This is a genomic window from Bradyrhizobium sp. Mp19 (assembly GCF_029952935.1).
GTDB lineage: Bacteria > Pseudomonadota > Alphaproteobacteria > Rhizobiales > Xanthobacteraceae > Bradyrhizobium > Bradyrhizobium elkanii.
Genome location: NZ_JASAUT010000018.1, coordinates 1 through 56997 on the forward strand (window position 1 = coordinate 1; position 56997 = coordinate 56997).

A 56997-nucleotide genomic window follows, 5' to 3' on the forward strand; every position below is an offset into this window, starting at 1 on the left:
CACGGCGTCAAGCGCCAAGGACCCAACGGCTTCCCGCCCACCCTCATCCTGACAGACTTCCAAGACACAGGGACCCAGTAAGATCTTGATCTTCTTGGTGGGCCCGGCAGGACTCGAACCTGCAACCAGACCGTTATGAGCGCAGCGAACATCCGGAATATCTGAGCATTTTCAACAAAGCTCGCGCATTCTTGCGCACGTTCGTGCGCGTTTGTTCACGGGGTTTCTGTGGGATTTCTGGTGGGCGGCTTTTCTTTCCTTGCGGCTGCGGCCCATTTGATCATGTCGGCTTTCGGGTGGAGACCGGAAGTCATGCGCCGTCGACAGAAACGACGCGATTGACCAAATTCGGACCTATCGAAATCGAAAAAGCACTTAACTTGGATGGGACTGAAGGGCTGAGACGGGCGCCACTGCGGAAGTCCTTTTGTCGCCGTAAAGGGATTGAACCCCCGTTCTGCAAGAGCAGCCCACGAAGCTGCGCCAAGATGTGGCAATCGGAAATAGAGCCGTGGCTTGGCCGGATCGGTATCCAACATGAACCCAGTCGGTAGCCCTCGGACACTTGTGGCATAGAATCCGGCATCCGGCGACCTCTGGGATTCGATGACAGCGACCAACGATTTTGCCTCTCCAGTCCTGCCGAGCAATTCCAGCAAGAGAGCCATTTGGCCGGTCCCTTCGGTCCACACACCATCTCGGTCTTCACCGTAAGAAAAGCCCTTGTCGACGCTCATTCGCTGTTCGGCGGTAGTAATTGCCGATGCAAATTTCTTGGCCGCTCCGGCGAGTGCCATTAAGGGCCAGACTTGAGCATCAAGTGCCAAAATCGGATTGCGCGTGACGCCGTCTTCGGCGGTGCCTGCTGCGAAACAGGCGCATGCCGGATCCCACATCGTATTTACGAAGTGCTCAGCAGCTGTTGCCATATCACGCCAGCGCGAATCGCCCGTGCGGGTTGCAAGAAGGCCAAACGCGGCGGCGAGGTCAGTATTGTGTTCGGTCGATTTCCATGTCCGTACGTCGGGCGTCGGTTCGTGCCCAAAAGTACCGCCCGTGAAACCGCCAGTACCGCGCGTGTCGGCCCATTGCGCGACCCAGGTGGCAAGCCGTGCCGCACCATCGCGGAACCGAGAGCTGGCACTCACATCGTCAATCGATAGCAAAGCCAACATTGCCCATGCAACGTTGCCATTATCGCTGCCCACCTGATATCGATCTTCTAACCACTTGTTCTGAGTATTGTCCCACCAACCCGGAAGTTTGGCGAAGCCACTCGCCACCACACCCGCGGCGTAAGCGTTCCGGAGCCGTCCATCATGCCAGGTCCGGTCGTTATCGATGGCCCAGAGAATCGCCGTGCCGATCCGAGATGCTTTGTCTCGCTCACCGCAACCGACCAATGCGATGGCGGCCACCGCATTGTCATAAAGGTATGCGGCGCCATGGAGAGGCCCCGATTCCACGGTCGGATAGCTGGGCAAGAACAACGGCCCTGGCGGTGCCTTGTCGATTAGACCAGCGAGGTAACCGCATGCAGACGCTTCTGGTGTTGCTAAAGCCCGTAGTGGAGTGGCGGCAATAATGATTATGAAAGTCGTTACGATCCATACGGAGGTTTCTATTCGGGCCACTTGCTGTTCTCCGGGGTGGACGACGATCCTATATACCCATCGGCGATATCTGGACGTGGCCCATCTTGGACCTGCGAACGTCGCCAGCCAATGTCCGATTGTCGCGCAGAAGCAGACGTCGTAGCAGCCGACTTTCCTGTTGAATGACGTACGAGCACGCCGTCTCAGACGGCCAACCATATGATCGTCATTTGCGCGAATCCGTCCGCGTTCGACGACATTCGTTCGACTTCGTCGTAGAATATCTGTGGGGAAAATCACCGGCAAAGCGGCACGCAGTTCGGTAAGTGTTTGATCTTGCAGTGGTGGGCCCGGCAGGACTCGAACCTGCAACCAGACCGTTATGAGCGGCAGGACAAGGGATGCGGCCGTTGATTTTTCAGCATTTTTTGTGATGGTTGGCCGCGTTTATCGCTCTTGGAGGGATCGTTTCTGGTGCGAAACTGGTGCGGTTGGCCGAGCTTCCGATCCCGACCGCCGAACGGCCTGGCTCGTAGGTTCGACTTCCACTCTCTCCGCCAGCTCCTTTGCGCCCTTCACATCGACGACATACCGCGGACCTGCCGATCGGCATCGTTCGACGGGCCGCGCGTCGCGAATCCAGTGCTCGCCGCCAGCGCTCAATGTTCCACGAGTGGCGGCACCCATCACGCCGGTGGTGCGGCCGCGATCGGCCTCGCTCCAGCAGCTGCCAGCGCAGATCCCGACCAACGAACTGGAAGCCCTCGCGCCGGAAAGCGCGAACGCGAGCCGCGGTGCCGACCAAATACGGATGTGCAATTACGGCTTGTCGAGGATCGCGTCGATCATCCTGTTTATTGCCTCGCGCGCATCCATCCGCATTCTCGGATTGGGCTTGACCAATTGCAGAATGACATGACCATGCACCTCGACCAGCATCCGATCGACGGTCTCTTCGACCGGTAGGTCGCCACGGATTTCGCCGAGCTCCTTGCCTTCCCTGAAGAGCTTGATCCAGAACCGGCGCTGCTTGTCGAAGCGTCTGGTTTGAATCGCCTGAATTTCAGCGTCGCGGGTGCTCATTGCGACATAGTTTATCCAGAATCGCCACCAGCGCTCCTTGGGCGACTGCAATGCGTAGGATAGAGCAATGCGGCGAAGCTGGGCAGCTGGCGAGCCCTTATACTGATCCCAGTCGTCCGGCAATTCATAACCAGATTCCAGCGCAGCGGCGATCAATGCTTCCTTGCTGCGAAAATGGTACGTGATGGTGCCCAGACTTACCTTGGCAGCATCGGCAACTTGTCGCATCGTGAGATTCTCGATCCCTTGCTCCGCAATGAGATCATACACCACGCCGGCAATATGCTTCTGCTGCAATTGCCCGCGAGTTTCAGGCGGTGGTGTCCGTTTGAAGGAATTGACGCTCATTTGCGTTGTTGCGCTCGTGCGTTAGGTAGCCACGCTTGGCGTGTCAGTGTCGTAAGCGGAATAGCGTCCGCAATTCAGTCTTGATCACCTTGCCGGTACTGTTCCTCGGCAATTCGCGCAAGAACACCACGTGCTTCGGCTTCTTGTAGCTCGCCAGCTCAGAGGCGCACCATCGAATCAATTCGTCCTCGGTGAGCATCACATCCACCTCAGGCTCGATGAACGCGGCAACGGCTTCTCCGTAAACGTCGTCGGGGACGCCTACGACGGCGGCGTCGGCAACCCCGCTATATCGGAGCAGCACTTGCTCGACCTCCTTGGAGTAGATGTTGTATCCGCCGGATAGCACCATGTCCTTCTTGCGGTCGACAATATAGAGAAATCCATCCGCGTCGAAACGGCCGATATCGCCTGTCTTGAACCAGCCTTCCTGGAAGGCGTCTCGCATCGCCTGCGGTTGATTGAAGTAAGTCCTGAACAGCAGATATTGTCCGGGCAACCCGCATCTGACCCAAATCTCGCCTGCTTCGCCGGTGTTGACCGTCTGTCCGTCTGCATCGACGAGGCGCATTTCGACGCCGGGAGTGACGCGACCGACCGAAGCCCCATGGTCGAACTGTTCGTCCGGCTTGAGCATCGCCAGCGAGCCGGCCTCCGTCATTGCGAAAAATGAAAATATCTCGAGCTTCGGCAGCGCCTTTAGCAAACGCCGCTTGATCTCGGCTGGAAAGGCCTCGCCCGTTGCGACCAGCACGCGCAATGAACTGAATCGGGTCGGTTCAGCCTCGATGACGGGCAACATCATTCTTCCGACGGTCGGAACGATCGAAATCAAGCTGATCTTTTCGGCCTCGATCAGTTGCATCGCTTCATTCACGTCAAAGCGCGGCATGATATACAGTGTCGCGCCCAACACGGCCATGTTGCCGACCCGTGCAAATGCCGTGCGATGCGCAAGCGGCGTCGTCACGACGATGCGATCATCGGGCGACAGCTTCCAATACATCGCGTTCAGGAAGCCGTTTCCGACGATATAGTTCGCCTGCGTGGTGATGACGCCCTTGGGGTGTCCAGTCGTACCGGACGTGTAGGAAATCATGCAATCGTCGTGCTCGGAAGGCAGTTCAATTGGTTCCGGTTGACATGCGAGCATCGACGCAATGGAAAGTTCAGTCGGGTCGTCGGAAGGCCCGACCACGAAGCGGCGGACGGCGCCTCCACGGCAGATATGATCGACCACTTCACGCTCGCCTTCGCTGAAGAAGACCGCGGCTGGCGCCGCGTCAGCAAAGATGGTCGCAATCTCGTTGGTCGACAATCGCATGTTGATCGGCATCGCCAGCGCGCCACTCTTCACGATCGCGAAGAACACTGTGACGAACTCGCAGCAATTGGGCAGGCACATTGCCACCCGATCACCGATAGCAACGCCCGACTTCCGCAGTGCGGTCGCTATACGATCACTGTCCTCGTACAATTGACGAAACGTCACGCGGGTCTCGCCGCAGACGAGTGCGGCTTTGTCAGGGAACGCCTGCGCTTGCGCAGCCAGATAAGATGCAAGCTTCACGGCGCGACCCGTACAGGAGCGAAGTCGGGATAGACGGTCTCGTCGTTTAGCCGGTCCCAGCGAACCTCGACCGGCATGCCGATGACAACTTCGTCCTCTGAACAATCGACGAGATTGCACAGAAACCGCACTCCCTCCGCGAGGTCGACATAGGCACACAGGTAAGGCACCCGCGCCTCATGACCGGGCCAGGGCGAGCGCGTTACCGTCCACGAATAGACTGTGCCCTTTCCCGAGGTCTCGCGCCATTCGATCGTATGTCGGCCGGTATAGAGACTAATCGGCCGCGGATAGTGCTGGTATCTTTGCGTCTGTGTGCAGAACTGCAGCATGAGTTTGCCGCGCTTGGCCCCGCCCCAAAACTCCTTGGTATCGAGATAGGAGCCGATCTTCGGCAGTGGACGCTGGGGCTTGATGTTGTCGTTGATCATATTATTGCTCCAGGATCATCACGCCGGACGTACACCAGTTGCGCGCGTAGGGAATGCCGCCGATGCCGGTCACCATAGCATTCCGGGTTCTCTTGATTTGGCGCGGGCCGCCGTCACCAAACATTTGCCGAACGGCCTCAACCAGATTGAGCCCGCCGCCCGCGAGACCTGGTTGACCCGCAGATATCTGACCGCCTCCGGTGTTGAGGGGCAAATCGCCCTTGAACGTCATGTCCCGGCTCAGGACAAAATCCGCACCCGCACCCTGTGGGCAGAAGCCAATCTGCTCAAGCTGCAACATGATGGCGATAATGAAGTCGTCGTATGGATGGAACGACTGGATGTCCGAAGCTTCGAGCCCGGCCTGCTTGAGCGCCCGCGGGCCGACCTCAAGAAACCCGGAATCCATGATTTCAGTCATCGGCTCGGTCACCTTGTAGTGCGTCCTTTCCGCGTAGCCCGTCGGATAGACCGCCTTGAGACCCCGCCTCGTCGCTTCCGCTGCCGACATCACCAGAACGGCATTCGCACCATCACAGACCATGACGCTGTCCAGCACACGCAGCGGGTCGGAGACCAACTTCGAATTCAGATAGTCGTGCTCGGTCATCGGCTTGCGCAGGCGCGGACAAGCATTGTCATTCAAGATCGAGTGCTGCCGCTGGGTGACCGCCAGCTTTGCCAATGCGTCCCTGTTCAAGCCGTAGAGATGGTCATAGCGGCGCATGATCATGCCGAAGGCGCCGACAGGTCCGCGCAAGCCGGTTGGATATTGAAACTCGTGCCGCTGTGCACCTTGCTCCGGCGTCGCGCCACTGGATTGCGCGTCTGCTGCAAGAACCAACGCAATCGAGCACATGCCGCCGCGGATCGCCATTGCTGCCCGCGCTACGCCGCCGATGCTCGATACGCCGCCCAATCCCATCAGTTCGAGCCAGCTCGGCGAGATGCCCAGTACGTCCGCCATGTATTGCGCCCAAAATGGATTCGCGCTCTCGCTCATGGTCTCCGAAACGGAAAGCCCATCGATTTCAGACTTATCGACATTGGTCCGGACCAAGATCTCGTCGAGAGCGTCTCCCGCAAGCTCATAGGATGTACGCCCGGTGCGGACATCTATTTTTGTTTCAGAGTACCCTACGATCGCAACGTCTCTCATGGCGCCCTCTAACCGTCGACAGCAAACTGTACATCTGTACGAATAGTCGTACAAGTGTACAAATTGGATGCGCGCCGGCAGGACAGGCGACTGCTTCCGCGACATCCAGTGGGCCCGGTTGTCCGCCTCACGCTTCCGTCGAAGCAGGCCACCACGCGGATTCCGTTTCTGCGTTTGACGAGTGCCGGCGCGGACGGGCAGCGCGGCCAGCGAAAAATGACTGAGATCGAACCCTCAGGAGGTGGGCGCGCTTTCAGAGATCAGTGTGCCGAGTTCACCAAATTCCTTGAGGATGTCGGAAACTTCGGCGCCTGCTGCTTCAGACAGGGGAGACTGCGGTTCAGCGGGCAATCCGACGTCGTATCCCTGCAAGCCAAGGCCATACTTGATGCAGGCTGCCAGGTTGAACCTTGCGAAGACCTCGTTGACGCGCCATAGCCGGCGTTGAAGAGCAGCCGCCTCTTCCCAGCGCCCGGCGACTGACAGATCATAAAGTCTGACGCTCGTGCGGGGCAGGATGCAGGCCGGACCTGCCATCCATCCCAATCCTCCCAGCATCATGACGGCGACCGGAACGTGAGAAGAAGCTGCAAAGATGCCAAGTTGGGGGCATCGGTTCATGATTGAAAGGAGCCGCCCCGTGTTGTTGGAGGCGTCTTTCACGTACTGAATTTGGGGATGGTTGGCGAGGCGTTCGATAACGTCAATCGAAAGGTCGGTCTTCTGGAACTGGGGATTTGTGTAGATCAAGAGTGGCAAAGCGACCGAATCCGCAACGGCACGAAAGTAGCTTTCGATTTGCCTCTCATCCAACGGGAAGTATGACTCGAGTACCAGGAGGATGCAGTCAGCTCCCAGTTCCTTGCAGCGCCTGGCTTGCCGGATGGCCTCGCGAGTCGTGGTGGCTGCGACGCCGGCGATAACAGGCACCCGCCCTTGGGTCGCATCGGCAGTGTGTCGCACGACGTCGGCACGAGCGTCGGCATTGAGATAGGCATATTCGCCCGTCGAACCGAGAGCTGCGAGACCATGCACGCCGGCCTTGATCAGATCATCGCAAATGGCCCGTAACGCGGGACCATTGACAGTCCCGTCGCTTCGAAGCGGCGTCGGAAGATAGGGAAACACTCCTCGAAACTTCGTCATAGACCGCTCCGCCCAGGTGCATCTGCCGCAAAGTATACCTATGTTGACTATTTGGTCAACTAAGGACATCATGCGGCGGAAACAATCTGGCCCCGGCTCTGCGGAGGGGTGGCGAACAGAGGAGATGGTTTGCATGGCCATGACCATGAACGGCGAAGTCCAGCTTCTGGCGTCTCGTGAGGCGGTATGGGCGAAGTTGAACGATCCCGAGGTGCTCAAGGCGTGCATTCCCGGTTGCGAGGAGCTTGAACCGACGGACGACGGCGGCTTTCGTGCGGTCGCCAAAATGAAGGTCGGCCCGGTGTCGGCCCGCTTCAAGGGACGCGTAACGCTTAGCGATCTCGACCCGCCCAATGGCTACAAGATTTCCGGTGAAGGAGAGGGCGGAGTCGCCGGCTTCGCCAAAGGAGGTGCGACGGTGCTTTTGGTTGAAAAGGACGGTGGCACGCTGCTGACTTACAATGTCGAAGCCCAAATCGGCGGGAAGCTTGCGCAGTTGGGGCAGCGCCTGATCCTTGGCTCGGCCAAAAAACTGGCAGACCAGTTTTTCGGCAACTTTGCCAAAGAAGTACAGATCTGAGTCATTTGACGGGCCGATCACGCATTCCACGAACCGACGTCCCCCGAGACGATCCTAGAGGGCAGCGCGGATCGACGCGGTGAGCAGCAGCTCCGGTAAGACCGCCAGTCTGCCTCTATGTTGACTAGTTAGTCAACATAGAGTACAACCCGGATGACGTGGCGGCACCAGTTGTGGTCGGCTTTTCCATCTAAGGCGATATGCGAAAGGTTGGGCCGGTGCCCGCCGACGCTAGGCGAAACCAGATTGTTTTGAAGACAGGAGAACTAGATGGCTACGGCAAGGCACGCTCGCTCGAAGGAGCTTGAATCGGCTTCATTGGAGCAGATCATGGATCGCTACGTCGCGCGTTATGCCGACCGCCGCGCGGATTGGGCGGCGTTCGAGGACGCCAAGATCGAAGGCTTCAAGCGCGCGCAACACCGCTTCATCGGCGCTGGCGGCTCGGGCAAGCACAACGACGTCGCGGCGATCCCGCCCGGGAATTTCACTCTTTCGATCATGTTCGTCCCTCCCGGGCAGGGCAATGCCGCTCATACCCATGAGGTCGAAGAAGTATTCTTTGTCCTGCAGGGGCACCTCGACGTCTTCGTGCAGGACGAAGATGGCCGCAAGATCAGCAAACGCCTGGGTCCATGGGAATGCATTTCCTGTCCGGCCGGTGTGATCCACGGCTACGATAACAACAGTCTCGAGCCCGTCTACTTCCAGGTCATGCTCGGTCGCGCCAAGCCCGAAACGATGGGGTACGCGGATGACGAGCTCTACAAGCGCCGCGATGAGCACTTGAAGGCGTCGTAGGAGGCCAGTTTCTCCCGAGCGCCTGAGCCTTTCTGTGACGGAGGGGATGGCGCTGAACTCGGGCCGGCGGATCACGCAAGGATCAGGCCGGCCCGCTTTTTGATCGTTTGGATCAAGCTGTACGGCGCCAGCACGGATGTTTTCGGATTAGACGGCAAGGTCGCTGATCGAATCGAAGCCGAAATCTCGCCGAACGCGCCGCGCGCCACAAACGAGTGATTGTTGCCGTCGGCGGCAGGATCGACAATCAAGCGCACTTTCGTTTTCTCGAAGCCGAGCCCGGCCAGCGCCAGTGCCGCGACGACGTTGGCATTCTGCGGAAACTGGAGCGCGGCCGTTCGTGCATCGGATTCGAAAAACGCGGTCGCCTGCCTGACGGAGATCAGATCGATCAATTGCTCCGCCCGGGTACCTTTCCAAGCCTGCGGCGACTTGCGGCCGGAATATTCCACCGAATCGAGGCCGGCTTCACGAGCGGCGCTGACCGCATCGATGCCGCCGAGTGCGCCGCCTGGTATCAGCAGGCGGCCGCCTCCATCCGCTGCTGCCTTTCGCAGCGCATGCTCAAGTACCGAATCTGCCAACGCGCCGACTGAAGCGACCAGAAGATCCGTTCCGTGCCGGAGGATGGCTTCGCCAACGTCGCGCAAGCTCCCGTGACCCGCGCACTCGACCACCAGTTCGGGGCCGGTTGCCAGGAGAGCTTCGAGGCTGTCGACGACGGGAACTGAACACGCTTCGGGGCGTGGGAGCGAAAACGCCGCGCTCACCTCGATGGACCGATCGGCTTGCAGATGCTCATGACAAAGCTTCCGATCGCCCCGAAACCAATGACCGCAACCCTCATGATGGCCTCCAATCCCGGACGATTACGCATCTCCAAATCATGTTGACTATATAGTCAACATAGTGTCAAGCTTTCGGCTTCTGCACGCAAGCCGTGCCGAAAACTCCGCGCGATCGAGGTCGCGCTCCTGGGCGGCTTCACTCAAACGGGAAGAAGAAGATGACCACGACTGATGTCGGTACCTCGGCTTCGACGGCAGCGTCCGCAATGGATCAGGTATTCCCTGTGAGAAACCCTTACAGCGGCGGCGTCGCTTTCAACGTACGACCTGGCGGTCCGGCTCGGCTCGCGAGCAGTGTGCGCGTAGCGAAAACGGCGTTCCGGACGTATCTCAGGACTCCCGCCCATCAGCGCGCCGCATGGCTCAGCGGGGCCGCAGCTGCAATGGAGAGCGTGGCCGTCGACCTCGTCGAGATGACCATCGCTCATATCGGCAAACCCCGTAAGGCAGCCGAAATGGAGGTCAAGCGCAGTGTCGCGTTTGTCCGCGCCTGTGCGACGCATTTGCACAGCTTGAAAGGCGAGCTGGTGCCGGTCGACATGGTGCCCAACGGCGCGGCGTTGTTCGGCTTTACTCGTCGCGTGCCGTATGGCGTGGTGGCTGCGGTCACGCCGTTTAACGCGCCCTCGAACCTCTTGGTGCAAAAGCTTGCTCCCGCGCTGATTACCGGCAACGCGGTCATCATCAAGCCATGCCTGGAAGGCACGGAGATCGCTGGAGCAATCGCCAAGGCTTTCATCGCCGGCGGCGTCCCGGAGGGGCTGGTGCAAGTCCTTCCCGGTGATCGCGAGGAGGCGCTTGGCTTGGCCGCTCACTCCGATGTCGATGTCGTCACCTTGACCGGAGGCACTGCCGCAGGGGATGCGCTGGCCCGGGCAGCCGGCGCGAAGCGATTTATCGGCGAGCTGGGTGGAAACTCACCAAACATCGTTCTTGCCGATGCCGATCTCGAGGATGCGGTGAAGCGCATCGTTCCGTCGTCGTTCGAGGCGAGCGGTCAGCAATGTATCTCGACGCAGCGCATCATTGTGGAAGCGTCAGTATTCGACGCATTCCTTCGACGCTTCATTGATGCGGCAAAGCGCCTCAAAGTGGGCGACCCGACGCTACCTGACACCGATCTCGGTCCAGTCGTCTCGTCGCGCGCAGCCGCAAGGATCACCGCGATGATCGATGACGCGCGTGGTCGCGGTTGTCGGGTCGAGACCTGCGGTGAAGTGGTCGATTGCATAATTCCGCCGACGATCGTGGTTGATCCGCCCGTAGGCACCCGGTTGATCAGGGAAGAGGTATTCGGACCCGTCGTTGTGGTGATGCGCGCCAGCGATATCGATGATGCGATCCGCATAGCGAATGATTGTGAGTTCGGTCTGCAGGGATCGTGCTTTACGTCAAGCCTCGCGAACGCGTTGCGGATGTCCGAGGAAGTCCACGTCGGCTCACTCTGGATCAACGAAGCGAGCCGCTTCCGGCTCGACAATTATCCCTTTGGCGGCGTCGGTCGATCCGGAGTTGGACGCGAGGGGCTGCCCTACGCGTTCGAGGAATACACGCAGCCGAAATTCACCGGCATTCGGCTACCTTGAGCAGATCGCGATCGGGCTCCGGCAGACGCAGAAACCCGGGGACCAGGTGAACGCCCTCAGAAAGGGGGCCGTGACGCGATCTTGCATCAGGCGAGTTGAACCGAGGTCGCGTCGCACGTTTCAGCGATAAAGTCGAGGCAGGCCTGGCCCAGAACGTCCTCGGCGGTGTCGAAGTGCGCGATGATCGACGTGTGATTGTGGCCTTTCATCCAGGCGAACGGCGGTGCATGACCCTTCGCCGCCCCCAGTCGGTGGGCAAGCTCGAAGCAGTATACGTCGATCAGCGGATTTTCGAACTCGGAGCATGCGACGAAGGTCGGCGGACTAGAACTATCGACATGCGAAACGGGCGAGACATCGTCATAGGTCGAAACGTCAGGCCCGTAATATTCGGTGACACGCTTGGCATTGGGGTTGTCCGCTCTCGCATCCGCCCGTACGCGGCCGCTGACGATCAGAACGCCCGCGAGGCCATGCCCCGTCGCGGGCTGGTGCCGTCTATCATAGGCATAGCTTCCGACATGAGCGCCGCCGGCGGAGTGTCCCATCAGAAATATCCGATTGGGGTCGACACCCAGGTTTGCCGCGTTGTTCCGCATCCAATGCACGATGGCCGCGATGTCCCGGGTGGCTTCGGGATACCGCGCGTCGGGCGCCAGGCGATAGCCGGCGTTGATGCCGACGATCCCGTGGCGCGCGAAGTAATAGAGTACGTTCGCGTATATCTCCGTGCTGCGATGGCGGCTGCCCTCGGTGAACGCGCCGCCATGGACAAAAATCAGACCGGGCCGCGTTGTGGAACTGCCGTCAGCCGGTTGGAATACCTCGAACGCCTGCCGTTCGTGCGTTCCATATCTCACCGTCTCAGCCTGGATCCCGTCTTTCGGTGAAGACTTCAACACCCGGCTGAATTCCTCCACCATCAGCCTCACATGGCCCGTGGTGTCGCTCGCCCACTTTGGGCCAATCTCGGCCATCAGGACGCGGAGATCGGAAGGGATCTCGGGGCGCTTGGTCATCAGTCGACGTACCATCGTGTGTCTTCGCTGGTTCGCCAGTTACAGCTTGAGCAGTCGTCTGGCGTTATTGCCGACCAATTTACGTTTGTCGTCGATCGAAAGCTGAAGTTCTCGGATCCAGTTCATTCCATCCTTATTGTCGACGTAAGGGTAATCCACGGCGAACATGATGCGGTCGATGCCGAGCTCGAGCATGGTGCAGGTCAACGCCGGCGTCGAAAAGAAGCCGCTGCAGGTCACGTGGAAATGCTGGCTGAACTGCCTACGGAAGCCCAAGCCTTCCTGACCAGGGCGGGCCAAGGCCTGGTCAATGCGCCAGAGCAAGAACGGCAAGGTCTCGCCAAAGTGGCCGAGGATGATCTGTAGCCTTGGGTACTTTTCCAACGCACGGCTCAACACGAGCCGAATCGCCGCGGTCGCCGTTTCAACGGTAAATCCCCAAGCCGGCCGGATCACCGTGGGAAAATCGCGCGCATAGTCCTCGTAATAATACTTGGTGACCTCGGAATGTGGCACCGACGGATGCAGATAGATCGGCACATCGAGCTTTTCGGCGACCTCGAAGATTGGCCAGAAGCGTTTGTCGTCGATGAACAGGCCGTTGGTTAGCCCGTGGATCATTGCGCCCTTGAACTTGAGCTCATTGACGCAGCGTTCGAGTTCCCGCGCCGCCTGCTCGGGCACCGGTGTCGGCAGAGCAGCAAACGCGGCAAATCGACCGGGATGTCTGGCGCACGCCTCCGCAAGGCGATCATTGACCCGTTTCGTTAAGTCGACCGCGATTTCAGGCCGCAGCTTTTGGGCTGCGGGCGCTCCATGGGAGAGCACCTGGACGTCGATTCCCGCCTCATCCATCGCACGCAGCCTGGTGTCGCCGATCTCGGCAAGCTGATCGGCCACATGAGAGTTGTTCTCGCCGGCTGGGAAATGCCGCGCCATCTCGGGGTCCCAATAGTGTTCCTCGATGGCGATCACTGGTGTATCGTTGAACATGGCGAATGCCTCTTTTTGTACCTCTGGCCGGCGCTGGCTCCGGTGAGGTCGATCCACGGGCCGTCTCCGGTTGCGTCCAAAGCCTATTCGTTTGTTGACTATATAGTCAACATAAGACATAGTCCGGCCACGCCGTGAAGCGCTGATCCGGCGATGGCTGGGCCGAGCGAATTGCGAGCGCTCCTTTTCGTTCTTATTGGGTCGCGATGCAGACCGTAAGTCGGCCCATCGCGCATTGGTGGAGACAGAATGAAGCCGCCCGCTTTCGAATACGCCGCGCCCTCGACACTGGCTGAGGCCGTCAGCCTTCTCGCTTCGCGCAACGGAAATGCCAAGGTGATTTCCGGCGGTCAGAGCCTGATGCCGATGCTCGCATATCGTTTGGCTGCACCTGAGCTGCTCGTGGATTTGAGGCACCTGAAAGACCTCGCTGCGATCCGGATCGAGGCGGACGGCGTCCGGCTGGGTGCAAAAGTGAGGTGGTGCGATATCGAAAATGACCGGCGGCTCGCGGTCAGCCATCCGCTGCTCGCCGAAGCCATCAAGCACGTTGCCCACTACCAGATCCGCAATCGCGGCACCGTGGGCGGTTCGGTGGCGCATGCCGATCCATCGGCCGAGATGCCCGGCGTCGCCCTGACTTGCGATGCGCGCATGACGATCGTCGGCCCCGCCGGCACGCGCGTCGAGGCGGCGGCGGATTTCTTCACCGGTCCGCTGGAGACCAGCCTTGAGCCGGACGAAATTCTCACCGAGGTGCATTTGCCGGCGTGGCCGGCGGAACGACGGTGGGCATTCCTCGAATTTGCGCGTCGCAAGGGCGATTTCGCGATGGCTGGCGTTGCTCTTCATTACGATCTCGATGGCGGCGGCCGCATCACCGATGCGCATATCGGCGCGATTGGGATCGCCGACCGGCCAATCCGGCTCGCCGAAGCCGAAGCGGTGCTGAATGGCAATCAGGTGACCGATAAGTTGATTGCGATGGCTTCGGCAAAGGCACGGCAAACCGTCGATCCGCCGAGCGACATTCATGCGCCTGGCGCATACCGTGCAGCCCTTGTCGCGACGCTGCTCAGTCGCGGTTTAAAGAAGTCGGCCGTTTAGGAGTTTTAGATGAAGATCGAATTCAGCCTCAACGGAAAACCCGTCAGTGCCGACGTTGAACCTCGTACCACGCTTGCCGATTGCATCCGGGACGATCTTGGCCAAACCGGTACCCACTTGGCATGCGAGCACGGCGTCTGCGGCGCTTGCACGGTGCTGGTGAACGATGAGGCCGTCCGCTCCTGCCTTATGCTCGCAGTCCAGGCACAGGGCGAGCGAGTTGTAACGGTCGAGGGGCTTTCCGGAGATGAACTGACGCCATTGCAGACCGCGTTCCGCAAGCATCACGGATTGCAGTGTGGCTTCTGTACGCCAGGCTTCATCACCACGGCGCATGCGCTGTTGAGCCATGAGCCGTATGCGGACGAGGAGCGGATACGAGAAGTCCTTTCAGGCAACCTCTGCCGATGCTCGGGATATGTCCCGATCGTCGAGGCGGTGCTCGAAGCGCGCAGTTCTTACCAGGTTCCCGGGAGCAAGTGATGAAGGCCTCCAACTCGTATATTGGCCGCCCGATGGAGCGGGTCGAAGACTTGCGCCTGCTTCGCGGCAGGGGCACGTACGTCGCAGACGTCAACCGGCCGAACCAGCTTTATGCGGTGATCTTGCGGAGTTCGACGGCGCACGGCTTGATCAAATCGATCGATAGCAGCGCGGCGCTCGCGCTGCCAGGGGTACATCGCGTACTGACCGGCAAGGATCTGGGGGACAACGTTCCGCGGATTCCGCTGCGCTTGCAGCCGTTGCCGCAGCTCGAAACGTTTCATCAGCCGGTGATCGCCGATGGCAAAGTCCGCTATGTCGGTGAGCCTGTCGCGGTCGTGATTGCCGACAGCGCGGCCATGGCTGAGGATGCGCTGGAGCATATCATTTTGGATATCGAGCCGCTGCCAGCCGTGGCCAATCGCGAGCATGCCGAAGCCAAGCGATCCGTATTGTTCGAAGATCATGGTTCCAACGTCGCGATCACCTGGAAGGCGTTTCGCGGCGATGCCGACGATGCGTTCAAGAACGCGGACTACATCCGCCGGGAGACGTTCAAGGTCCAACGCCACGCTGCAATGTTCATGGAGCCGCGAGGCTTCGTGGCCGAATGGGATGCGGTGGCCGGGAAACTGACGGTGTGGGGCGCGGCAAAGACTGCCTGGCATAACCGCCGCACGCTTGCCGCCCAGCTCGACCTGCCGATCGAGGCGGTGGATCTCATCGAGGTCGATGTCGGTGGCGGCTTTGGTTCGCGTGGCGAGTTCTACCCGGAAGACTACCTCATCCCTGCAGCCGCGCGCATCGTAGGCCGTCCGGTGAAATGGACTGAGGATCGCCGCGAACACCTCATGAGCGCCAACCACGCGCGCGATATGGAATGCGACGTCGAATTCGCGACGACGCGTGACGGTCGCTTCATAGGTCTGCGTGGGCAAATCTGGTCGGATATCGGCGCCTACGTGCGCACCAACGGATCGGTCGGTCCACGGAATATCGCGCAATATATGTGCGGTCCATACTGCATGGAGCATGTCGACCTGAAGAGCTCGATGCTGACCACCAACAAGACGCCGTGCGGGACCTATCGCGGCCCAGGGCGCTACGAGACCGATTTCGTCCGCGAACGCATGATCGATCTGGCCGCCCAGGACTTGAAGATCGATCGGATCGAACTTCGTCGTCGCAATCTGGTGGCCGACGCGCAAATGCCTTATCCGCTGCCTTCGATCACGCCCTACGACAGCTCGACCGAGCTCGATAGTGGCGATTATCACACCGTTTTTGACCGCTGCTTGAAAGAATTCGACTGGGAAGAAAAGAAAAAGCTGAGTGGTAAGTTGATCGACGGTTACTACCACGGCATCGCGATCGGCAGCTTCATCGAGGGTGGCGCGGCGGGGCCAAAGGAAGAAGTGCGCCTGGTGCTGGAAACCGACGGTGCGCTGTCGGTGTATATGGGATCATCCTCGGTGGGGCAGGGCCTGGAAACCATCATGGCCCAGATCGCGGCCGACGCGATGGAGATGCCTTACCACAAGATAACGATCCTTCATGGATCGACCGCCTACGTGAAAGATGGTTACGGGGCGTATCACTCTCGTTCGACCGTGATGGGCGGCTCGGCCATTCTGTTGGGCGCCGAAAAGCTCAAGGAGCTGATCAGGAAAACGGCAGCGGAGCGGCTCGGCTGCAAGCCGGAGGAAGTGATCGTCGATAGCGAACGCGCCAGCTTCGATGGGAACCAGCTTTCGTTTGCGGATCTGTCGGAAGCCCCCCTTGAGGTCGAGGCCGAATTCTTCAATAAAAAATATACCTGGGCTTATGGCACGCAAGCTGCGCACGTCGCCGTCGATCCAGGCACGGGTCATGTCAAGGTGATAGAGGTCATGTCGGTCGAGGATGTTGGCCGCATGATAAATCCGCTGACCTTGCACGGTCAGGCTATCGGTTCGATGGTTCAAGGCCTCGGCGGCGCCTTCCTCGAGCACTTGGTGTATGACGACGAAGGACAGCTCCTGACGGGCTCTTTTGCCGACTATCTGCTGCCCACCGCCTCGGACTTTCCGAAACTGGATTCGGTGACGCTTGAGCTCAGGCCGTGCCCGAACAACCCGCTCGGTGCCAAGGGCGCCGGCGAGGGTGGGCTTATTCCGGTGGGGGGGCTTATGGCCAACGCGGTGGCGGACGCGCTGTCCCATCTCAATGTTCAACCGATGCAGCTGCCGCTGTCGCCGCCGCGGATCTGGCAACTGGTCGAGGAGGCGGAGGCATCGCACGCTAAAACCTAGTCATTTTGCATTTGATTTTCGGGTGCGGTTGCGCTCTGTTCGTGCAGCAAAATGGGAGCGTCCCCAGCCTGAGCGTCGGTGAATGCAAAGGCCGTTGGCGAAATGAATGCTTCCAGGGTATTGCTCTTGTAGACGAAGGGAGCCGCGTCTTGGCGCGTCGTAGCAGTGATCCGGCTCGCGTACGCGAGAAGATCTTGAAGCTGGCGATCGAAGAATTCGCCCGCATCGGGTTCGAGGGCGCACGGGTTGACCGCATCGCGGAGCGCTGCGGTCTCAGCAAGAACATGTTGTACTACTACTTCAAATCCAAGGAAGGCTTGTTTGTCGCCGCCCTGGAGCGGATGTACGAAGACTTTCGTAATCAACAGAGCGATCTTTCGGTGCGCGCGAGTGATCCTGTGCTTGCGCTGAAGCAGCTGATCGAGCACACCTTCGTGGCGCTCGAGAGCAATCCGAATGCGATCCGCCTGCTGAACGAAGAGAACAAGCACCGCGGAAAATATATCCGCAAGTCGAAGCGGATCCGGGAGCTCTACAATCCGCTCGTTGAAACTCTCAGTTTCATCCTGGAGCGCGGTAGTCGAGACGGAACTTTTCGTTCCGGTTTGGACCCCGCAGTCGTGTATCTGACACTCTCGTCGCTGTGCTATCATTACCTCTCCAACCAATACACGCTGGAAAATGCGCTCAATAAAGACTTGAGCTCAGCATCGTCGCGAGAACATTGGCTCAAGCACGTTACGAATCTCGTCCTGCAGTATTGCGTGTTGGATCCCGGCGCGGCGTTAGAACGGAAATCAAACGTCAAAGCGCTCGCAGAGACCCCTGGCTAAGCATTCGTTTCACCCTGTTCGAAGGAAGATGAGCTGCTTCTTACAAGGCATTTCTTGATCGTGCATCAAGCGAGACGCTTGAAAAGAGTGCAGCTGGCAGGGTCTACGTAGAGGTCCATCTCGGTCTAACGCCCTCGATCCGCTCGCCAAGATCTGCTCTTGAGCGGAACCAGCGAACTGTGGCGCGCCAGCTCGCCCGCAGCAGATCACCATGCTGGCAACATTGGAAGTTGAAGCTGCCCAACCGCCAGAGCGCAAGGCGAGGGCATTCCGGATGCCTCTTGCGGCAAACTCGAATGTACGTGCGATCACTGGCGGCGACCGGCTCCACGAGCATCTCAACATAAGCGCGCGATCGGGCGATCCTGTCGCGATCAAGGCAGCCCAAAATTCACGCTGGACAAATTCAAAAATTCAGTTAACTGAATAGTCAACAGAAATAGAAAACGGCGCATGTGGCGCCTTGGCGTAGTTCTTGCTCCCCTCGAGAGCGACTGTCAGCCCTGTGGGAAGGAAACAATGATTGCTTTGAAAGCTAACGTGGAGGGTGGCGCATATGGCGCTCTGGTTCCGAACGCTGGCGGATCGAAACCGCCGATGATTCACATCGCTGGTCTTGAGAAACGGTTCAGGACGCGTTCCGGCGAAACCGTAAACGCGCTCACAAACGTCGATCTCGATATCCAGGAGAACGAGTTCATTTCGGTGGTTGGTCCGAGTGGGTGCGGCAAGACGACGCTGCTACGCATCCTCGCGGGTCTCGAAGGCGCATCGTCAGGCGTCATTCAATGCGACCAGACACAGATCACTGGGCCGCGCCCGGACGTCGGCGTGGTGTTCCAGCAAGCGACGCTCCTGCCATGGAACACCGTATTGGCCAATGTCCTGTTGTCGGCACACCTCAAGAGCGATCGATCGGAAGCGACGGTAAGGCGCGCCGAGCGCCTGCTGGCATTCATGGGGCTGAAGGACTTCGCGCAGAAGTACCCCTTCGAACTGTCCGGCGGCATGCAGCAACGTGTCTCGATCTGCCGGGCATTGATGCGCGAGCCGCGGATCCTGCTGATGGATGAGCCGTTCGGCGCGCTCGATGCAATGACGCGCGAAGCGATGAACATGGAATTGATGCGGGTCTGGTCCGAAGAAAAGAAGACCGTCATCTTCATCACTCACAGCATCCCGGAGGCGGTGCTGCTCGGCGACCGTGTCGTGGTCATGTCGCCGCGACCGGGCCGGATATCCGAGATCATCGACGTCGACGTTGGCCGGCCGCGTACGCTGCAGACAATGGCAACTCCACGCTTCGGAGAGATCTGCGATCACATCCGGAATATCTTCGGAGCACAATCCTTGACGACGACATCGCTATGAGCAGTCCAATGACCCCATCGCGAGCCCACCTGTTGCAGTCAATCGCCGTCGCCGTAGCGGTGATCGCATTCTGGGAAGGCGTTTGCCGCCTATTCGCGGTCTCGCCCATCGTGCTTCCCGCCCCGAGCTCGATAGTGTTCAGGCTGTATGCGCTGGTCACGAGCGGAATGATCTGGCCGCATCTCTGGGCAACGTTGGTCGAGGTCCTGAGCGGCTTTGTGCTCGGCTGCGCCGCAGGCTTGATTATCGGTGCGATGATCTCGCTCATTCCGGTTTTTGAGCGACTGGTCTACCCCTATCTCGTCGCGCTGCAAACCTTGCCGAAGGTCGCCATTGCGCCCCTCTTCATCATTTGGTTCGGCTATGGCTTGACGTCGAAAATCGTAATCACGGCACTCGTCTGCTTCTTCCCGGTGTTGGTCAGCGTGATCGCCGGCTTTCACTCCACCGATAAAGATCAGCTCGACATGATGAAGGCATTCGGTGCCACCAAATTGCAGACCCTAATGCGTCTGAGGATTCCGTCGGCATTGGTGTTGATCTTTGCCGGCCTCGAGATCGCTGCCGTCCTTGCTGTTATCGGCGCCATCGTTGGGGAGTTCGTTGGCGCTCAGGTGGGGCTCGGCTACCTGGTGGTTACGCTGAACTTCAGCATGGACGTTTCCGGCGTCTTTGCCGTGTTGATCATCTTATCGGCGATCGGCCTGGTGATGCACGGCCTGATGAGGTATGCCGCACGCAGGTACATCTTCTGGATCAGGCGTAGCGATGCGCCAGTCATGACGTGAAACAATTTAGGAGATAGCCGATGTCGACCATGTTGCGTAAGCGCGGACTATTAGGGGCGGCTGCCACCGCGATAATCGTTTATTTCGGCGGAATGCAGAGTGCGAGCGCCCTGGAAAAGGTACGCTTGCTGATTCCAGTTCGCAATATCGACGAAGCGTTCTCACCATTCGTCGTCGCCAAGGAAAAGGGCTATTTCGCATCCGAAGGCTACGACGTTACGCTGATCGCGGTCGGCGGCTCCAACGAATCGGCGATACAAGTGTCGGCGGGCAACGCGGAAGTCGGCGCCGCCTCGCCAGGTGAAGCTCTGGTTGGGGTTCAGTCCGGAAAGCTCGACATTCGATACTTCTACGGGCTCTACTATTCGAACATCTGGTCGGTCGCCGTCCTGCCTGATAGTCCGATCAAGGCGCTCGGCGACCTGAAAGGCAAGAAGCTGGGCGTCCAATCGATGGGGAGCGCCGGTACGACGTTTGGTCGCGCGTTCGTGCAGGCCGCCGGCCTGGATCCCGACAAGGATGTTTCCTTTCTGCCGATAGGTGTTGGAGCGCAGGCCGTCACATCGATCCGTCAGAAGTTTGTCGACGGGGCCGTCTACTGGGATGCCGCGCTCGCCAAGTTCAAGTTCTCCGGTCTCGGCATTCGCGAGCTACCGGTGGCGGAAAATCTGCGCGCGCTGCCGGATGTGGGCTTGCTGGCCCGCACACAGACGATCGAGAGCAATCCAAAGATGTTAACGGGAATTGGACGGGCCGTTGCAAAGGGCTACGACTACTCGATGGCAAATCCCAAAGCTGCGGTTCTGATCACTTGGAAAGCGTATCCCGAGGCTGCATCCAAAAACCCAGACAGCGCTGCAGCGCTTGAGGAAGGAATAACCGTCAATCAGGCACGGCTCGGCATTTGGAATACGCCTAAGATTGGTGACAAACACGGGACGTTTGTCTCCGACGATTGGAATCGGCTAATCAACTTCTTTGTCGACCAGAAGGTCTTACCGGCTCCCATAGCCGTCGATCACGTTCTAACGAACCAGTTCATAGATAGTATCAACAACTACGATCGAACCGCCATCATCAACGATGCGAAGAAGGACGGAAGCTCCAAGCTCCAGGGCGATTGAGGATCGTCACGCTCGGCGCCATACTGATTGCGAGAGGCCTTGTACGGCTACCCGTGCCAAACTGAATATAGCGCATCGCTTTCCCTCGAAACGGGATAGGGCATGTTAGGGCGAAGACGACGGATATCGAGCCCTTGTGACGGCGCTCGTCGGAAAGGTTATCGCCAACATGAGCAAGATCAAAGCAGTCTGCGTCTATTGCGGTTCCTCGCCCGGACACGATCTCGCCTACGTCGAGGCAGGCGAACGATTGGGACGCGCACTTGCTGCATCGGGATTAACGCTGATCTATGGCGGCGGAACCCATGGCGTGATGGGCGCAGTTGCTCGCGGCACATTGGACAACGGCGGCAAGGTCGGCGCGATCATTCCGAGATTTCTCACCAACTGGGAAACGACGACCGACGCGCTCAAGACGTTCGAAGACTTGACGATCACCGACACCATGCACGAGCGCAAGCACAGAATGTTCGAGCGTTCTGATGCCTTCGTGGCGCTTCCGGGTGGCATCGGCACCATCGAAGAAATCGTGGAAATCATGACCTGGGCCCAGCTTGGGCAGCACCGCAAGCCGATGGTCCTGGTGAACATCAAAGGCTTTTGGGCGCCGATGATGGCGATGCTGAACCACATACGCAACGCAGGTTTCCTTCATAGAGACCACCTGCTTCAGCCCATTGTCGTCGATCGTGCCGAGGATGTCATCCCTGCGATTGTCGCTGCCGCTGCTAAAGATGGCGCGCCCAAAGCCGGTGGTTCGTCGATCATCGACAAGATGTAGATCTCAACGTCCTCAGACGTCATGAGGCCAGGTGCCGTTGGCTTCTGATGTTGGCCCATAGCGACATGCTGCGCTGCCGCACGAACTTGGTCGCTATAGGAGCAAAGTGGACATAGTCACCACCAGCCACATGCCCCGCTGGTTTATAAGTACACGGCCTAGTGACTATGTGTTCTCTAAAATAATATGGGCGAGCTCTGCCGGCCTAGAGAAGAAGGAAGAATGGCTGGTATCGATGCTAATGATCTTCGCGCCGGGTACATCAGCGGCCATTTGACGTTGGCTTTCAATTGGAATCGCTTTGTCCATTGAACATTCGATAAAAACGCGAGGGATCTTGCCGAACCGATCGGCTGTTATCTCTGACACTACAGCGTAGGGCACGGTGCTAGTGATGGGCACGCAATTCTTGATAGCTATATTGACGTCATGGTCGCTACAATCGCCGTAAAACGCAGCCTTCACGAGGTCGCGCCGGGTTGTATCGAGCTCGAGACCGCGACCGTCGCCAACTAACTTAACTATCGCCAGGATTTCCCTTTTCTGAGGATTAGTGGCATCTGCTTTAGTATAATCCAAGACCGTTTTTCCTTGGGGGACCATGAACGCTGTAAGATAGATTAGCTTCGAAATCTTCTCCGGATACTTCTCCCCTAGATAAGTCAATGTGGCGCCGCCCATGCTATGGCCGAGCAATACGACAGGCTCTCTTGACTCTTGCAGCATTTTCTCTACGGGCTGCACATATTCTCCCATAGTCGAAAAGCTATCATATCGGCTCTCGTCGAATCCGTGTGACTTGAGGTCAGGCGTGGCCACAGCGCAACCCGCTTCAGCCAGAAAATTGCTGACTTTTTCAAAACAAGCGCCCCAGTGCCATGATCCGTGGACCATAATTATCTTCTGCCTGGTCGGCGGAGACGCTTCTGCCGATACTGCAGAGGCGGAGATGACAGAAAAAGCAGTTGCACCAGCAATTTTGAGCGCGTCACGTCGTTTCATAAATGTTTCCCCAAGTAGCTGTCGTACGGAAGTCGGTCGGGCATCGGAAGGCAATCCGACGGGCCGCCGCGAGCGATTTAATGCTCCAATTCGCCACCCCGAGGTCGGCTGCGAAGCTGGCCGGTATGGGCGGCCCAAACGCTGCTCAGTATCTCGTATTCCGAGACGTCCATCGGGTGATCGATAGGCGGATATTGAGCTAAGTTGCGCTGCAACGCTTCCAGCTGCTTGGCCAGCCCGCACCTCAGTGCTTCAAATACTCGCCGAAGTTTTTGAGAAGTCATCTAGTGTCTCCGAAGCAATAGTCGCCAGTGGCGGCCGCTTGGACCATTCGTCGACGGGTCTGAGGAGGGTCTGTCCAACCGTCACACACCAAACAGCCTCCGGTCTACGCGCGGATTTCTCCGCTCTAAAACGGTAACGTGGGCTCCCTTCATCCCTCGGGATCGCGCGGCGCGTATATTGCTAGATTGTGTTGACGGTATGGTCAACATGATTCATGGCAAATGCACCTCGGTACAGCGTACCGAATCGTCGGCGGGTTGCTGGCACTCATTAGCGATGACTCAATTTGTGCGACAGGGTCGAAAATGAAGCCGGAATTAAAGCGAGCGGCGTTGGTGTTGTTGGGGCGGCGCCGTGATGAACTTCACGGGTGGCGCGTCGGCGGGAGGAGAAATACGGGCCGGGCTGATACGTAGATTAAATCGGTCAAATGATCCCATGTAGATCCGCAACGTCCAGGGGGCCCAGTTGGCTTCGTGGCGTCTGTAGTCCGCATGGCACCAAGTTGAAGCCCACTTGAACCACGCCTCGTTTGCGGGCTTTGGTGAAGAAGGCCGAGGGGCTCTGCAGGGATTAGACCCAAGTGCGGTGGATCTGTCTACGTTCATGGAATCCTAGCGGAAACGATTGTCTACCAGATCTGATCGTTGTGAGTTTCCTGGTTGGCTCAGCTTGCACCTACCGACGGCTTATCCGCGTGCGACAATCCGAACGTCACGCTATGCTCTGGCCTTGCGGGAAGGGCAGTGGCTTCGCACTTTGCCTTGGCGGCACCATACCTCGCCGTCGATTGACACGGTCTGATCTGGACAGGGCGCGTCGTGTCGATCGGGAGCACCGTCTTGTACGAGATCTTCTTCAAGGCAAGATTGGATTTGATGCTGGATACACCCGAAATGCGCGATAGCTTGTTTACGATGAGATCTTCGAGGTCCTCAATATCCGAAGCCATGACGCGGAGCAGATAGTCGTTATCACCAGTCATGAGATAGCATTCCATCACTTGCTCCATGCGATCGATTGCACGGGTGAAGTTATCGAGTGAGTTCTGTACTTGCTTTTCGAGCCTCACCTGGATGAATGCGGTCACGCCAAGACCCAGCACGGAGGCATGGAGGATTGTAATTCTGCGATCAATCACGCCAAGCTTTTCGAGGTTTTTGACCCGGGCGAGGCAGGGTGAAGGAGAGAGGTTAACTCGAGCGGCGAGTTCGACGTTGGTCAGGCTCGCGTTCTGCTGCAATTCGTTCAGGATCTTGATATCGATTCTGTCCAGCGCCACCACGGTCATACTGTAGTCCTCCTATGGGCAAACGATACGACTGTCGAGGCCTCCCGTCCTGCGCGTTGCTCCGCACGGTGACATCTCGATGACAGCGATGCTAACGCTTCCCTCGGTTGCGGAATTTCGACAAAATGCCGACTTGTATCTAAAAACTGACAATCTGATCGGTATCCATGTTGCTTATCAGGCGTTGGAATCGTGAGAAAAATCGATCCCACATAGAATAGGTGAATCCGCGCCGAAGCGGCAGAACCTGCGGATTGGGGAAGCTCCGGCGAATGTTTGTGTTGCCGTATCTGAAAACGATCAGCAGATTCGGCAGATTACCAAGGGGAATTTTGGCTAGCCTGCAAGCATGGCAAGCTCCGATATTCTGCTGATAGATCGCGACGCCGACGTGGTTGTGATGACGATGAATCGTCCGCCGGCGAACGCTCTGAATATTGACCTGATCTCCGTCCTTCTGGATCGAATTCAATCCTTCGCACGAGATGAGGCTCCGCCGGGTATCGTCCTGACGGGACGTGGAGATCGCTTCTTCAGCGCCGGCGGCGACATCAAGGAGATCGCGACCGTCGAGGTGGCAACGCCACGGTTAAGGATGTTTCACGCGCTGCTGTGTGAAATGGAAAGGTATCCGAGCCCATTCATTTGTGCCGTTCGCGGTTACGCCGTGGGAGGAGCCTTCGAGTTTCTGCTGCATGCAGATTACGTGGTGGCAAATCCCGAATGCCAGGTCGGGTTCCCGGAGATCAATCATGGGCTGCTTCCCGCCGTGAAGGGCATGCGTCAAGCGGGGCGAATGCTCGGCCAGCGGGCTGCCAAGGAGTTGCTGTATTGGGGAGAGTTGATCGACGCGTCAAAAGCCCTCAGACTGGGTGCGGTCGATCAAATCGTTGACACGGACGAGGTTGCCAACAGAGCCAGATCGATTTGTCGTCAGCTCCGAAGCAAGGACAGAAAGCTGTTCGCGGCGATAAAGCGGTCTTTGAATCTCACCGGTCAGATGAGTGACGGTGAACTAGACGACATGACGATCGCGGATCTGCCGGCGTATCTGGACGAAGAGGGTTCTGCCGAAGCCAGAGCCCGCTTTCTGGCGAAGAACAAGAAGGTCTGAATGAGCGAGCCTGGATGGATGGGCGATCTGCGCCTGGAGCTCATGACATTCGAAGATGTCTCGATGGCTCTGAGCAGCGGGTTCCACACTGCGGTCGTACCTTGCGGGGCCGTGGAGCAGCATGGACCCCATCTGCCGCTTTGCATGGATGCGGACCATGCGGAAGCCCTCGCCACCTTGGTCGCCCGCCGCCTCGGTCGAACGCTTATTGCCCCGACAATAAGGGTCGGCTGCTCTTCCCATCATCTGACGTTTCCCGGCACCATATCGATACGTCCCGAAACGCTCGAGGCGTTGTGCTCGGACTATTGTGCCAGCCTGATGCGGCACGGCTTTTCCAGAATCATCTTCTTCTCTGGCCATATCGGCAACTTCCCGGTCCTCAGGGACATGATGCCGCGCCTTCGCGGGAGCGTTGAAGGACGAGCACGGATCGATGCTTTCGTCGATTCCGAGGCGTGGATGAAGGGGTGGCGGGAAGCGGTCTCCGCTGCCGGTGGCGATGAAGCCGCGGTAGGCGGCCACGCCGACATCGCCGAAACGTCACTGATGATGAAGATTCGTCCAGACAGCGTACGTATCGATCGTTTCGAACCAGGCCACATCGGCCTGCTGTCGCAGCACCAGCTGGAGCTGATGTGGAGGAACGGCATTTCCTCCGTCACGCAGAACGGGGTCCTCGGAGATCCTCGTGGTTCGACGGTTGCGATCGGGGAAAGCTGTCTTGAGCACATAGCCGACCTCCTGGTCGACGCGTTCGAAGACTGACCCGCTTCACACCTTCCTGCACAGCTTGAGATTTGCGCATCCGAACGAGCGGAAAAGGCTCGTCGTCAAGACGTGTGCGCCGTCGAGAGCAGGCCGTGAAGCCCACGGCGAAAGACGGCTCCGTGCGCGCCACTGGCGAGCCCATGTTCACAGACAGCACAAAATTTTGAAAGTCGGGCGTCGACGAGCCGTATTCGGAGGAAAATTTCGCCGGTTCTGCAACATTGTTTCGTCCATCAGGTACGCCGGAAGGACAGCAGAATGGCACTCAAATTTGGGTTCTGGTCGGAGCAGGAAACTCAGGTCGGGCAAAGCTACGCCCGGCGGCTTCATGAACTCGTTGATGAGGTTCGCCTCGCCGAGAAGGTGGGTTTCGATTGCGTCGCGCTCTCTGAGCAGCATGTTGCGCTTGGCGGCATTTCCAGCTCGGCACCGGAGGTCGTCTACGGGTACCTCGCCGCGGTGACGTCGCGCGTCAAGCTGCGTTCCGCCGTTACCCTCATGCCTCAGCGGATCAATCACGCGCTGCGCTCCGCGGAGCGTCTGGCGGTCACCGATATCCTTTCGCACGGTCGCATGGAGTTTTATGGCGGGCGCGCGAATACGACGATTGCCATGCGGGCATTCAATGTCGATCCGGCTGAAACGCTCGCACAGATGGAAGAAGGAATCGCGCTTCTCCGCAAGTCGATGCGCGAAGACATTTTCACATTTGAGGGCAAATACTACCAGATCCCTCCGCGTCAACTTGTGCCGAAGCCGGTCCAGAAGCCGTACCCGGTGATCGGCATAGCGGCCACCAGCGAGCGCAGCCACAACTGGGCGGGCTCCGAGGGATTGGCCGTGATGAGCCACTCGATCTATCAGGGCTGGGAAGTCCAGAAGAAATTGCTCGCCGCCTATCGCGGCGCCTGGAAGCGCGACGAACAGGGCCCGCTCGATCGTCCCCGCATCGGCATCCCGCTATTCCTCGGCATCGGTCCCACCGATCAGAAAGCCAAGGACGATTACGCTGAACCGCTCATGCACTATGCGCGGATCTCGACGGATGCGTATCCGCGCCTGGCGAAGCTTGCGGACGACTATTCCTACATGAGCGAGAGCGTCCCGTCGATGGAGCGCGCCGGGCGAGACTGGGACTATCTCCTGAATCACTCCGCCACGACCGTGTGCGGAGCTCCGGATACCGTCATTCGCCAGCTCGAACAGTATGAAGCGCTCGGTGTGGATGAGGTGCTTCTGCACCTGGATTCGGTACCTCACCACAAGATCATGGAGGCGATCGACATGGTGGGGCGCTACGTGATCCCGCATTTCAACGACAAGAACAACGTTGTCCGTCCCACCGAGGAAATTCTCGACACGATCCGGGCAATGCGGCCGCAGAACTCCGGGTCCTCGAAGAAGGCAGTGTAAGGAACAGGTCCATGTTAGAATCGAAGTACGAATATCTCCTCATCGAGAAGCGCCCGAGCGGTGTCGCGGTCGTGACGATGAACCGTCCCGAGATCCTCAACGCGATCAACTGGGACATGCATGACGAGCTCGAGCAGGTGTTCGTCGATCTCGATCGGGACAAATCGGTCCGGGCGATCGTGCTGACCGGAGCCGGCCGTGGTTTTTGCTCCGGTGGCGATCAGAAGACGCTGGACAAGAGCCCGATCCCGTCGCCGACCCGCGGCGGACGCCACCTGGTCCGCAACATGCTAGAAGTGGAGGCTCCAATCATTGCCGCCGTCAATGGCGTGGCCGTCGGTCTCGGCGCAACGCTTGCCCTGATGTGCGATGTGATCTTTGCGCAATCGACCGCCCGGTTTGCCGATACCCATGTCACGGCCGGCGTCGTGGCGGGCGATGGTGGTGCGGTCATCTGGCCGCTTCTGATCGGTCCGGTCCGCGCCAAGCACTATCTTATGACGGGCGCCTTCGTGTCCGCCGAGCAGGCTGTTGCGATGGGCATGATCAACGAAGCCGTTTCCGATCGTGATGTCCGCGAGGTGGCGATCGAATACGCGGAAATGCTGGCGAGCGGTCCACGAGAAGCAATCATCTGGACGAAGTATTCGGTGAACAAGATTGTCAAGGAGTTCGCGCATCTCCTGTTGGACACGTCCACCGCCCTGGAAACCCTTACGTTCGCTACGCCCGAGCGTCGCGAAGCGGTAGCCGCCTTTGCGGAGAAGCGCAGGCGTTTCGCGGAGCGGTGACATGAATGTCGGGTCCATTACGTCCGGTGCCCAGCTTGCTTCGGTAACTCTTCCGCAGCTTCTGCAAGCCCGACGCATCGAGAGACCAACGGCCGTCGCATATCGCCAGAAGCGCGCCGGCGAATGGATATCGGTGTCGTGGCACGACTATGCGACGAAGGTGTGCCGACTGGCGGGTGCCCTCCAGATGGCGGGACTCGCGCGTGGTGATCGCGTCGCCATCATGGGAGACGTGTCCCAGGAATGGCTGCTCGCCGACATGGCGACCATGTGCGCCGGCGCCGTGACCGTGGGCGTGTATTTCACTTCATCCGTCGAGGAGGTGAACTACTACCTCGGTGATTCCGGAGCCCGTTTTGCCTTCGTGGGAGACGAGACGCAGTTGCGGACGCTGCTGGCAGCCAGCACCGCGGCGACGCTCGAGAAAATCGTCGTGATGGATCCGTCGTGGACCGGCGAGCTCAGGGCGAAGAACATCGTCTCGTTTGCCGAGTTCTATGAGCCTGTTTCATTCGATTGCGACGCCTTTCTTCGTGAGCAGGTCGCAGTTGCCAAAACGGACGAACTGGCGAGCATTGGTTACACGTCGGGTACCACGGGGTATCCCAAAGGCGCCATGCTGACGCACCTGTCATTGCTCGCAGGTGGCCACGTGCAGACGACATTCCATCCGACCATTCGGACCGAAACCCAGCGGCTCGTGGTTCATTTGCCGATGTCGCACACGGTCGCGCGAGCCCAGGCAACCACGTTGCCATTGCTGTCCGGAGCCGTTCCTCACTTCGGGGAAACGACCGCGGGGTTCGCGCAGACGATCCGGGAAGCCAAGCCGACGTACTACATGGCTCCGCCTCGCTTCTACCAGAGATTCGCAACCCAGATCCTCAGCGTGGTGCACTCGGCCAGCGCCAAGCAAAGGAAAGATTACCAACTGGCGATGCGGATCGCGCGCAAGGCGCTCGATGACCGCCAGGCGGGGCGGACGCCGGACCAGTATCTCAGCGATCTGTTCGCGGCATGTCGCAGGCACATCTTCGGTCCGCTTTTGGCGGAGGTTGGTTTCGACGAACTGAAGATCGCCTATACGTCTTCCGCGCCGATGCCATCGGAGGTCATGACGCTTTGGCAGCTCTGGGGGTTGAATCTCAAGGAGTGCTACGGGCAGACCGAGATGGTGGGCGGAAATCTCGTCCAGATGGTGGACTGGCCGAAGGCCGGCAGCGTCGGCATTCCCGTTCAGGATCCAGCCTGGGAAACCGCGGTGCTGGAAGACGGCGAGATGATCGTTCGAGGACCGGGCTTGTTTACTGGCTATTGGAACAAACCCGAGGAAACCAGATCCGCGCTGCGAGACGGATGGCTGTATACCGGCGATATCGCCGAAATCGCGCAGGATGGAAGCTTCAAGCTCGTCGATCGGAAGAAGGAGATCATCAACACGTCCGGGGGGAAGTCGGTCAGCCCGACCCAGATCGAGAACGAAATTCGGCAGAGCCCCTACATTTCCGAAGCCGCCGTCATTGGCGAGGGCAAGAAATACCTGACGGCTCTTATCGAGGTCGACGCCACCGCGACGATGGATTGGGCCAGGTCGCGGGACACCGACATCGCGCAATACGCCGACCTCGCAAAATCCGAGATCGTCATCCGGATGATCGAAGGCGAGGTCGCAAAGGCGAACAACCGCCTGGCACGCGCCGAGCAGATCAAGGCCTTCCGTATCCTTCCCGAAGAGCTCTCTCCCGAGAATGGTGTCATGACGCCGACGCGAAAGAAGCGCCGCAAGCAGCTGATGGAGCGATATCGAGCGCTGATCGACACGCTCTATGACGAATCCGAGGAGAAATTGATCAAGGCGCAGGTCGGATAATCGGCGCGGAAAGCATCGGTGCAAAATGAAGGTCAAGCACGTCTATCTCACCGCCAGTCAACCGGCGAAGCTTGCGGAGTTCTACGCGAATACCGGTCTCACCATTCGCTTTGCGGATGGTGAACGCTGGATCCAGTTCCGGAGCGAGGGTGCGGCCTTCTGCGTTTCCGGAATGGAAGAGTCCGCCTCGATTCCATCTGCAAACGCGGTCGTGGTTTTTGAAGTCGAGCAGCTGGAATCGGTAGTCGAACGCGCCATCGCTGCGGGCGCGACGCTTGTTGCTCCCGTTCGGGACATGGGCGGTCACGGACGCGTGGCGCAAGTTTGCGATCCCGAGAGCAATGTCATCCAGTTCTTCGAAGCTGCCAAAGCGGATCGATAGCATGATGCGTACAGGGACTTTACTGAGGCCTCGACACCATTTCGCGGAGCCGGACGTGATGAATGAGTTGATGTCGGTCGACCCGACAAAGGGTCTCGAAGGTGCTCGACTGATCGACGGTGCTTCCTTCAAGACGGCGCTCAGAAATGTCAGCGGGAGCGTATCGATCGTGACGTCCGGCCGCGCGCCGGAACGGCATGGCTTGACGGTCACTGCCGCGTCATCGCTTTCAGTCGACCCCTCGACCGTCCTGGTGTGCGTCAACAAGTCGGCCGGAGCTCATGACACGATCGTCCGGACCGGATGTTTCGGTTGGAACCTGTTGACCGCGAGCCATGTGGACCTCGCGCAAAAGTTCGCAGGGCTTGATGGAAGCAAGGGGGACATTCGCTTCAGCGAGGGCAGCTGGGCGGAATTGGTATCTGGCTCACCGATCCTGATCGGTTCGCTGTGCAGCTTCGACTGCCAGGTCATCGGCATGCATCCGGTGGGGACCCACACGGTCTTCTTCGGCGCGGTTCTCGGCGAGGTCCATCAGGACCACTACGAAGGGCTGATTTACCGGCATGGCAGGTTCGCGATTCCGCAAGTGCTTCCCGAAGCAGGTCGATGAGCCTGCTTCGGGAGCAGCGATCACCGTCCATAAACATACAGCAGCGAGGGAGCAAGGCAGATGGGGAATATCCTCGGCAAGGATTTGACGCGGCGCACCGTTCTCGGGAGCGGAATGGGCCTCGCCGCCGGCTTGATGCCATGGCATGCGAGCGCTGCATCTCGCACCGTCAAGGTTGGTTCGATCATGCCCAGCAGCGGCGTGTTGGCCTTCCCGGGCCAGGCTTGCGTGCGCGGAATCAATCTTGGCGCCAAATTCGCCAAGGAGCGGTTCGGCGTCGAGATGGAAATCGTTCACGCGGATACGCAGAGCAAACCGGAAAACGGCCGAATCGCTGCGGACAACCTGATCAGGCAGGGTTGCACCGTCCTCATTGGAGCATGGGACTCGGGCGCTACGATTTCGGCGCTTCAGGCGGCCGAAGCCGCCAAGGTTCCGATGGTCGTGCACATTGCGAGCGCCACCCAGGTCACGTCGCAGGGATTCACCCAGGTATTTCGTTTCTATCCGACGTCGCTGACGATCGTTCGGCAATCGTTGCTCGAATTGAAGGCGATCCTTTCGAGTGTCGAAAATCCGCCGAAGAGCGCTGCAGTGCTGCACCTCAACAACACGATGGGGCAGTCGACGGCCGCGAGCATCGATCAGGCGTGGAAAGAGGTCGATGTACCGCTGAAGATCGCCGAATACATTCCCTACGACGAAAAGGCGCGGGACCTCTCCGTCGAGGTCGCGAAGGCAAAGGCCTCGGGAGCGGATGCGCTGGTGTCTGTGACGCGCGTCAACGACGCTATCATGATCACCCGCGAATGCATCAAGCAGGGGTGGAATCCCAAGCTGATCTTTTCGCCGAACTCAAACGGCGTGCAGGACAAGGCGTACTATAACGCGCTCGGCAAATATGGAGACGGCGCCATCCTGTCGACCGTCTGGTATAACCCGAAGGCGCCGGACACCGCCGCAATCATCAAGAGCTTTGAGGCCAGCTATCCAAACGAGTGGCTGGACGCAAATTCCGGATGTGCCTTCGAGGCGGTCCAGATCGTCGCCGACGCGGTCATCCGGGCAAATTCGTCAGTCTCCTCGGAAATCCATGCCGCTCTCAGGAAAACCGATCTGAATCCGGTCCTGATGTACAGCGGCAAGATCAAGTTCGACGAGAACGGACAGAACATCAATAGTGCCGTTACGATGCTGCAGGGACAAGGCGGAATGCCGAAGGTGATTTCGCCGCGGGCTATCGCCGACGCAAGCCTGCAGTATCCGCTCAAGCCGTTCGAGGTCCGCTAATGGCCTTGCTCTGGGCAAATGTGGTCATAAGCGGGGTCCTGATAGGCTTGGTATACGGGCTGATCGCACTCGGCCTCACGATCATCTTCGGCGTGATCAGGGTCGTGAACTTTGCCCACGGCGCGATGGTGGTGTTCGGCCTTTACATCGGGTACTGCACCGGACTTTGGTGGGGCATGCCGACTATCCTGGCTGCGTTGCTGGCCGGCATCCTGATGTTCGCGGTCGGCTATTACCTGGAAAGCGTAGTGGTGACGCGGTTCGTCACCCGACCGCATCATGTGCAGTTCATCCTGTTCATCGGCATCTCGCTCCTGTTCACGGGAATCCAGCTTCTTTGGTTCGGGCCGGATCCTCGCCCTTCCGTGTCGCAGTTGTCCTTTGAAACGATCTCCTTGGGAGGCATTCGGATCGATCTGGCGCGCTTGCAGGCTGCATGTGCCACGACCGTTCTGATCCTGGCTTTGGCCGCATTTCTCAAATACTCCTTGTTCGGTAGATACATTCGAGCGGCGGCCGACAATCGACTTGGCGGTTTGATCGTCGGGATCCCAATTCCCAAGATCTATGCGATCACGTTTGGAATTGGCACTGCGTGTGCCGGCTTCGCCGGCGCGCTGATCTCGCCGCTGTTCGATGCGCAGCCCTATCTCGCTGTCGATTTCACGCTGCTGGCGTTCGTGACCGTCATCGTCGGAGGCCTTGGAAGCTTCGTCGGGGCTCTGATCGGCGGCTTGACGATCGGCGTGACCGAGGCCGTTGCCGCACTCATTGTCGCACCGTCCATGAAGACTGCCTTGTCGTATGCCTTGCTGATCGTGGTGCTCATTCTGCGTCCAAGAGGGTTCTTCGGTGCAAAAGAGATTTGAGTCTCGCCCCGACTTCGTCGGCGCGGCAGCCGGCATGGCATTGTTCGCCGCACTCGCGCTGCTTGGCGCCGTGTTCAATTCATATTTGGTCTCTCTGCTGACGATCGTATTCATTTTCGCTTTTATCGGGCAATCCTGGAGCCTGATGCTTGGTCTGGGTGGGCAGCTATCCATAGGGCACGCCCTGTTTGTCGGAATCGGTGCCTATTCCGTTGCGGTGCTCGATATCAAGTATGGCCTTAGCCCCTGGCTCGGGCTGCTCGTGGGATCGGTGATCGCCGGCGCGGTCGGTGCTGCGCTCGCCTGGTTGAGCTTCCGCTTCGAGGTGCGGGGAATCTACTTCGGCCTGTTGACGATCGCCGCAGCTGAATTTGCCCGAGTGATGTTCGGCGGTTGGGATTTTGTGGGGGGAATGCAGGGCCTGTTCTTTCCGGCTCAGTCCGGCGAGAGTTCCCTGCTGATGCTGCGCGGCGGCGCTCGCTTCTATTATTTTGTCGCGCTCGCCGCCGTTGCGGTCGGTGTAGGCGTAACGGCGCTCATCAGGAAGTCCTTTCTGGGATATGTGTGGCGAGCGATGCGCGATGACGAAGATGCGTCAAGGGCGCTCGGAGTAAGGACCTTCCTTCACAAGGTTCTGGTTGTATCGATCTCCGGAGCATGGGCTGCGATTGGCGGTGGTCTTCTGGCCCTGGTCCAGGGATCGATTTTTCCCGACTCGATCATGGGAATGGGGATTTCCGTCGACGTCCTGATCGGGCCGATCGTGGGTGGTCTGGGAACGGCGTTCGGTCCGCTGCTCGGGGCGCTCATCATAATCCCCCTGGATCACCTGATGAGCTCCTTCAGCGACACCATTGGTCTGCCCGGATTGAACAATGTCGCCTACGGCATCGTTCTGATCGGTGTCGTCTGGCTGCTGCCGGATGGCGTGTGGCCGGCGCTGCTCGGCCACTTTGAGGCGAAGAAGGAAGTACGATCAATTCGCAGTCGAATTGTCCAGACCCAGGAGGTCGGACAATGACCGCGCTTCTCGAGCTCAACAATGTTTCGAAGCGCTTCGGCGGCTTGCTTGCGGTCGACGGCGTCAGCTTCAGTTTGAAGGAGCGCTCCATCACGGCTCTCGTCGGTCCCAACGGGGCCGGCAAGACGACCTGCTTCAACATGATTGCCGGGGCGTTCCGGCCGACTGCCGGTACGATACGCTTTGAAGGCGAGACGATCTCCGGACGCGGCGCGGAGGCGGTATGCCGTCTGGGCATTGGGCGGACGTTCCAGATCGTCCGGCCGATGCGCGATATGACCGTGCTGGAAAACGCGATGGTCGGAGCGTTCAGTTGGACGAGAAAGGTCTCCGAAGCGAGGGAGGCCGCCCTGGATACGCTGGAGACGGTCGGTCTTGCGCCAAAGGCCAACGCGTCGATCAGCCAACTGACGCTTCCCGATCGAAAGATGCTTGAAACGGCAAAGGCTCTCTCGACACGGCCGCGCCTGTTGCTGCTTGACGAGGTGATGGCCGGGCTCCGTCCAACCGAGGCCGCGGCCGTCGTTCGCGTTCTCCGTCGCCTGGTAGAGCGCGGACTGACGATAATGCTCGTCGAGCACGTCATGCGAATTGTGATGGAGGCGGCGGAGAATGTCGTTGTTCTGCATCACGGCGCGAAAATAGCCGAGGGAGCCCCCGTGTATATCGTGAAGCATCCCGAGGTTCTGGCCGGATATCTTGGGGACGGCTTCCGTGGCTAAGGAACCCCTGTTGGCCGTCGAAGGGCTAAACGTCGGCTATGCCGGATCGGCCGCTCTCAACGACGTCTCTCTTGCCGTGCAGGCAGAGGAGCTGATCTGCGTCATCGGAGCCAACGGTGCCGGAAAGACGTCCTTGATCCGCACAATTGCGGGCATCGTCTGCCCGACAAGGGGGCGGATAGCCTGGCGGGGCAGAGACATCGTGGGCATGTCGCCCTGGGAGATTTGCGAGCTCGGCATCGCCCAGGTCGCCGAAGGGCGTGAAGTGTTCCCGAATCTCTCGGTAGAGGACAATCTTCTGATCGGAGGATCGTTGAAACGAGCGCGGGGCCGCCGGGACGCCAATCTGCGGCGGGTGTATGAATTGTTTCCGCGTCTGGATGAGCGGCGGCGACAGTCGGCAGGAACGCTGTCGGGCGGCGAGCAACAGATGCTTGCCATCGGCAGGGCGATGATGTCCGAACCGGAGATGATCATGTTCGACGAGCCTTCGATCGGACTTTCACCCGCGCTGACGACCGTGATGTTCGACGTCGTCAAGAAGCTGCATAGTCACAGGATAACGATTCTGCTCGTGGAGCAGAACGTAGCGAGCTCCCTCGCCATCGGAGATCGGGGTTATGTTCTCGAGAATGGCAGCATTGTTCTCGAGGGAACCGGCGCGGGCTTGCTTTCCAACCAGGATGTAAGGCGCGCCTATCTGGGGCTGTAGTCGAAGGATGTGCGCTCTGTAAGGAAGCGGCGCGGGCTCTTTCCCAGGGTCTTTTTGAACATCGTAATGAACGCGCTCGGAGATTCGTACCCGAGATCGAGTGAGACGGTCTGGACGGACGCGCCCGCGGACAGGCGCTGCAGCGCGACCAGGATGTGGAGCCGCTGCCGCCAGCGGCCAAATGTCATTCCGGTTTCCTTCACGATCAAACGCGCAAGCGTACGCTCGCTCATTGCGTAACGTGCGGCCCATTCATCAAGCGTGCTCCTGTCTCCGGGCTCGTGCAACAATGAAGCCGCAAGTTGCTGGAGGCGACTATCTGCGGAAATCGGCAGGTACATCTGCTCTGTCGACATCTGCACGAGTTCGTCGAGAAGGACGCGGCCGAGCCGGCTGGTCGGGCCTTCGACCGGATACAGGGGCGGAAATGCCGCAAGACGCTGGATCAGCTCTCGAACGAGAGGTGAAATCGTGAATGTGCAACAAAAATCCGGAAGCTTGCTTGCGGAAGGCTCGATGAAGACGACGTAGATTTTGCCGAAATCGGACACGCAGTTGCTGTGCAGTACCCCGGCGGGAATCCAGACCGCCCCCTGAGGAGGAACAATCCAGAGTCCCCCTGGCGCCCGGCACATGACCGATCCGCGCGAGGCGACCACCAATTGTCCCTTCTTGTGCGAGTGCAGGGGCAGCTCGTCGTCGTCTTGTCTGGTCTCGATGCACATCGAGACGACGGGGCGATCGAAATAGTCGGGATCGATGGGAGTATAGTTGATCCGGAGATCGGGAAGTTTCAGCCTCGGAAGGCCATAGTCGTCATCGGCGGCGGATATCTGCATCGCGTTCGCTCGCTTGGGCCCGGGAATCAACCTTCCACATCTTGAGCGGCCGGTCGCTGGGTCGGCTCGCAACGGCGTTCCAACACAGCATAGCTGCTCCACGCCAGTACAGCCAGCCGAAAAGCGGCGCTGTTGCCTGCGGCACGTCGCTGAGGGCGAACATGCGCCTAGAGATCGAGAACGAGATCGCTGCATGGGACCGCTCGGCACGTGAGCACCGTGCCGGAATCTTCCGGGACTGCACCAGAGAGCTGCCTTGTGCTTCCAGCCAGCACGCGCACTGCACAACTCTCGCACTGCCCGACCCGACAGCCGCTTGGAGCGCGTATGCCCAATCGCTCCGCGCATTCGAGCAGCGTGCCGTCCTTGGGACCCCACTGGAACGAAATGCCCGATCGCTTGAACGAGACCGAGCAAGGGCCCAGGCCTTTTTCGAGCGTGTTCGTCGGCGAGATGAATACTTCGGTGTGAATGTCGAATTTTGGCACACCGAAGGAAACCAGGCTCCTCGTTGTCGACGTGACCATTGTATCGGAGCCGCATAGATAGAATCGCGGGCGCTCCATGACCAGTGAGGCGTCGATCTGAGCGGCATCGAGGCGACCGTGGACATCAAAATCGGCTCCAGGAACATCCGAAGCGCGTGGTCGACTATAGAAAGTTCTGACAACAAGTCTCGGCAACCGTTGTGCAAGAGCTCGAAGTTGGCGCTTGAATGCGTGCTCCGAGCCGTTCCTGTTGCCGTACAACAAGGTGACCGAAGGCATTTGATCGCCATCGAGCGAATTCAGAAGGCTCATAAACGGAGTGATGCCGATGCCTGTTGCCATCAGGATCAGCGGAACGGATGATACCGTCGGCATCGTAAAGGCGCCGCTCGGAGCCTCGACCTCGACCATATCTCCTACCTTCAAGGTCTCATGTATGAGAGACGAGAGTGAGGTTGAGGCGTCACTGGCGCCGGCTGACGCGCGACCCACACAGATCCTGTATTCCGATCGATTTCTGATGCCCGCCGCTCCGGTCAATGAATAGGCGCGCGTCAGAAGTTCACCGGTGTCGGGACGTGCCACCCTGATACGTACGTACTGGCCGGGTTCGTAGTCGGGCAGCGCGCCGGTTTCCTGCGGTGACAGCGAAATGGCAAGGGCTGAGTCCGATTCCGCATGCCGATCCGACACGATGAAACGCCGAAACCCCTGCCATGAGCGGCTGCCTAAATCGCCGACACGTCGGACGTCGCACGCGATCGCCCGATGGTTGACGGAGCCGCTGACCGGATCGCGTGTCTCGGCAGAGACGAGGCTGTTGAAATTGGAACTGGCCGCCCCTGTCAGCGCGTACGACTGCTTGCCGAGCGGTTCACAGGCCTCCCACCAGCCGAAGTCGGCGGCCAGTACGTCGGATGCGAGAGTATCGTCGATCTCGGCGACGAACCGCGTGGAGCCGTGACGGCTCGTGACTTCGACACTGTGCCCGTCGTTGATGTTCTTCAGGCGCGCAACACTCCCATGCAATCGGATTGTCGGTCGGCTGGCGCGTCGCCTGAGCGAGGCGATCCCGCGATGTTGACTATGGCAGAAGACGCCGTTCTTCATGCTGATCAGTGTGAACGGATAGAGTGACCGATCGACGTGCTCTTCCGCATGGATCGGCACAGGAGATTGATGATTTCGGAGCAGCAGTTCGGAGTAGAGTTCGACCCGTCTTGTTTCAGTCTGGAAGCCCGCCACGCGATCCCTGGCATCAACGTGGCCATATTTGCGTACGGCATGTTCGATCGGACGAACGATCTTGCCGTCATTCGCCCGCAGATCCTGGACGGTGATCCCGAGAGGAGCCAGCATGTAGTTCCAGCCAGCGTCGATGTCGCCGTGGAAGAACTTGTCGCCCATGCCCAGACGTTCAGCCAGGGCAAATACGATTTCCAGATCGGAGCGTGCTTCTCCCCGCGGGGTCAAGACGGCCGGGCGCAACTGAATCAGGTTCTGGGCGGCTTCACTAATGCCGAAACCGAAGCGTAGACCTTCCCGCTCCCATGGAGTGCTTGCCGGGAGCAGGACATCGGCATAACGGGCCACCGGAGTCTCTACGATGTCGGTGTGGACATAGAACTCTACGACCTCCAGCCCTCGGCGAATCTCGTCGGTGTCTCCCTGCGTGAGGAGATGATTGGATCCGAAGCCGACGAGCGCACGGATCGGATAAGGATCGCTGGTCACGATGGCGCGGTAGACGTCGAGCGGCTTCACGCGTCCTTCGGCTGCTGGTCCCATCGGACGGATGTCGCGTCCGAGCGTCTTGCACGATTGCGTCTCGACGAGGAGGTCCGTCGAGTCGACCTTGTTCGCGGGCTGCCTGCCCAGGATGCGGTTGCCACCGATCTCGTCGAACGATCCGCGAAGAGCGTAGAGCGTGGCGACCGCACGCTCTATTTGCGTCGCGTTGCTGCCTTGGCCAATGCCTGTCCAGGCGTGGTAGGCAATCTTGCTGTGGCTCGCCATCAGCGATGCGGCGGCTTTCAGCTTTGTGCGTGGAACGCCGGTTACCTGCTCGACCCGCTCGGGTGTCCAAGCGGCACAGGCCCGCTGGAAGTGATCAAAGGCAGGCCTGCACGCGATCGCTTCGCCGTGATGACCCCGGACTTCATACCGGCCGGTCAGGGCAAATCGGCGAGCGGTATCGACGTCAAGCAGGCGGGCCGCATCATAGATGCAAGGTTCGTCGGTCCGAACGTCCCACGCCACGAATTGCTGTGCCGTCTCGTCACCTTCGCGATCCCGGAGATCCCGCGCCCTTAGCAGCAGTCCGTCGGACTCACGCACGAGCATCGGCGCATTGGTCCACCGCCTGAGAAATTCCAGGTCGACCCCTCCTTCCTGGATCAAGAGATTTGACACGCCGAGCGCCAGAGCGGCGTCAGTGCCCGGTCGGACTTGGAGCCAAACGTCGGCGTCAATGGCGAGCGGGGTCGCTCGCGGATCGACGACGATCATGGCTGCGCCATTCGCGCGGCCGCGCGCAATTGCGTCCGCCTGAGCCAGCCAGGTGCTGGTGGGGTTGTGCCCCCAGAGGATAATCAGCCCCGCATGCGCATAGTCGGCAGTCGGCATGCCGACGCCGAAAGTGAACCGATGCGCCACGTCCCTGTGCCAATTGCAAACGTCAGTCGAACTCGCGATGTTCGGGCTTCCGAACAAGCGAACGAACCGATCAATCCATTCGATGCTGTCGGCGATACCGGTTCCGCTTTTCGTCGTTACAGCAAAAGCGACTCCTTCGGCCCCGTAGCGCTCCCGGATATCGAGTAACTCTCCCGCACAAAGATCGAGCGCCTCGTCCCAGGAAATACGTACCCACCCTGGATCGGGATCTGTCTTTGGCCGGGTGCGGCGCATCGGATAGAGGATTCGATTGTTTGCGGCCACGATCTCCGGACCGGCCCGGCCTTTTGGACAGACGGCGTGCCCGGTCGGATGGCCGGGATCATTTCGCACGGCGACCAGCCGGTCGTTCTCGACGACATTGATCGTTCCGCATTGCGAGCCGCACAGCGTGCAGAAGCTTTGGATCTCTCCCATTGCCGATTTCCGTGAGTGTAGCGCGCTCTTGGAGCGCTCTTTGACGCAAGCAATTGTTCCGGAGCGGCACAAAAAGTCGCGAGGTACGAACCGGTTGAGCCAGCAAGCATGTTCACCGACGAAGTACGTCGATCTTATGCCATGTTGACTAATCGGTCAACAAGTGTATCAATCCGCCATTCACAGGAGGGCGGGCATGGGTAATCTGCGACTGGTTCTTTTTGCCTGGATGGTGTCGTTTGGCGTGCACTGTGGCCAGCCCGCGTTCGCGGCCGACAAGGTCCAAGCCTTGATCGGGGTGCGAAATATGGATGAAGCGCAGGCGCCCTTCATCGTCGCCAAGTATCTGGGCTATTTCAGCCGGGAAGGGCTCGACGTCGATCTGCTGACCGTCGGCGGCTCGAACGAGATCGCAATTCAAGTCGCCTCCGGCAACGCCAATCTAGGTGCTGCGAGTCCTTCGCAGGCCGTGATCGGCATGCAAGAGAATTCAGCGGCGCCATTGGATGTCCGCTACTTCTACGACTACAGCTATCGCAATATCTGGTCCATGTCCGTGCCGGCGGACAGCAACATCAGATCGATCGCGGACCTCCGAGGAAAGAAGATTGGTATCCCTTCATTGGGAAGTGGAGGCGTCACTTACGGCAAAGCTTATGTGCGTTCAGCGGGGCTGGACCCGGACAGGGACGTTACGTTCATTCCGATCGGGGTCGGCTCCCAAGCCGTGAGCGCCGTTCGGCAAAAGATCGTCGATGCGATCGCGTTCTGGGATGTTGCCAACGTCCGGTTCGGACTCAGCGGCCTCGCTCTCCGGAATCTCGATGTCGGTGAGAATCTGGATGCGCTGCCGGATCTGTCGCTTTTGGCGAAGAACGACGTCATCAAGAACAATCCGCAAATGCTGATCGGATTTGCGCGAGCGGTATCAAAGGCGATCGATTTCACCAACGCCAATCCGGTGGCGGCCGTCATGATCACCTGGAAAGTCTATCCGGAGAGCCGTCCTGGGGAATTGGGTGCGCAGCAGGCCCTCGCTCAAGGTCTGAAGATCCTCGAGGTACGAAGTCCCGGGTGGAGAAGTGCCAAGACCAACGGAAAGAACGGTCTCTTCGTTGAAGAAGATTGGAAAAACTTGAGCAGCTTTCTGCTGGCAGGGGGGCAGATAGCCCGCCCCGTTCCGACTTCGCGAATGTACACTAATGACCTGATCGACGAGATCAACAACTACGATCGTGATGCCGTCATCAGGCAAGCGAAAGAGTTTGACCTCGGATCGGTTCGTTAACTGGGCGATCACCGCGCTTGACGTAATGGCGGCTGGCGCGGTCGAGTGGATTGGGGTGCGCGGAGATATGGCATGCGAGCCGTCCGATGACCGTGCATGCGTTTGTCGATCTGCGCATCGACATCATCCGCCTGCGGAAGATGGTCGAGTTCACCGGTGTGTTCGGCCGTTTCGCGATGGCGGCGCTGGCTAAATATCTCTAACGTCCGCTCGGCATGTTCACGAGTGCGGTCGGGCCTCAACCAGCCATCTTTGGGGGCTTCCCCAACATGGGCAAGTTCGAGCGGCGGCACGCCGCACGCGACAAGGATTCGGACCGGCCGGCCTAGAGCCTCCGAGCATCTTATCCTCGCCCAGGAAAGCCGTTTGATCTGGAGGATCGAGCAGCCGTCGCTTTCTGCTGCCACCTGAGGCTCAACTGTTTGCAAGCAAGACGCAGGCATTCGCAGTAGCTCAAATGGTGGGTTTTGGCGTTGGAGGATCAAAAACGCCTTATCTTCCAACGCGGATTGACTGACACTCTCTCCGCCGAGAACAAAAAACGCCTCGGACGTGGGGGACTTGAGGCCATCATCCAGGCTCCACTAGCAATCCAAGTCACGTGAACTGCATCTTCTATCTACGGAGTGGCAGCACCGACCCGAAACTGCCCCCGTTTCCTTCGAGCTTCCTCTCTCGCTTGGCGATCTTTTCGACCGCGTCCGCGAGATAATCGGGGTGATGATGACCGTAGGTATTGAGCAAGACGTCAAGCGACATGCCGAGGTAGCCCGCCGCCTGCCAGGGATCGGCGCCGCGCTGCATCAGCCAGGTCGCTGCCGTATGCCGGAGCGTATGGGGCGAAATACCCGCGCCAAAGCCGGCCAGTCGCACCGCGGTCTTGAACGCCGTCTTCACCGAGGTAACGGGCTTTCCATTGAACTCCACGAAGTGCTTTGCGTGATGATCGATCCGGTGCCACCGTCTGAGGTGCGCAAGCAGGCGAGGCGGGATCGGCACCGGCGGTTGCCGCTTGTTGGTCTTTGCGTCGCCCTGGCGGCGCCGGTAGTAAATGCCGCGCTCCAGATCGACGAACGCGCGGCCGACTGCCGGAATAGGTGAGGCCGCTGCGATCGCTCCGGCGCGGGAGCCGCTGTAAACGCCAATCAGGATGAACCGGGCGAGGTGACGCAAAGGCCGTTTTCCTGTCGCGACCTTTTGGCCCTTCAATGACCCCCGGGACATTCTCTGCATCTCGCGGTACCGCCAGCACGTCCAGATCAGCTTCGCGGCATGGGATCTCGTGAGCCACCGATCGCGGGGTTCGCCCTTTGCCGGCAACGTGATCTTGACGATACCCCGATGGTAGCCCTCCGCAGCGTGATGATTGATGGCGGCGCGCAGGTCTTCGAGATCGCGCCGTGAGCCTCCTTTGTTGCCGCGCTCCCTTGCGAATTGACGGCACTGCTCGCCGTCGACGTCAGCAAGCATTTTCGCGCCCCACCAGTCGTTCAGCCGACCAATCCGCTTCTTGAACTTGCGTATGCCGGGAATTGCCTCTTCTTGATCTTCGGCGATCTTGAATCGGTCGCGGAGCTTGGCGAGCTCGGCATCGAGATAGATCGAGAGCACATCGCCGATCGGGATCGATTCAATGTCCTGGGCCTTGCGCTTGGGGGTGTACTTCGATGCGATGTAATCCTTCAGCGTTTGCTCGGCGGCCGTAATTTCATCTGCAGCGCAGCCTGTGCCGATATCCCGGCCGTTGTCCCGGATGATCCAGGTTGCTCTATGGGTGACGTTGCCGGCCTTGTCTCGTCGGGCGGCTTTGAGCTGGAGCCGGGCCCCCTTGCTTCGACGCGGCATAATTCCCTCATTCGCTCAATATGAAAAAGTGTCGTGTAGTCCTTGCCGGCGATGCGCTCGATGATGAGTCGCCCGCGAGCGTTCTCTCGGCGCAATCCGGAAGCGGTCATCGAACCATCCGGGAATGCCACGGCCGCGGCCACAGAAAGCCGGAGAGGGTCGTGCTGGCCAATGGTCTCCCGGCGATTTGAGACGTCAGCCATGTTAGCGAAATCGCAATCTGCGAAGCACTAACGGTGATCGAGTTTCACGCGAACGCCATTGTTCTTTTTCTGGTCCCCTGAAGCGTGTGCTTGGCCTGAATTGCCGGACGAGGATCGGAGGCGCTGGTGCTCGCCCGCAATGATCGGGAGTACCGCGCCGCTCAGCGCAATCGCCAGGAGGCGTTCTTCCACGCGAGCTAGACGTCTCGAGGTCATCTGTGCCCATCGACACATACAATCGGCTCGTGGACGGCAGCTCAATTGCGACAAGCGGCAGTTTGGGCAGGCTAGCGCGGCTGCGAAGAAGGCTCGGGACAGGCGCGCCAACATTGTCCTAGATGCGGATGTCGATCACTTTTTCGATATGCTCCATCCGCTTTTGGGGCCAACTTAGCTTTGACTGGGTGATGCGTGCTCCTTCTAATTCACGCGCGCGAAGTCGGCTCGCTTAAGTGAGGCGATTGGCTCCCTCGCTGATCCGCTGGCTAAATACCGACAGTCTCACGACTCAATGACATTCGTCGGCTGCTCGATATGCCTCGCGCGATTCTACCAGGCCGGGCGTCTCGCCGATACTGGCAGATCTGACAGGTTGTGCATTGGCCTGACGCGCCGCCTGAGACGCTTGGTTCAGCGTCTTCGATGCGTTCAGTGTCCATCTTTGGCTCCTTCCGCGGACGACTTCCCTGCTTATGGACGTGACGACCTATGGGAAGCGCCCCGCCACCCGAAACCCTCGCCAGCTCCTTTTTTCCCCGCCGGCAGACCGGCTCCTCGCGGCCGCTTCGCTGCAAAAAGGCCGCTCTCTCGGGTGCGCCGCTGCGCTTCGCCCCGATGGGTTCAATGGCACTTCGCTCCCCATGACGGTCTCGCCATCGCGAGGGATCGGCCCTGCGAGAGCGAAGGAGACAGACCATGACTGCAATCGGATTCGTCACCCGCACGGACAACGGCGGCTACAGGGGTGAGCTCAAGACCTTGTCCATCCGCGCCCACATCGACATCGTTCCCAATAGCGGCAAGTCGACTGAGGCTCAGCCAGATTTCCGCATCATCGCGCACGGAGCCGAGATCGGGGCCGGCTGGATCCGGCGCATGGACCAACTAGCCTCCGGTCCATGCAGCATGGCGCCCGCCGATGCGGCTTATCCCGGCCTTGTCACGCGAAAATGCCGGAAACCAGTGCAATTCCGTCTTCTTCAGCACAAAATGCCGGGCGGCATACCAGATAGTTCTGTCGCTGAGATCGTTCGTTGGGCTGTCTTCGATCGAGATCCGCGTTCGGCGTTTGCGAAGGATCCACATCCTTCGCTTCCTCCCTGGACTTGGCCCGGCTCGTGCCGGGCCATTTTTTTGCTCGGCGGCTGAAGCGTTTGCGGGATCAGCTTGTCAGCCGGCTCAGCGCTGTGGGGCTCAGCGGCGTATGATTTTCTTGAGGATCTCTGTCAGAGTCCGAAATTCTTCTCGGGTCAATGGGGCAAATGTCTCGCCGGAAATCTCGCCAATGGTCTCGATCGCAGCGTCCGCCGTCCGCCTCCCTTTGTCCGTTAATTCGATCTGCCGTCGTCGTGGATCCAAAGGATCCTTGGAGCTCTTGATTAGCCCGCGCGATTTGAGGCGATTGATGACGCCAGTGATCGTTGCTGAATCATAGTGGATCAGTCGTCCCAGGTGATTTTGAGAACATGATCCGACTTCCCTCAGTTTTGCCAGCGTCGAGAATTGGGGCGGGGTCAGTTCTTCGATCATTTTCGCGACAAAGATCGATGTGTGGGTACGGAGCGCTACGCGCAACAGGAATCCTGGTGCATCGTCCAACCTGTAAGACTGTGCGGCCTCTTTCGGCTTCTCCGTCGGAGCCGTCTTGGTTTTCGGTTGCACGATTTTCGTCCTCTTGCGGCACTTGGCCGTGGCTCGGCTTGAACAAAGCTGGATGGCTCGGCCTCGGAAGTCCCGAGTTGATCATTTGTGTACATTCGTTGCCCCCAAGAATCCATGCCGTCTGACCGCGAGCCCTATCAACTCGGTGGGCCGGAACGTGTGTGTCATCACTTGTGTGCAAGTGTAGCACTTGCATACAAGTGATAAATGCGATAGGGATTGAGGATTGCCCCCTGGGAGGAGCCGCGCAGGCTTCCTGGCCATCGGCGGCGACCTCGCACCCCGGATCCGAGCATGTCGGTGACTGACAGCATGAGCGCCGTACGACCCGACCTCATCGAGAAGGTTACGGGGCGGGCAGAATACGTTACCGACCTCGTGATCCCCGGGATGCTGCACGGCTTTGTGGTTCGTTCGCCGGCTACTCACGCGCGCATCTCGTCGATTGACGCGAGCGTCGCCAGGTCCGTACCCGGCGTCGTCGACGTGCTCATCGGAGCAGATGTCGCCTCGTTCGGTTGCTGGGGTGTCGTGCTCAAGGACCGGCCGATCATGGCAATCGACCGAGTCCGGTATGTGGGCGAGCCGGTCGCCGTGGTGATCGCTGAGACCATCGAGATCGCCGAAGCCGCCGCGGAGCTTGTCGACATCGCGTACGATGAACTCCCTCATGCAACGACCATCCGTGAAGCGATGATGGCGGATGCGCCGCTCATCCATGAGCATCACGAAAACCTCGAAGACTTCTACTTCAAGGGCGGCGCCAGGCCGACACCGAACAGCAACATTTTTCACACTTACAGGAACAACGTCGGAGATGTCGACGCTGCGGAGGCGGTCGCGGCGTACGTTCACGAAGACCGCTTCACTTTTCCGGCGATCTCGCATTTCGCGATGGAGCCGCATGCGGTCATCGCCGACTTCCAGGGAGACTCCCTGACGGTCTGGGCAGGTGCGCAGACGCCGACCGCCGTTCAGAAGGTGCTGTCCAGGCTGTTTGGCCTGGTGCTGGCCAAGGTCCGCGTGATCGTGCCGTTCGTTGGCGGAGGATTCGGCGGTAAGGCCTCCGTCAAGATCGAGCCGTTGGTCGCTGCCGCGTCCTGGAAGGTGCGGCGCCCGGTTCGTGTCGCTCAATCCATGGCCGAATCGATGCTGACCTGTCGAAGGCTTGGCGCAGACATCACGATTCGAACCGCGGTCGACGCCAACGGACGGATCCTCGCGAAGAGCGCCAGGCTTCTGCTCGACGGCGGCGCGTATTCAGATACGGGCTCGGCGGTCGCCACGAAATCGGCAAATCGCATCATGGGGCCATATGTGGCGCCGAATCTGAGCCTCGAGGCATGTGCGGTCTACACGAACACCGTCCCGGGCGCGGCATTCCGCTCAATCGGCGGCCCGCAAGCCGTATGGGCCAAGGAATCGCACATGGACAATGTGGCTGCGGCAATCGGCATGGATCCGACAGAGTTCCGCTTGCTCAACTTGGTCCCGCGCGGCGAGCGCATCCGCCCCGATCTGCGCGCGCTCGACATGGACATGAGCGAGCTGATTGGCCGGGTGGCGCAATCGTTCGCATCGGAGACGAAGGCGTCCAATCGTCAGGCACGCGGATTGGCCGTTGCCGCAACCGATCCGGCGAACACGCCGATCAGCAATGCGATCGTGCGTCTCAAGATCGATGGGTCGATTCTCGTTTCAGTCGCGAGCATCGAGGTTGGTCAGGGTGCGCACGCGACGATGGCCCAAATCGCCGCGCAAACCTTGAAGCAGCCGGTTTCTGCGGTCACCGTCCTGCGCTCCGATACGGCGGTCGCCCCATATGATTGGGGTACCGGCGCGAGCCGCTCGACCGTCGTCGTTGGCCTCTCCGTCGAGAGCGCCGCTCTCGACGCGGCCGATCAGATTCTCGAAATGGTTGCCGAAGTCTGGGAGCTTCCCCGCGACGGCCTGTCACTCGTCGAAGGAGGCGTCTCGACCGGTTCGGAAGTTCTCACTTTCCATCAGATATTTCATCGCAGCCTGGGTGTCGATTCGGGAGAAGTCGTCGGCCGCGGCGCCATAACGCCGCGTTCAAAGAAGGGCTCCCTGGCCGAGTCACCTTTGTTCTGGGAGACATCCGCGGGTCTCGCAGAGATCGTCGTCGATGAAGAAACCGGCGAGATCCATGTTCCTCGGTACGCCAGCGCCGCCGACGTCGGTCGTGTGATCAATCGCGTCGCTGCGGAAGGTCAGGATGAGGGCGCCGCTGTCATGGGGCTCGGTCACGCGCTCTACGAGGCCCTCGAGTTCGAGGACGGGCAACCCGTCAACGCGACGCCGATCGATTATTCGATACCGCGGATCTCCGACGTGCCTCCCTCGTTCGACACGATACTTGTCGAAAACGGCGACGGCCCGGGGCCTGGCGGCGCCAAAGGAATGGGCGAGGGAGCAATCCTTCCAGTCGCACCGGCGATCGCCAACGCGCTGTTCTCCACCTACGGCATCCGAATCACCGATCTACCAATGACACCCGAAAAAGTGTGGCGCGCGCTACAGAAGAGGAGCTGAATTCATGGAATTCAACATGTCGATGGCGGTGCCAGCGACGCCGGCGCAGCTTTGGAGCACGCTGCTCGACGTTCCGCGCATATCAAGTTGCATCCCCGGGTGCGAAAGCGTCGAGGAAATCCAGCGGCTTGCAACCTACAAGGCGACCGTCAAGCAGAAGATCGGTCCATTCAAGCTCGAAGTGCCGGCTGACATCATCGTTGAATCGATCACCGAGCCGTCTCACGTGCGCACCCGCGCTACAGGCCGCGACAAGATCACAGGAACGCGGCTGGCGGTTGTCCTCGACGTGACCGTCACGCAGGAAGGGTCTGGTTCCACATTTGCCGTGGACGCGAAAGTCGACGTGCAGGGCCGGCTTGCGACCATGGGGTTCGGCATCATCAAACGCCGGGTCGATCAGAACTTCGAAGAGTTCGAGAAGCGGCTCAAAGAAATGCTGGGCGCGGCCTGATCATGCTGCCGTCACCCTTCCAATTCGAGCGGCCTTCGACGATCGCCGACGCCGTGCGTGCCGTCGGAGATTCTGGCGACGGCATGTTCTACGCCGGCGGGACCGAGTTGCTGCTCGCGATGAAAATGCGCGTCATCCGTGCGGACCGCCTCATCGACATCAAGGGCATCCCTGGGCTCGATTGCATCGCCGTCAACGACATGAACGAGATCGAGATCGGCGCGCGCTGCACGCACAAGAAGATCGCCGGCGATTCCGTCATCCGCGAGCACGTGCCGGCCCTGTCGTCGCTCTGCGCCGAGGTGGCGAACATCAGGGTCCGCAACGTCGGGACAATCGGCGGCAACCTGTGCTTCGGAGAGCCTCACGCCGATCCGCCGACGATGCTCGCGGCCCTGAACGCACGACTGGTGCTCGAGGGATCCAAGGGCGCGCGTGAAATTCACGCCGATGATTTCATCCGAAGCGAAATGGAAACTGTGCGCGAGCCTGACGAGCTGCTGAGAGTCATCGTGTTCCCGCGGCCGGCGGGACCGGTAACCTATCGCCGGTTCAAGCATGGTGAGAGGCCCTCAGTGAACGTCGCGATGGCCTGGTCACTGAACGCCGGCGGGAGCACGATCAGGAGCGCCCGTGTACGGGTCGGCGCGCTTGGTTCGCGGCCACAGCCTCTGACGGCCGTCGAAGATGCCCTCCGAAACGTAGCGGTAGCAGAGGCCCGTCGGGCGATTGAGACAGCTCTTCCCGCGGCGCTGGATCAGCTTGAAGTCAACGCGGATCGGCATGGCGGGGCCGATTACAAGCGTCACCTTGCAGGCGTGCTTCTTCTGCGTAACGCCGCTGAGGCGATCATCGCCGGCGGGAGCTGGCTGAAATGATACAGGTATTGGCCATCTCGTTCTCGTTGAACGGCAAGACGATCGCCGTCGACATCCCGGCCCATGTGCTCTTGATCGATCTCATCCGAGATCGTTTGGGCCTGAAGGGAACGAAACGTTCCTGCGACATGGAAGTATGCGGCGCTTGCACGGTCCTTCTCGACGGTGAGCCGGTCTCGAGCTGCACAACGCTCGCCGTCGATGTGGATCGGCGCGAGGTTACCACAATCGAGGGTGTGACGCCGCCAGACGGACTATCCCGGATCCAGGAGGCGTTCGTGCTTCATGGCGGTCTGCAGTGCGGCTTCTGCACGCCCGGGTTCATCATGGCGGTCACGGCGCTCTTGAAGACCACGCCACACCCGACAGACGCGGAAATCCGGCACTACCTGCACGGCAATCTTTGCCGCTGCACCGGTTACACCAAGATCTTCGAAGCCGTGAAGAGCCTCGCGATCCAGCAGGTCTCGCAGGATGCCGCTTGAATCCGCGCGAGACAGCGCAGCTACCTTCTGGAGATATCATGAGTATTGATCAGGTCAAAAGAACGAGTGTCCTTATCGCAGGCGCTGGCATCGGTGGTCTGGCGATGGCGCTATCGCTGCTTCGACGCGGCATCGATTGCGACATTTTCGAGCAGGCGTCCGAGTTGCGCGAGGTAGGCGCCGGCCTTTGGGTCTCCATGAACGGTGTGCGTGTTCTTCGCGACCTCGGCCTCACCGAGCAAGTCGAACAGAACTGCATCGCGGCAGAGCGACGTTCTATCCGGCTCTGGAACACGGGTGAAACGTGGTCGCTCTATAATCGGAGCTCCGACGCGGCCCGGAACCAACCCTATCTTCTGCTGCGCGCGCACCTGCTTAAGATCCTTGTCGACGGTGTGCGGCGATTGAAGGCGGACGCCATCCATCTGAACGCCCATGTTGTCGGGTTCAGCCAGAACGACGAGGGAGTTCGGGCGCGGTTCGCAGATGGCCGTGAGATCGAAGGTCGCGCCTTGATCGGCGCCGACGGCTCCCATTCGAAGGTTCGTACCGGGCTGATCGGCCAGATCGAGAGCCAGTACACCAATGCAATCGCCTGGCGTGGTCTTGTGCCGGTCGACCGCCTCGAGCCGCATCAGCGCGAGCCCGTGGTGTCTACCTGGATCGGGCCGGCCGCGCATGTCACGGCATATCCGGTCCGTTGGCAGAACACGGAATTGATGACGTTCTCGGGTCAGGTCGATCGCAACGACTGGCTCCTGGAATCGTGGTCGGAGAAGGGCTCTGTCGAGGAGTGCCTGAAGGACTTCCTAGGCTGGCATCCCGACATCATCGCGCTCGTCAGCAACGTCGATAGCCTTCACAAGTGGGGCCTGTTCGTGCGGCCTACGCTGGCTGGTTGGTCGCAAGGACGGGTCACGCTTCTTGGAGATGCCTGCCATTCGATGCTGCCGTATCTCGGTCAGGGAGTGAACATGGCGTTGGAGGACGCGTCCGTACTCGCCCGCTGCTTCGAGCAGCAGCCCGACGATCTCGCGAGAGCTTTCCAGACATACCAGAGCCTGCGACTTGATCGCACAACCAGGGTCGTGAAGTCCGCTGCCGGGATGCTGCCGATCTTCCATAACTCGGCGCTGTGCAAGGCCGAAACGGCGGGAGACTACATCAGGACCCAGTGGGCGCCGGAAGCCACGGCTGCTCGTTACGACTGGATCTACCAGTACGACGCGACCGCCGTTCCTCTTCATTGACATCTCTCCTCCACGAGCACCGGTGCACAACGATGATCGGCAAAGAGCAGCCCTGGGACGACGTAATACCGCTCGAAGAGCGCGAGACCTATGCCATCGCAGGGCTGGGTGGCGCGGCTGGATTCGGCAAGCGGCCCGCACTCCTGGTGATTGACGTGCAATACCGCTCGGTCGGTGACCGCCCGATGCCGATCCGCGAAGCGATCAAGCAATATCCAACCAGCTGCGGCGAGGCTGGTTGGCAGGCCATAACGCAGATTTCCGAACTGATGCGGTTGTTTCGCGGGAGACGATGGCCGGTGATATTTCCGCATGTCGCCTGCAAGGTCAGCCATGACCAGGGGGCATTCGCGGCAAAAATTCCGGGCATCATGCAAATTCCGCCTGAGGGCTACGACTTTGTTCGTGAGGTGGCTCCCGAGCCGGGGGAACTGCTGCTGCCAAAGACGCAGGCAAGCGCATTCTTCGGCACCCCGCTGACGACGTATCTCGTCGGGGCCGGGATCGATTCGCTGGTGGTGACCGGTTGCACGACCAGCGGCTGCGTCCGGGCGTCGGTAGTCGATGCGTGCGCGCTGAATTTCAAATCGATCGTGCCGAGCGACGCCGTCTACGATCGTTCGCCGACTTCGCACGCGGTCAACCTGTTCGATATTGCCAGCAAGTACGCAGATGTGATGCCGACCCGGGCAGCCATCGAGCGGCTCCGCGCGCTGGCGGATGATCGTAACAGGGATCGGCCGACATGAGTGTCGCCCCGGTATCCGGTCTGCTTTACGGCGCTCATGTGCGTGCGAACGGCATCCGCCAACATTACCTGCGGTTCGGCGGAGCCGGGCCCGCCATCGTCATCGTCCCGGGCATCTCGACGACTGCGGCACAATGGGAGTTCATCGCGGAACGCTTGTGCGTCGGATACGACGTATATGTGCTCGATGTCCGGGGGCGCGGCCTTTCCGAAAGCGGACCGCATCTCAATTATTCGCTGGATGCCTGCGCCTCCGATTTGGTTTCGTTCGCCGAGGCGCTGGAAATAGGCGCATATACCTTGCTCGGCCACTCCATGGGAGCCCGCATCGGCATTCGTGCCGCACGCTGGCGGCCATCGCCCATAAGACAGTTGATCCTGGTCGATCCACCGGTCTCCGGTCCCGGGCGTCGCGCCTACCCAAGTCCGATCGGACCTCTTCTCAAGCTGCTTCACAGCGCAAGCCTTGGGGAGGCAGAGGCGGCGCTGCGAAGTCCGTCCGCGCCGCGCTGGCCCGAAAGGCACATTCGGGCCAGGGCCGAGTGGATGCACACCTGCGATGAACGCGCCCTGGTCGAAAGCCACAAGGGCTTTCATCACGATGACATTCACAATGACCTCGCCAACCTCAGCGTCCGCACTTCGCTGCTCGTTGCCGGGAAGGGCGATGTCATACGTCCCGAAGATGAAAGAGAGATTCAAAGACTGCTGCCGTCCATCGTGATCAAGCGACTGGAGAGCGCAGGTCACCAAATGCACATCGACGACACGGAAGGCTTCCTTTCGATCGTCAATGACGTTCTCGGCTGACCGCTCAAGGCCGGTCGGAGGGTTGCGGATACATGCTTGGCAAAGAGGAGATGACCAGATGACCCGGCAACGCATCGATGTTGAAATGCTCGACCTCTTCAAGGCCGAGCTTGCACTTTGCAAAGTGAGGGAAGGCGAGGTCGTAGCTGTCCTGAGCGGCGGCGAGGATCAGTCGGAATATGCCCAGACATTCATGTTGGCTGCCCAGGGTCTCGGTGCGACAACCTTCCACCTCAATGTTCCCAAATACGGCCAGAGCAAGGTTGCGGGCCTGCAGGGTAGACACGCGCTGACAGGCAACCAGCCGGCGATCGACACGCTCAAGCGCGTGGATATGGTGATTGATCTTCTGGGTCTGCTGTTCTCGCGCGAGCAACTCGAAATTCAGGAAGCGGGCACGCGCATTCTGCGCGTAATGGAGCCGTTCCATATTCTCAAAAAGATGTTCCCGACCGAGGATCTCCGCCGGCGAACGGAACTCTCACGAACGCTCCTGCAGTCAGCCAGAACCATGCGCATCACGTCGCCGGGCGGAACAGATGTGACCTACGGATTAAAGCAGTATCCGGTCATTTCCGAGTACGGATACACCGATGAACCGGGCCGCTGGGATCATTTCCCGTCAGGCTTCGCTTTCACCCAAGCCACGGATGGTGACGTCAACGGAACTGTCGTTCTGATGCCAGGCGACATTCTCTGCGCGTTCAAGCGCTATATTCAGTCTCCGGTCACGCTGACCATCAAGGACGGCTTCATTGTCGACCTCGAGGGCGAGGGGACCGACGCAACGCTCATCAAGAACTATATCGACAGTTTCGGCGATCGGCGCGGATGGGCAATCTCGCATATCGGGTGGGGATCAAATGAGCGCGCCGACTGGCACCACATAGCTGCATCTCAGCAGCTCGCGTCGGAGCATATCATGAACGCCCTTTCCTTTTATGGAAACGTTCTGTTCTCGACGGGACCGAATACCGAGCTTGGCGGCACGAACGACACGCCGTGTCATCTCGACATCCCGCTCCGCGGCTGCAGCCTCTGGCTCGACGATGTTCATATCCTCGACAAGGGTGAGTTTGCCTATTCCGAGTTGAGGGCACCCGGCCGCTAGGCCTCGCCCTCCTGATCAAGACCTGGAGCCGCATCCGCGGTTCCCAATAACGCGGAAAGCGTTTCGGCAACGACCATCCACTGTCCAGCTCTTTCAATGGGAAACGCATTGCATGTCCAAAACCCTCTCAGGCGCGGAAGATTACACGGCCAGGCAACGGTATTCGATCATGATCTCGGCGATGCTGGGATACATTCTCGACTTCTATGATGTCCTGATCTTTCCGTTTCTCCTGCCCGCGATCCAGCGGTCGATGTCGCTATCGTTGACAGAGATCGGCTCTCTGCAGGCCCTGACACTATTCGGATCGGCGATCGGCGGGGCTCTGTTCGGCGTCATCGGTGATCGCCTTGGCCGGAAGACCTCGCTTCAGCTCACCATCGCGCTGTTCTCGGTCGCGGCGATCATTTCCGCGTTCGCATGGAATTACTGGTCGCTTGCGGTGCTGCGCTTCATCACCGGCATCGGTCTTGGCGGCGAGTATGGCGTTGGCATGGTGCTTTTCAACGAGGCCTGGAAAAAGGGCAGCCGAGGCTTGGGTGCAGCTGCGCTTCAGGGCTGCGCCGTGATCGCATCGTCCACGGCTTCGATCGTCGGAATCTGGCTTATCGCGACGTTCAGCGACGAGTGGAGCTGGCGCATCGGCCTGCTGAGCGGCGGAGTGCCGATCCTGCTGATCATCTTCATTCGCTTCTTCATGCCTGAGTCGAAGATCTGGCTGGAGTACGAGGCGCAACGCAAGGCCGGTCCGGTTGTGGCCGCGGCCCGCACTCTTCCCCTTGCAGACTTGTTCCGCAATGGTCTGGCGCGGCAGACCGTCACTGCCTTCGTGTGGCTGATGAGCTACATGCTGTGCTACTACAGCGTAGTCTCCTTCATTCCGACGCTGTTGCTCCGGGACATGGACACGCCGGGCGACGTCGTTCGCACCACGGCCGTTCTTCTTTCCGTGGTCAGCGGCATCTGCTACCTCGCCAACGGCTTTTTCAACGACAGGGCTGGCCGACGGTTCGGTGCTCTCGTGCCGGCCTTGTTTTGGGTCGGATCCCTGGTTGGCATGGCGGTGTGGGGAAGTCAGCTCTACGCCGGCTCGAAGACCGAGTGGCCGATGTTCTGGCTCTATATCGGTTTCGGTATTGGCAACGTTGCGCTCGGCGTGACGGGCGTCTGGATCTCGGAGCTCTATCCGGTCAACCTGCGCGCAACGGCGGTGTCCACATTCTATATGGGCGGCCGCGGCCTTGGCAGCATCGCGCCAGTGATCGTACCCCTGGCGGCTGCTCATTTCGGCGGAAGCCTGCTGAACGGCATGGTCGCCGTAGCCCTTCCTGCCGCAGCTACTTTCATTCTGGCTTCTCTTCTGCTTCCCGAAACGCTCGGTCGCGATCTGTCCGCGAAGGGCTTCAAGGCCGACGCGGAATCGGAGCCTGCGATGAAGGCTGCGCCGGTCTCGAGCGTATGATGCACCCGTGAAATGACGCGCAGCCGGCGAGATGAGAGCTTGTCGCGCTCATCTCGTCGGCTCGGCGCGGAAGATGCAATCCGTGACTGGGCCGTCGATACGGACAAATGACGTCTGATCGAGACACGCACACCAGCGAATCAAATGTTGGCCGGCACCGTCTTCTTCATGCCTGCCGGTGCGCCGGTGGCAGGTGTTGTCGACCGGCCGATGCGCAGCGTCCTTGCAGACCTTGTTGCGGCCATGCAATAGAACCGCGTCGGCAATCTGGGTTTCCACAGCGTGGTGATAAGGACGTATCGTCCGGAATTGACGACGTCCGACGTGTCAGCCGCGACCTTCAGATCGGCAGGTCAAGTTGCGGCGCCGCATCGTCGCCTTGTAAGGACGAAAGCGAAACCCCCAACAGCCGGACTGACCTGGAAAAGGGTATCTTGTTCTGAAGCAGCGCGATCGACAGTCGTTCGAGTTCCGCGCGGCTCGAAACCGCGGCAGGTACCGACCTGCTGCGCGTAATGATTTCGATGTCGTTGAACTTTACCTTGAGGGTCACCGTTCGGCCACGCGCTGCCTTGTCTTCGCAGTGCCGCCAGACCTTTTCGATCAGTGGCTGCAGTTCGGCGGCCAACGTTTGGAATTCGGTCAAATCGCTGGAGAAAGTAGTCTCTGCGCCGACCGACTTCCGAATTCGATCCGCGCGGACCTCACAATTATCGACGCCCCTCGAGATCCAATAGTAGTACGCACCGGCCTTGCCGAAATTGGCCTGCATGAATTCGAGCGACTGACCCGATCACACCTTAGTCGCGGCTGTTACCGACGTTGCCTTCTTGCTGGATTTGTTCGGCACATGGCAAGACGAGTGGGACGACAAGACGGCTGGTGGCTTTGTCGGCTTTACCACCATGACCGTGCGCGCGAATGGAAAGATAACGCGCTCGAGATATCCGTCGGTGTCGACCTTGTAGCCCTTGATGATGTCGTCGGAATCAACTTCTTCGCCGGTGTCGGCGTCGACCTTCAGATATTTGATCTGGTGGCCGGTCTTCTTGTTGATCTGGTTGAAGCTGATCTTGTCGGATTCAGAGGTCGCCGGGAACAGTGCAATGGGACACGTCACCAGCGATAACCGCAAAAAGCCCTTCCAATTGGCGCGCGGCGCCATACTCAAACAAACTCCACTACACTGAATGGTATCAATATAGGACGCCGGTCAGCGAAGTGGAGTCTGCGCTAGCAGTCGGGGCAGGCATCTCCGATGCTGCGCAGGACCTCCTGACACTCTTCCGGCGTGGCGCCCGGGAAGGGCCGGTTCCACGCCGCCTCGCGAGCCCGGTTCCGCGCATCGAGGTCGGTGCGATCGAGGGCATGACCGTGGTGCTCGCACTCCCTGACGGCTGGTGCTCGATCAGCATGCCGAGCGCCCAGCCTTCGAGGCTCCGATAGGCTGGACGGGCGGCTTGCTGCGGCGGGCGATGTTGCGCATTGGGCTTCATGGTGTGGTCTCGAATCAACCGACACCGCCA

At 59.6% G+C, this 56997-nt stretch carries 51 protein-coding genes and 2 pseudogenes; 35 read left to right on the forward strand and 18 right to left on the reverse strand.

Features of this window, described 5'->3' with window-relative positions; all coding sequences use genetic code 11:
• Positions 1–215 precede the first annotated feature (215 nt).
• The 6 genes from QJT82_RS20310 to QJT82_RS20335 form a co-directional block, all read right to left on the reverse strand.
• Positions 216–1418 (reverse strand): hypothetical protein, encoded by a 1203-nt coding sequence (locus QJT82_RS20310; protein ID WP_259244620.1) that lies wholly within the window; start codon positions 1416–1418, stop codon positions 216–218.
• 996 nt (positions 1419–2414) lie between these two features.
• Positions 2415–3026 carry a TetR/AcrR family transcriptional regulator gene (locus QJT82_RS20315; RefSeq protein WP_080583573.1) on the reverse strand — a complete coding sequence of 204 codons (612 nt, stop codon included), beginning with the start codon at positions 3024–3026 and terminating at the stop codon, positions 2415–2417.
• A 43-nt stretch (positions 3027–3069) separates the two neighbouring features.
• Positions 3070–4596, reverse strand: a complete 1527-nt coding sequence (locus QJT82_RS20320; RefSeq protein ID WP_028342713.1) for a class I adenylate-forming enzyme family protein — start codon at positions 4594–4596, stop codon at positions 3070–3072.
• On the reverse strand, positions 4593–5027 hold the full coding sequence (locus QJT82_RS20325; protein WP_016844824.1) for an OB-fold domain-containing protein: 435 nt from the start codon (positions 5025–5027) through the stop codon (positions 4593–4595). The genes QJT82_RS20320 and QJT82_RS20325 overlap by 4 nt, the downstream gene beginning before the upstream one ends.
• A gap of 1 nt (position 5028) precedes the next feature.
• The gene (locus QJT82_RS20330) at positions 5029–6186 is read right to left on the reverse strand and encodes a thiolase family protein (protein ID WP_028342714.1); all 1158 of its coding nucleotides are present in this window, start codon (positions 6184–6186) and stop codon (positions 5029–5031) included.
• Between the two features lie 234 nt (positions 6187–6420).
• Positions 6421–7332: a dihydrodipicolinate synthase family protein gene (locus QJT82_RS20335; protein WP_050994232.1), complete on the reverse strand. Its 912-nt coding sequence runs from the start codon at positions 7330–7332 to the stop codon at positions 6421–6423.
• 133 nt (positions 7333–7465) lie between these two features.
• Here QJT82_RS20335 and QJT82_RS20340 point away from each other — a divergent pair, with 133 nt between their 5' ends.
• A complete protein-coding gene (locus QJT82_RS20340; protein WP_028342715.1) occupies positions 7466–7912 on the forward strand; it encodes a carbon monoxide dehydrogenase subunit G in 447 nt (148 codons plus the stop codon).
• A 330-nt stretch (positions 7913–8242) separates the two neighbouring features.
• On the forward strand, positions 8243–8713 hold the full coding sequence (locus QJT82_RS20345) for a cupin domain-containing protein (RefSeq protein WP_077230984.1): 471 nt from the start codon (positions 8243–8245) through the stop codon (positions 8711–8713).
• A gap of 71 nt (positions 8714–8784) precedes the next feature.
• Here the strand turns inward: QJT82_RS20345 and QJT82_RS20350 are convergent, their stop codons facing one another.
• Positions 8785–9483 carry an aspartate dehydrogenase gene (locus tag QJT82_RS20350; RefSeq protein ID WP_196238203.1) on the reverse strand — a complete coding sequence of 233 codons (699 nt, stop codon included), beginning with the start codon at positions 9481–9483 and terminating at the stop codon, positions 8785–8787.
• A gap of 236 nt (positions 9484–9719) precedes the next feature.
• Here QJT82_RS20350 and QJT82_RS20355 point away from each other — a divergent pair, with 236 nt between their 5' ends.
• Entirely contained in the window at positions 9720–11147 is a 1428-nt protein-coding gene (locus QJT82_RS20355) for an aldehyde dehydrogenase family protein (RefSeq protein ID WP_077230981.1), read from the forward strand.
• Positions 11148–11233: 86 nt separating this feature from the next.
• On the opposite strand, the gene QJT82_RS20360 is transcribed toward QJT82_RS20355, so the two are convergent.
• Both QJT82_RS20360 and QJT82_RS20365 read right to left on the reverse strand, forming a co-directional pair.
• Complete coding sequence (locus QJT82_RS20360; protein ID WP_051448004.1) at positions 11234–12166, reverse strand: alpha/beta hydrolase; 933 nt, start codon at positions 12164–12166, stop codon at positions 11234–11236.
• Between the two features lie 39 nt (positions 12167–12205).
• Complete coding sequence (locus QJT82_RS20365) at positions 12206–13159, reverse strand: amidohydrolase family protein (protein WP_016844816.1); 954 nt, start codon at positions 13157–13159, stop codon at positions 12206–12208.
• A gap of 249 nt (positions 13160–13408) precedes the next feature.
• On the opposite strand from QJT82_RS20365, the gene QJT82_RS20370 reads away from it, so the two are divergent.
• The 9 genes from QJT82_RS20370 (at position 13409) to QJT82_RS20410 (ending at position 21937) form a co-directional block, all read left to right on the forward strand.
• The gene (locus QJT82_RS20370; protein ID WP_028342717.1) at positions 13409–14266 is read left to right on the forward strand and encodes a xanthine dehydrogenase family protein subunit M; all 858 of its coding nucleotides are present in this window, start codon (positions 13409–13411) and stop codon (positions 14264–14266) included.
• 9 nt (positions 14267–14275) lie between these two features.
• Positions 14276–14749, forward strand: coding sequence for a (2Fe-2S)-binding protein (locus QJT82_RS20375; protein WP_016844813.1), 474 nt, complete (start codon positions 14276–14278; stop codon positions 14747–14749).
• A complete protein-coding gene (locus QJT82_RS20380; RefSeq protein WP_035632283.1) occupies positions 14749–17040 on the forward strand; it encodes a xanthine dehydrogenase family protein molybdopterin-binding subunit in 2292 nt (763 codons plus the stop codon). The genes QJT82_RS20375 and QJT82_RS20380 overlap by 1 nt, the downstream gene beginning before the upstream one ends.
• A gap of 194 nt (positions 17041–17234) precedes the next feature.
• On the forward strand, positions 17235–17873 hold the full coding sequence (locus tag QJT82_RS20385; protein WP_016844809.1) for a TetR/AcrR family transcriptional regulator: 639 nt from the start codon (positions 17235–17237) through the stop codon (positions 17871–17873).
• A 211-nt stretch (positions 17874–18084) separates the two neighbouring features.
• A complete protein-coding gene (locus QJT82_RS20390) occupies positions 18085–18303 on the forward strand; it encodes a hypothetical protein (protein ID WP_155258647.1) in 219 nt (72 codons plus the stop codon).
• Positions 18304–18326: 23 nt separating this feature from the next.
• The gene (locus QJT82_RS20395) at positions 18327–19244 is read left to right on the forward strand and encodes an ABC transporter ATP-binding protein (RefSeq protein WP_245288814.1); all 918 of its coding nucleotides are present in this window, start codon (positions 18327–18329) and stop codon (positions 19242–19244) included.
• Between the two features lie 32 nt (positions 19245–19276).
• On the forward strand, positions 19277–20032 hold the full coding sequence (locus QJT82_RS20400; RefSeq protein ID WP_016844807.1) for an ABC transporter permease: 756 nt from the start codon (positions 19277–19279) through the stop codon (positions 20030–20032).
• A 20-nt stretch (positions 20033–20052) separates the two neighbouring features.
• Positions 20053–21156, forward strand: a complete 1104-nt coding sequence (locus QJT82_RS20405; protein ID WP_077230983.1) for an ABC transporter substrate-binding protein — start codon at positions 20053–20055, stop codon at positions 21154–21156.
• A gap of 169 nt (positions 21157–21325) precedes the next feature.
• Entirely contained in the window at positions 21326–21937 is a 612-nt protein-coding gene (locus QJT82_RS20410) for a TIGR00730 family Rossman fold protein (RefSeq protein WP_028342721.1), read from the forward strand.
• Positions 21938–22102: 165 nt separating this feature from the next.
• On the opposite strand, the gene QJT82_RS20415 is transcribed toward QJT82_RS20410, so the two are convergent.
• The 3 genes from QJT82_RS20415 to QJT82_RS20425 all read right to left on the reverse strand — a co-directional run bounded on the left by QJT82_RS20415 (position 22103) and on the right by QJT82_RS20425 (position 24515).
• Positions 22103–22939, reverse strand: a complete 837-nt coding sequence (locus tag QJT82_RS20415) for an alpha/beta fold hydrolase (RefSeq protein ID WP_080686847.1) — start codon at positions 22937–22939, stop codon at positions 22103–22105.
• A gap of 77 nt (positions 22940–23016) precedes the next feature.
• A complete protein-coding gene (locus QJT82_RS20420; protein WP_125459174.1) occupies positions 23017–23223 on the reverse strand; it encodes a hypothetical protein in 207 nt (68 codons plus the stop codon).
• 668 nt (positions 23224–23891) lie between these two features.
• Positions 23892–24515 carry an Lrp/AsnC family transcriptional regulator gene (locus tag QJT82_RS20425; protein WP_016841238.1) on the reverse strand — a complete coding sequence of 208 codons (624 nt, stop codon included), beginning with the start codon at positions 24513–24515 and terminating at the stop codon, positions 23892–23894.
• A 349-nt stretch (positions 24516–24864) separates the two neighbouring features.
• On the opposite strand from QJT82_RS20425, the gene QJT82_RS20430 reads away from it, so the two are divergent.
• From QJT82_RS20430 to QJT82_RS20485, 12 genes are all read left to right on the forward strand, one after another.
• Entirely contained in the window at positions 24865–25629 is a 765-nt protein-coding gene (locus QJT82_RS20430) for an enoyl-CoA hydratase/isomerase family protein (RefSeq protein ID WP_028342724.1), read from the forward strand.
• On the forward strand, positions 25630–26397 hold the full coding sequence (locus QJT82_RS20435) for a creatininase family protein (RefSeq protein ID WP_028342725.1): 768 nt from the start codon (positions 25630–25632) through the stop codon (positions 26395–26397).
• A 261-nt stretch (positions 26398–26658) separates the two neighbouring features.
• Positions 26659–27813, forward strand: coding sequence for an LLM class flavin-dependent oxidoreductase (locus tag QJT82_RS20440; RefSeq protein ID WP_028342726.1), 1155 nt, complete (start codon positions 26659–26661; stop codon positions 27811–27813).
• A gap of 77 nt (positions 27814–27890) precedes the next feature.
• Positions 27891–28604 carry an enoyl-CoA hydratase-related protein gene (locus QJT82_RS20445; RefSeq protein WP_245288815.1) on the forward strand — a complete coding sequence of 238 codons (714 nt, stop codon included), beginning with the start codon at positions 27891–27893 and terminating at the stop codon, positions 28602–28604.
• 1 nt (position 28605) lies between these two features.
• Positions 28606–30474: an AMP-binding protein gene (locus QJT82_RS20450; protein ID WP_028342728.1), complete on the forward strand. Its 1869-nt coding sequence runs from the start codon at positions 28606–28608 to the stop codon at positions 30472–30474.
• 25 nt (positions 30475–30499) lie between these two features.
• Complete coding sequence (locus QJT82_RS20455) at positions 30500–30856, forward strand: VOC family protein (protein ID WP_016841231.1); 357 nt, start codon at positions 30500–30502, stop codon at positions 30854–30856.
• Between the two features lie 58 nt (positions 30857–30914).
• Complete coding sequence (locus QJT82_RS20460) at positions 30915–31469, forward strand: flavin reductase family protein (protein WP_225159858.1); 555 nt, start codon at positions 30915–30917, stop codon at positions 31467–31469.
• Between the two features lie 60 nt (positions 31470–31529).
• Entirely contained in the window at positions 31530–32759 is a 1230-nt protein-coding gene (locus QJT82_RS20465; protein WP_028342730.1) for an ABC transporter substrate-binding protein, read from the forward strand.
• Positions 32759–33628: a branched-chain amino acid ABC transporter permease gene (locus tag QJT82_RS20470; protein ID WP_028342731.1), complete on the forward strand. Its 870-nt coding sequence runs from the start codon at positions 32759–32761 to the stop codon at positions 33626–33628. The genes QJT82_RS20465 and QJT82_RS20470 overlap by 1 nt, the downstream gene beginning before the upstream one ends.
• The gene (locus QJT82_RS20475) at positions 33612–34649 is read left to right on the forward strand and encodes a branched-chain amino acid ABC transporter permease (RefSeq protein ID WP_225159854.1); all 1038 of its coding nucleotides are present in this window, start codon (positions 33612–33614) and stop codon (positions 34647–34649) included. The genes QJT82_RS20470 and QJT82_RS20475 overlap by 17 nt, the downstream gene beginning before the upstream one ends.
• Positions 34646–35371, forward strand: coding sequence for an ABC transporter ATP-binding protein (locus QJT82_RS20480; protein WP_028342732.1), 726 nt, complete (start codon positions 34646–34648; stop codon positions 35369–35371). Before QJT82_RS20475 ends, QJT82_RS20480 begins: the two co-directional genes overlap by 4 nt.
• A gap of 7 nt (positions 35372–35378) precedes the next feature.
• Positions 35379–36083 (forward strand): ABC transporter ATP-binding protein, encoded by a 705-nt coding sequence (locus tag QJT82_RS20485; RefSeq protein WP_028342733.1) that lies wholly within the window; start codon positions 35379–35381, stop codon positions 36081–36083.
• On the opposite strand, the gene QJT82_RS20490 is transcribed toward QJT82_RS20485, so the two are convergent.
• Positions 36068–36922: a helix-turn-helix transcriptional regulator gene (locus tag QJT82_RS20490; protein WP_051448008.1), complete on the reverse strand. Its 855-nt coding sequence runs from the start codon at positions 36920–36922 to the stop codon at positions 36068–36070. The two genes, QJT82_RS20485 and QJT82_RS20490, sit on opposite strands and share 16 nt — an antisense overlap.
• 167 nt (positions 36923–37089) lie before the next feature.
• A complete protein-coding gene (locus tag QJT82_RS20495; protein WP_028342735.1) occupies positions 37090–40503 on the reverse strand; it encodes a molybdopterin-dependent oxidoreductase in 3414 nt (1137 codons plus the stop codon).
• 196 nt (positions 40504–40699) lie between these two features.
• On the opposite strand from QJT82_RS20495, the gene QJT82_RS20500 reads away from it, so the two are divergent.
• Positions 40700–41791, forward strand: a complete 1092-nt coding sequence (locus QJT82_RS20500; protein WP_028342736.1) for an ABC transporter substrate-binding protein — start codon at positions 40700–40702, stop codon at positions 41789–41791.
• Positions 41792–42406: 615 nt separating this feature from the next.
• Here QJT82_RS20500 and QJT82_RS20505 read toward each other — a convergent pair.
• Positions 42407–43636, reverse strand: a complete 1230-nt coding sequence (locus QJT82_RS20505) for a site-specific integrase (RefSeq protein ID WP_028342737.1) — start codon at positions 43634–43636, stop codon at positions 42407–42409.
• A 1118-nt stretch (positions 43637–44754) separates the two neighbouring features.
• Here QJT82_RS20505 and QJT82_RS20510 point away from each other — a divergent pair.
• The gene (locus QJT82_RS20510; protein WP_035632290.1) at positions 44755–45207 is read left to right on the forward strand and encodes a DUF736 family protein; all 453 of its coding nucleotides are present in this window, start codon (positions 44755–44757) and stop codon (positions 45205–45207) included.
• 45 nt (positions 45208–45252) lie between these two features.
• Here QJT82_RS20510 and QJT82_RS20515 read toward each other — a convergent pair whose 3' ends face one another.
• Positions 45253–45720, reverse strand: coding sequence for a MarR family winged helix-turn-helix transcriptional regulator (locus QJT82_RS20515; RefSeq protein WP_225159844.1), 468 nt, complete (start codon positions 45718–45720; stop codon positions 45253–45255).
• Positions 45721–46014: 294 nt separating this feature from the next.
• On the opposite strand from QJT82_RS20515, the gene QJT82_RS20520 reads away from it, so the two are divergent.
• The 9 genes from QJT82_RS20520 to QJT82_RS20560 all read left to right on the forward strand — a co-directional run bounded on the left by QJT82_RS20520 (position 46015) and on the right by QJT82_RS20560 (position 55471).
• Entirely contained in the window at positions 46015–48273 is a 2259-nt protein-coding gene (locus tag QJT82_RS20520; RefSeq protein ID WP_080686848.1) for a xanthine dehydrogenase family protein molybdopterin-binding subunit, read from the forward strand.
• A 4-nt stretch (positions 48274–48277) separates the two neighbouring features.
• The gene (locus QJT82_RS20525; protein WP_016840497.1) at positions 48278–48727 is read left to right on the forward strand and encodes an SRPBCC domain-containing protein; all 450 of its coding nucleotides are present in this window, start codon (positions 48278–48280) and stop codon (positions 48725–48727) included.
• Between the two features lie 2 nt (positions 48728–48729).
• Positions 48730–49605, forward strand: coding sequence for an FAD binding domain-containing protein (locus QJT82_RS20530; protein ID WP_028342740.1), 876 nt, complete (start codon positions 48730–48732; stop codon positions 49603–49605).
• The gene (locus QJT82_RS20535) at positions 49602–50090 is read left to right on the forward strand and encodes a (2Fe-2S)-binding protein (protein WP_035632293.1); all 489 of its coding nucleotides are present in this window, start codon (positions 49602–49604) and stop codon (positions 50088–50090) included. The genes QJT82_RS20530 and QJT82_RS20535 overlap by 4 nt, the downstream gene beginning before the upstream one ends.
• A gap of 38 nt (positions 50091–50128) precedes the next feature.
• Positions 50129–51340 carry an FAD-dependent monooxygenase gene (locus QJT82_RS20540; protein WP_028342742.1) on the forward strand — a complete coding sequence of 404 codons (1212 nt, stop codon included), beginning with the start codon at positions 50129–50131 and terminating at the stop codon, positions 51338–51340.
• A gap of 32 nt (positions 51341–51372) precedes the next feature.
• The gene (locus QJT82_RS20545; protein ID WP_028342743.1) at positions 51373–52089 is read left to right on the forward strand and encodes an isochorismatase family protein; all 717 of its coding nucleotides are present in this window, start codon (positions 51373–51375) and stop codon (positions 52087–52089) included.
• Entirely contained in the window at positions 52086–52898 is an 813-nt protein-coding gene (locus QJT82_RS20550) for an alpha/beta hydrolase (protein ID WP_028342744.1), read from the forward strand. The genes QJT82_RS20545 and QJT82_RS20550 overlap by 4 nt, the downstream gene beginning before the upstream one ends.
• Before the next feature lie 58 nt (positions 52899–52956).
• Entirely contained in the window at positions 52957–54009 is a 1053-nt protein-coding gene (locus QJT82_RS20555; RefSeq protein WP_028342745.1) for a hypothetical protein, read from the forward strand.
• Between the two features lie 169 nt (positions 54010–54178).
• Positions 54179–55471 carry an MFS transporter gene (locus tag QJT82_RS20560; RefSeq protein ID WP_080686853.1) on the forward strand — a complete coding sequence of 431 codons (1293 nt, stop codon included), beginning with the start codon at positions 54179–54181 and terminating at the stop codon, positions 55469–55471.
• Between the two features lie 340 nt (positions 55472–55811).
• Here QJT82_RS20560 and QJT82_RS20565 read toward each other — a convergent pair.
• Both QJT82_RS20565 and QJT82_RS20570 read right to left on the reverse strand, forming a co-directional pair.
• Positions 55812–56258, reverse strand: a pseudogene (locus tag QJT82_RS20565) (DNA polymerase IV); the annotation flags it as partial.
• Positions 56259–56408: 150 nt separating this feature from the next.
• Positions 56409–56636, reverse strand: a pseudogene (locus tag QJT82_RS20570) (Ku protein); the annotation flags it as partial.
• Positions 56637–56997: the final 361 nt, after the last annotated feature.

What these genes read in the sequence shown, in the direction of transcription:
- QJT82_RS20315 (WP_080583573.1), bottom strand. Translation starts at nt 3,026, where the DNA reads ATGAGCGTCAATTCCTTCAAACGGACACCACCGCCTGAAACTCGCGGG.
- QJT82_RS20325 (WP_016844824.1), bottom strand. Translation starts at nt 5,027, where the DNA reads ATGATCAACGACAACATCAAGCCCCAGCGTCCACTGCCGAAGATCGGC.
- QJT82_RS20330 (WP_028342714.1), bottom strand. Translation starts at nt 6,186, where the DNA reads ATGAGAGACGTTGCGATCGTAGGGTACTCTGAAACAAAAATAGATGTC.
- QJT82_RS20335 (WP_050994232.1), bottom strand. Translation starts at nt 7,332, where the DNA reads ATGACGAAGTTTCGAGGAGTGTTTCCCTATCTTCCGACGCCGCTTCGA.
- QJT82_RS20340 (WP_028342715.1), top strand. Translation starts at nt 7,466, where the DNA reads ATGGCCATGACCATGAACGGCGAAGTCCAGCTTCTGGCGTCTCGTGAG.
- QJT82_RS20345 (WP_077230984.1), top strand. Translation starts at nt 8,243, where the DNA reads ATGGATCGCTACGTCGCGCGTTATGCCGACCGCCGCGCGGATTGGGCG.
- QJT82_RS20355 (WP_077230981.1), top strand. Translation starts at nt 9,720, where the DNA reads ATGACCACGACTGATGTCGGTACCTCGGCTTCGACGGCAGCGTCCGCA.
- QJT82_RS20360 (WP_051448004.1), bottom strand. Translation starts at nt 12,166, where the DNA reads ATGACCAAGCGCCCCGAGATCCCTTCCGATCTCCGCGTCCTGATGGCC.
- QJT82_RS20365 (WP_016844816.1), bottom strand. Translation starts at nt 13,159, where the DNA reads ATGTTCAACGATACACCAGTGATCGCCATCGAGGAACACTATTGGGAC.
- QJT82_RS20370 (WP_028342717.1), top strand. Translation starts at nt 13,409, where the DNA reads ATGAAGCCGCCCGCTTTCGAATACGCCGCGCCCTCGACACTGGCTGAG.
- QJT82_RS20375 (WP_016844813.1), top strand. Translation starts at nt 14,276, where the DNA reads ATGAAGATCGAATTCAGCCTCAACGGAAAACCCGTCAGTGCCGACGTT.
- QJT82_RS20380 (WP_035632283.1), top strand. Translation starts at nt 14,749, where the DNA reads ATGAAGGCCTCCAACTCGTATATTGGCCGCCCGATGGAGCGGGTCGAA.
- QJT82_RS20390 (WP_155258647.1), top strand. Translation starts at nt 18,085, where the DNA reads ATGCTGGCAACATTGGAAGTTGAAGCTGCCCAACCGCCAGAGCGCAAG.
- QJT82_RS20395 (WP_245288814.1), top strand. Translation starts at nt 18,327, where the DNA reads ATGTGGCGCCTTGGCGTAGTTCTTGCTCCCCTCGAGAGCGACTGTCAG.
- QJT82_RS20405 (WP_077230983.1), top strand. Translation starts at nt 20,053, where the DNA reads ATGTCGACCATGTTGCGTAAGCGCGGACTATTAGGGGCGGCTGCCACC.
- QJT82_RS20410 (WP_028342721.1), top strand. Translation starts at nt 21,326, where the DNA reads ATGAGCAAGATCAAAGCAGTCTGCGTCTATTGCGGTTCCTCGCCCGGA.
- QJT82_RS20415 (WP_080686847.1), bottom strand. Translation starts at nt 22,939, where the DNA reads ATGAAACGACGTGACGCGCTCAAAATTGCTGGTGCAACTGCTTTTTCT.
- QJT82_RS20420 (WP_125459174.1), bottom strand. Translation starts at nt 23,223, where the DNA reads ATGACTTCTCAAAAACTTCGGCGAGTATTTGAAGCACTGAGGTGCGGG.
- QJT82_RS20425 (WP_016841238.1), bottom strand. Translation starts at nt 24,515, where the DNA reads ATGACCGTGGTGGCGCTGGACAGAATCGATATCAAGATCCTGAACGAA.
- QJT82_RS20430 (WP_028342724.1), top strand. Translation starts at nt 24,865, where the DNA reads ATGGCAAGCTCCGATATTCTGCTGATAGATCGCGACGCCGACGTGGTT.
- QJT82_RS20435 (WP_028342725.1), top strand. Translation starts at nt 25,630, where the DNA reads ATGAGCGAGCCTGGATGGATGGGCGATCTGCGCCTGGAGCTCATGACA.
- QJT82_RS20440 (WP_028342726.1), top strand. Translation starts at nt 26,659, where the DNA reads ATGGCACTCAAATTTGGGTTCTGGTCGGAGCAGGAAACTCAGGTCGGG.
- QJT82_RS20445 (WP_245288815.1), top strand. Translation starts at nt 27,891, where the DNA reads ATGAACCGTCCCGAGATCCTCAACGCGATCAACTGGGACATGCATGAC.
- QJT82_RS20450 (WP_028342728.1), top strand. Translation starts at nt 28,606, where the DNA reads ATGAATGTCGGGTCCATTACGTCCGGTGCCCAGCTTGCTTCGGTAACT.
- QJT82_RS20455 (WP_016841231.1), top strand. Translation starts at nt 30,500, where the DNA reads ATGAAGGTCAAGCACGTCTATCTCACCGCCAGTCAACCGGCGAAGCTT.
- QJT82_RS20460 (WP_225159858.1), top strand. Translation starts at nt 30,915, where the DNA reads ATGAATGAGTTGATGTCGGTCGACCCGACAAAGGGTCTCGAAGGTGCT.
- QJT82_RS20465 (WP_028342730.1), top strand. Translation starts at nt 31,530, where the DNA reads ATGGGGAATATCCTCGGCAAGGATTTGACGCGGCGCACCGTTCTCGGG.
- QJT82_RS20470 (WP_028342731.1), top strand. Translation starts at nt 32,759, where the DNA reads ATGGCCTTGCTCTGGGCAAATGTGGTCATAAGCGGGGTCCTGATAGGC.
- QJT82_RS20480 (WP_028342732.1), top strand. Translation starts at nt 34,646, where the DNA reads ATGACCGCGCTTCTCGAGCTCAACAATGTTTCGAAGCGCTTCGGCGGC.
- QJT82_RS20490 (WP_051448008.1), bottom strand. Translation starts at nt 36,922, where the DNA reads ATGCAGATATCCGCCGCCGATGACGACTATGGCCTTCCGAGGCTGAAA.
- QJT82_RS20495 (WP_028342735.1), bottom strand. Translation starts at nt 40,503, where the DNA reads ATGGGAGAGATCCAAAGCTTCTGCACGCTGTGCGGCTCGCAATGCGGA.
- QJT82_RS20500 (WP_028342736.1), top strand. Translation starts at nt 40,700, where the DNA reads ATGGGTAATCTGCGACTGGTTCTTTTTGCCTGGATGGTGTCGTTTGGC.
- QJT82_RS20505 (WP_028342737.1), bottom strand. Translation starts at nt 43,636, where the DNA reads ATGCCGCGTCGAAGCAAGGGGGCCCGGCTCCAGCTCAAAGCCGCCCGA.
- QJT82_RS20510 (WP_035632290.1), top strand. Translation starts at nt 44,755, where the DNA reads ATGACTGCAATCGGATTCGTCACCCGCACGGACAACGGCGGCTACAGG.
- QJT82_RS20520 (WP_080686848.1), top strand. Translation starts at nt 46,015, where the DNA reads ATGTCGGTGACTGACAGCATGAGCGCCGTACGACCCGACCTCATCGAG.
- QJT82_RS20525 (WP_016840497.1), top strand. Translation starts at nt 48,278, where the DNA reads ATGGAATTCAACATGTCGATGGCGGTGCCAGCGACGCCGGCGCAGCTT.
- QJT82_RS20530 (WP_028342740.1), top strand. Translation starts at nt 48,730, where the DNA reads ATGCTGCCGTCACCCTTCCAATTCGAGCGGCCTTCGACGATCGCCGAC.
- QJT82_RS20535 (WP_035632293.1), top strand. Translation starts at nt 49,602, where the DNA reads ATGATACAGGTATTGGCCATCTCGTTCTCGTTGAACGGCAAGACGATC.
- QJT82_RS20540 (WP_028342742.1), top strand. Translation starts at nt 50,129, where the DNA reads ATGAGTATTGATCAGGTCAAAAGAACGAGTGTCCTTATCGCAGGCGCT.
- QJT82_RS20545 (WP_028342743.1), top strand. Translation starts at nt 51,373, where the DNA reads ATGATCGGCAAAGAGCAGCCCTGGGACGACGTAATACCGCTCGAAGAG.
- QJT82_RS20550 (WP_028342744.1), top strand. Translation starts at nt 52,086, where the DNA reads ATGAGTGTCGCCCCGGTATCCGGTCTGCTTTACGGCGCTCATGTGCGT.
- QJT82_RS20555 (WP_028342745.1), top strand. Translation starts at nt 52,957, where the DNA reads ATGACCCGGCAACGCATCGATGTTGAAATGCTCGACCTCTTCAAGGCC.
- QJT82_RS20560 (WP_080686853.1), top strand. Translation starts at nt 54,179, where the DNA reads ATGATCTCGGCGATGCTGGGATACATTCTCGACTTCTATGATGTCCTG.